The following is a 57671-nucleotide window of genomic DNA, read 5'->3' on the forward strand; positions in this document are numbered from 1 at the left end:
GATTCGATGCAGCGTGGCGGCCCTTCGTGCCGGCGAGCTTCGATTTATCGGCTTCTCGCTGCACACCCCGATCAACATCTTCCTCCTGCTCCCGATGAAAGCCTATGCGCTCTGTACCTTGAGCAACAGCGACTGGCTCTCGCGCAGACCAGCCGATTTGCCCGACGGAAATGGAACGCATGGCAAGTTTTTGTGCCCGGGCCCGACAACCGACAAGCCCAAGGAGATTGTTTGCACGTCGCGCATTCAGCACCTTGAGCACCGCATTGCTCTACAATTGGAGGTCGTTGCTCAACTGATCTGCCAGGACAAATTCGCGCTCCGAGCGGTCAAGCTGCTCGACGAACTCACAAGCGAACTGGTCGCGGCGAAGCTGGAACTCGGCGCAATAGGCGAGGCGAGCGCCAGCAGACCCAGCAGGCGAACAGTCCCGGCGAAACAATACGGTGACCTCTTCTATCCAGAAGACCTCCGCATCCTAGCTAACATTTTCGACCAGGCAGTCGCAGCTTTACCGCCAGATCGCCGTACTATCGCCAATCGTACGCAAATCGCCAAACTTGTTCTAGCTCGGGGAACGACACGTGAAGCCAAGTCCGACCCGACTCATGGCGCCTGCGTTCTTGGCGATTTGCTCGATCGGACGTTCAACTCTTACTCGTCTAATCAAATCGAGGTTGCGCCTAGCACCTGGCGGAATTCTGCATAAGGCGTAGGTTAGATCACTCGATCGGGTAATGAGAAGACATCGTCCTGGTTTTGAGAGCCGGCGGTCCTTTCGCCCAGCGATGGGTATACAGGCAGCCTGCTTTTCCCTAACAGTTTCGTCTCGTCAGCAGGCATGCCGCGGGACAGGTGGCAGGACCACTTCTCCGGCATCGTCAAGGCAAGAACCGTGTATTCAAGCCCTCGGTCTCAGAGGATGAGTACGGTACCCCTTGCACTGCAATGCGACCGCCTGCCGGCCGCCGCGGTGCGCAAATAGTCCAGGTCCTAACGGCACTCCGAGTGCGCCGCGAGACGGCTAGTCTCGTCCACGTTTCAGCTGCGACCGAAAGTCGTCTCCGTTGCCCCCAGCGGGTGGGGCAATGCCGCCGAGAGAACCGCAGCACTCTGACCAAACCACAGGTATCAACCATCACGAATGTCGTTTTCCTGCAATGATCACGGCGTGGGCCGCTCCGCGGATCTGCATACTATGCCTGGCTCCACGCACACTGCTGCTGCAGGCCACCTCAAGTTAGAATACATTTTGGCTGGGAGTAGCTTGCGGCGCGGCAATCAGGATAGAAGTGCGTCCCATCCAGATTGATGGTGTGGAACGGCCCCGTTACCGACAGCATCAAAGTGCTAAAACGTGGGTCGTTGCTTGCAACGCCACAAGGTAGGGAGCCGTTCCGTGAATCAGATTAGCACCATCGGCCTGGATTTGGCCAAGAACGTTTTTCAAATACACGGCGCCGACGCCGAGGGCGCGCCGATCTTCAATCGAAAACTGCGTCGGGCCGACGTGCTGCGCTTTTTCGAAAAGCTTCCGCCGTGTCTGGTCGGCTTGGAGGCGTGCGGCAGTGCCCATTATTGGGCGCGCGAGATTGCGGCGCTCGGTGACGACGTGCGCTTGATCCCGCCGGTTTACGTAAAGCCGTTCGTGAAACGGGGCAAGACGGACGCTGCCGACGCCGAGGCGATCAGCGAAGCTGTGACCCGCGAGACGATGCGTTTCGTTCCGATCAAATCGGCCGATCAGCAGGCGGCGGCCATGGTGAAGACGCGCGCTCTTTTACTCCGCCAGCAAACTCAGGCGATCAACGCGCTTCGCGGGCATTTGTCGGAGCTGGGCATTATAGCCGCCACCGGCACGGCGAAAGTAGCAGAGTTGATCGAGATCGTGCGGGACGAAGAGGACGTTTGCCTGCCAAAAGCCGCCCGTTTGGCTTTGGCTGAAATCGCCGATCAGATCCAGGCGTTGACGCGCCAGATCGATAAGCTCGAACGAGGTATTGTCGGCGAGGTGAAGCGTGACGAGGACATGCGGCGGCTGATCACAATTCCGGGCGTTGGAGCGATCACGGCGGCTTCCGTCAAAGCGCTGGTCCCGGATCCCGAAGGATTCAAATCCGGCCGTCACTTCGCCGCCTGGCTGGGACTGACGCCAAAGCCCCATTCTAGCGGTGGCAAGGAACGGCTCGGCGACATATCGAAAATGGGGAATCCGACGCTCCGCTCGCTGCTTGTTTGTGGCGCGACGTCGGTCTTGTGACGCGTGAAGGCCAACGAGAAAGCGCCGCGGTGGCTAATCGCGCTTTTGGCGCGGCGGCCTTTCAAGGTAGTCGCGGTCGCGCTTGCCAACAAGATCGCGAGGATCATCTGGGCGCTCCTCACCAAGGGCGGAAGCTATCGAAATACTGGCGTGGCAAGCGGCGCAGCACGTGCCTGAGCCGAACGACGACCAGAACAGACTGCCCGGCACGTAGCCGGACAGAGGCGAGGTGCATGATTAGACGATGAGCCCACGGGACGAAATCCCGAGGCGAGAGAGGCCGGCGCGACAATGCGCTTAAAGCGCGTCAGATTGATCAGCCCTTCGCATCGCGAATTTCATCGAGGCCAGCGGTCCACGACCGCGCTGAAAGGCCGGACATATGACCGCACCGTTCCCGGAGGACAAATGTCTAAAAAAGCACTTGCCCGCGGGGCCGTTCCACATATGTCGCGTTATAGTAACCGAAGGGACTTGAATCGTACGTAGCGTCACGTTGTAGGAACCAGGCATCCGCCACCTCGCGCCGACCAACTAGTCAACGACCGAGGGCGGGAGTGTGACGTAACACATCAAAGCAATCCTCCGGTTTGGACATCGAGATGACGACACCGCTGCTTTTTCTCACTATGATCTTCTTCGGCGGCTTTGGATTAGGATATGCTATGCGCAGCTGGCGTTCCCGCAAGCGACGTGAGCACGCCCGGCTCTATGGCGCTTACTTTCATTCCGGCACTTCTGCTCCGCTGCCGCTCCGAGTTCCCGCACGCCGTGGTTCCTAAGGCTGCATTCGGCCTTGCTCAAGCTCGAAATTGCCGATGCCACACGAGGGCGAACGCCCACCGTCATCAATTCGTCGAGCACAGAATCGCAAGGCAGCGTGGAGGCCACGCGCGTGCTCGCGTGGAGTCAGTCCCAACGGCGCGGTGTAACGTGTGACTGATTGCCGATTTGACCCGAGACACTGACGGTGACGACTGCGAGTCGGCCGTTCACGGATGATCGAGTCGGCGGCGGTGTATTCGCAACCGGCCATGGACCTTGCAACGTAGATTTGTGACCTTAGCATGCGCGGAAGCCATTGCCGGACCGAATTCCAATCAGCGCTGGTGCACACCGCGGAGAAGATATGTCTGGCACGCGAGCTAGCGCTTGAACGAATGCGAGGGCGAGCACGATTGCGACAGCATCGACAAAGGAGCACCTTTCACTCTCCTGCGGCATCTACACCGCTTCTATGCCCGTGGCGATCTGCACGGGGCGAGAAGAGAGATCCAGAGCCATCGCACGACTTCGAATTTCATCTCGCGCAGGATCAGCGCCGCATTGACCGTGACCAATGCTTCCTGGCCGAGTCCGATTCGCTGAACTCGCCTACCTAAACTGAGAGGTTTCGAAGGTGAGGCTTCCCTCCTAGAACTCGATCCGCGATAGTCAGTACAGCGGATGCATCATGAAACCTGACGAGCGCCTCGCCGAGGTCCTTGAGAATAGCGCGTGTTTTGATGATGAGGCATGGGAGGTGTGGGCACAGTGCCTCTCACCCACTGAGCGGCTGGCGTATATTCGCAAGCATCGCTCTCACTTCCGGTTCGCAGATTACGATGAAGTGATAGCTGTTGTACGGGGTCGGCGCTTCACCGGTTGCTCATCGCAGCTCCTTCGATGGCGTGACAGGATAAGAGCAAGGACGTTGCAAAGCGCTTTGCTCTTTTCGGTTGCGGTGTGGCTGGGCATCATGTGGCTTGCGGTGCGCTTAATCCGCTGAGATCAGCAGCCCGCTTTTCGCCCACGCCTACGCAATCTACGTTCGCACGCGAAGGAGCATTGCGAGGCAGTTGAAGATGATCCGCGCAACGCCGCAACCTGACGCAGGGTTCGGTTCAAGCATTCCTTTCGGCGCAAATGTTGCGATGCAGTTACAGCTATTCGCGCGGATGTTGTTAAGACGCGCGAGGCTCGGGGCACTCAAGACATGAGATTAGAAATGAAGAACTTGTTGCTTGCGACTGTAAGCATTGTGGCGCTTGGCGCGGTGGCGCCCGCATTCGGCGCGGATCTGGCTGCGCAGCCCGTCCAGCCTCTCTATACCAAAGCTCCACAGCCTGTTGCGGCTGCGATCTACGACTGGAGCGGCTACTACGTTGGTATGAACGGCGGCTTGGGCTCAAGCTCGAATTGCTGGGACTTCAATGGCGGCACGCCTGAGGGCTGCCATGATGCGACCGGCGGTACTGTGGGTGGCCAGATCGGCTATCGAAGGCAGATGGGCCAGATCGTCCTTGGTGTTGAAGGCCAGGGGAACTGGGCTGATTTGACTGGCTCGAATGACAGCGTCGCGTTTGCGGATATTAACCAGACCAAGATTGATGCGTTCGGCGTGGTAACGGGGCAGATCGGTTATGCCGTGGACAACGTATTATTTTACGCCAAAGGTGGTGCCGCAGTGACGAGCAATACCTATCAGATTAGCTCGACCCTCACGGGCGCGCAGCTTGGGAAGAGCGACCACATTCTTTGGGGTGGTGCATTGGGAGCTGGGATTGAGTACGGTTTCGCGCCGAGCTGGTCGGTCAGCCTCGAGTACGACCACCTATTCATGCAGCCCGGAGCGGTGCACTTCGCCGCGCCCGCAGGCGGAACCGATCGCATCCGCCAGGATTTCGATCTTGTGACTGCACGGCTCAACTATAAGTTCGGCGGCCCGTTTCTTCTGAAATATTGATCAGCAGTACGAACGGCGGATCGAAAGCCCCGGCCCATGGCCGGGGCTTGTTTTTGCGAGGGCGGGCTTGCTGCATCAAGCAATCCAAGCCCAAAAACCGCTCCCATATTGGACGAGTGGCGGCATCCACAACCAACCACGCTTGCGAAGATCACTGTCATCGCACGCGCCATCGATGCGGCGAATGGTCTCCCGTCATGGCCAGTCCACGTCGAATTTAGGCAATCGTGCGAATCTCTCCCGCATCGAAAACACGACCACCCCTCGGCGGGATGCGCATCTATGCTCCCGAAGACGATCGAGATGACAGGCTTGTCAGCTATTCGCGGCAACAGCATCTTCTGCACCTTGGGCTGAACGTGTCCTCGCTGCTATTGTCATATTGTCACGCTGGTCAGATCGCTCGCTCGTGAGTTCGGCATAGGTCAATACGCGGCAGCGGCGCCGAAACGTCAGATAAGACCGAGGCGAATCGCCTTGGCAACGCAATGGGTACGGCTGTTCGTCTCTAGCTTTCGCATCGCGTTCTTCAGGTGAAAGTTCACCGTATTCTCGCTGACTCTCAGGATGACTCCGATTTCCCAGGATGATTTCCCCTCTTCCACCCAGCGGAGGCAATCCTTTTCTCGTTCGGATAGGGCCACTTGCATATGGCATCTTCCCTCCGATGACGGCGCGATCTCTGCAAATGCATGATGAAACTGCCAGGCCAATGCGTTGAGACGACTGAGGCGATACTCAGGGTCGACATCGTCGAACCTGGATGCAAAGGATGCGACAGATAGCTGTCCAAATGGTCCGAACAGTGGTACGGTTACGCCATGCTTCAGACCGGCCTCTTTGGCCTCGTTCAACACACGCATTTCGCCGGGCTGCAATTGATATTTGTGAGCGAGTTGATCCCATAGAAACGGCGCCGACTGCATCGTCGTACGCCGAACCACGGGATCGATGGCATTGTATCGGCGTTCAGCATAGCGCTCGCACCACGCGGAAGGAAAGTTCACTGTCACCGCGGCTGGCAGATACTCTGGCCGGCGGGTCGGCTCCGCGTCCGTCAGCGCCCCGTAAGCGACTTGACTGAAGCCCTGTTCGCTCGAACAGCTCACAAGCAGATCGAACAACACCTCGGGAGATCGACTCTGTTTTGCGCATTCGATGAAGCAAAATAGGTCCATTTGGTGCCTCCCGCCACCGACTTAGGCAAACCGGTGCTGCGTCTTTTGAGTGGATCGATTTGGGCAGGGGCCTGCGCCACTTCAGCCTCCTCTTGCTTGCGAAGTGCTCGACCGAACGCGACAATCATACGTCTCGTCATGAGCTGCAATCGAGTTGCCTCAGATCAGATAGTTGCTCGATAGAGAACATTGTGCATGCGCTTCTTCGGGAGGAGGCGGACCTGAAGCGTCCAGCAAATGTCGTACCAGCTGAGGCGCAAGGAGCAGTGCCGCAAAAGCACGAGTGCTGGAGAACTGGGGACGCAACGTTCACTGCTAGAATTCGGACATTTGTCGCAAGAGAGACAACCTTGTTGGCGCTAGCTGAAGAATATTTGTTGCATCGGCAAGTACGCGAATGATCTTACGCGTTGGTCAGCCTCCCGCCTTTGCTCCGGGGGCCAGCCGAGCTAGCGTAGACCCAGCGCCCGCGTCATAGGGCGCAGAGGCAATTAGACGCAGAAATGGCATGCATCCGCTGCGATACCCGTTTACCCTGGCGGTCGCGCCGTACCGAACGGAGCGCCGGAGATCCCCGGTTGCGCGATCGCGTATTGCCAAGCGCTCGTGTTCAAAAGCACCCGGACATGTTTGGGCGAACGAATCATCCGAATACGGCAATGGCACCTGTGGCTTAAATGACATCCAACTGACCGCACATCATGGGCGTTGTGCTCACGCACATTGACAGACAGAAGCCGTGCGCATGGTCTTCCTGCACGGGGCTGGTGCTCCACCTCGGAGATGCACGGCCATAAATCCGCTTTACAAATGGTAGATCATCGGCCGTGTCGGCCAACATGCCCAGAACTCGCGACTGTCTGCGCTACTGATCTCTGCTCGAGAGCGCCCCCAAGCGTCGCTTTTATCGGCCTCCTCCGCGCCATCAATACTGCCCTTGAAATCACCCGTCTCTGCTCTCATCCTGGTAAGCAGCGTCGCTCGCGGAGTGTTCGCAGGCGGCTTGCAGCGCCTGATGCATGTCCGCAATGAGATCACTCGGCCCCTCGATGCCGGCGTGAATACGAATCAACGGTCCATCAAATGAAACCATTGCTTCCGTTCGTGGAGGATCATCGACAGGCAGCACAAGGCTTTCGTACCCACCCCACGACAATCCGATTCCAAAAAGGCTCAGTTTCTGGAAGAAAAGCGAAAGCTGGGCCTTGGACATAGGCTTCAGAACGACGCCGAACAGGCCACTTGCACCCAAGAAATCCCGCTTCCAAATATTGTAGCCGGGATCGTTTGGGAGCGCAGGGTGTAGAACCCGGCCCACTGCCGGGTGGTCTTCCAGGCTTTGAGCCAGCTTGATGCCATTTTCGTAATGCTGCCTCATGCGAACGGCTAGTGTGCGCAGTCCACGAAGAGCTAAATAGATGTCATCTGGCCCAGCAATCTCCCCGAAATGATGAGCGCTTGGCTGCAGGAGCGGCCACGCTTCCTTGTTAGCGGTAGCAATGCCCAGAAGGGCGTCGGAATGACCAACGATATACTTGGTCGCGGCATGGATCGAGATGTCGACGCCATGGAGAAAGGGTTTGAAATAGAGCGGCGTCGCCCAAGTATTGTCCATGAGCACGAGCGCACCCGATTGATGTGCGATCGCGCACAGCGCGGGCAGATCCTGTACCTCAAACGTCATGGACCCAGGGGACTCCAGGTACACAGCTCGCGTTTTTGTCCCAATCTTCGCGAGTAGATCCGAAGGTTGTGTGGGATGGAAGTACTCCACCTTGACCTTAAATCTAGTTAGAACCTGGTTCGCGAACATCCTCACCGGTTCATAGACGTTATCGCAGATCAAAACATGATCCCCGGCCTTCAGGATCCCGAGAAGCGCGTGGGAGCACGCAGAGAGCCCCGAAGGGAACAAGATCGAACGATACCCGCCTTCCAGTTCACAAATGGCAACCTCGAGAGCGCGAGACAGCGGTGAGCCGAATCGTCCGTAGTTCGTCACTGGATTCTGCTTGCGCCTATCCCACTCTTCGAGGGTTTCGGAAACGATCGTGGAACCTCGATAGACAGGAACATTGACCATCCCGGCGTGTTCAGCCGGCGCGCGACCGAGATGAGACAATTGCGTGTTGGGCTCTGGCAAGCCTTTACCCCAAGCGATCCGATCCATACCTCTCCTATCTGGGATCGCGCCGCTTAAATGCGCGGCGAATACCCACTACTATCAATCTGCAACTCATCTCCGGCGCGACGACTCGAGAACTCTGCATCAACGGCCTCTTCGTCATCATATCCCAACGTTAGAACAGCTCTCCTCCCAGATCGAAAGCGCGGTCGACCGCACAGTGAGACCGCGCCGGACCGCGCCCCTAAAAGTCGGTGGTCAGCTTCATGCAGATCTACAGTGGGTCCATCACTACAGCAAAGGTTGGGCCAGACGCGCGGGCTGCGCGCTGCAGGCGGATTAACCCGGACTGGTCGGATGCCTCGGCACCAGGCGAATTTCTTGTCGGACAAAAGACGCTGCATGTGGGCTCCTCGCCAAATCGGTTAAATCGGGACGATCTTGATGTGGGTTGACAATTGCACTTCTTATGAACTCGCGCGCTGGCGTTGTTTTTGCAGCTTCCCAATGAAGGCCTAGTTGCTGCACGCTTATGCTTATATCGAAGCGGGGAGCATGATTTGCGCCATTTAAGCACCGGTTGCGGTCGTTACCGCCGCCGTCATGCAAGTTCGTGGTGCAAGAGAATTGCGCAGGCCCACTACGCTGAATGATCACAACTTACACGAACTGAACCGCCCCGGGTTTGCCGGAGGCCCTTTGGTTTAAGTTTTGCCGCCATGGCGGGTTGTTCCAGCATGGCGTAGTAGCGTTGCTCGGCTTCGGCCAGCGGTATGTTGCCGATGGGCTCCAGGAGCCGCCGGTTGTTGAACCAGTCGACCCATTCCAGCGTCGCGAACTCGACGGCCTCGAAGCTGCGCCATGGCCCGCGCCGATGGATCACCTCGGCCTTGTAGAGGCCGTTGATGGTTTCGGCGAGAGCGTTGTCATAGGAATCTCCGACGCTGCCGACAGAAGGCTCCACGCCGGCTTCCGCCAGGCGCTCGGTGTATTTGATCGAGACGTATTGGGCTACCCCTGTCGCTGTGATGCACGAGCCCGCCACGATGGACCGGCCGGCGATCGTGCAGGGCCTGCTCCAGCGCATCGAGCACGAAGCCTGCATGCGCCGTGCGCGAGGCCCGCCAGCCCACGATCCTGCGGGCATACGCGTCGATCACGAAGGCGACGTAGACGAAGCCCGTCCAGGTCGCGACATAGGTGAAGTCGGAGAGCCAAAGGACGTTCGGCCGTGGCGCCTTGAACTGGCGGTTGACGTGATCCTGTGGCGCCGCCTTGTCGCTGATCGTGGTCTCGACGGATTTGCCGCGGATGCCCCCTTGCAAACCCATGTCCCGCATTATCGCGACACCGTGCAACGGGCAACATCGAAGCCTTCGCGTTTGAGCTGGCGCCAGATCTTGCGCACACCGTAGACGGAGAAGTTCTGGTCGAAGACGCGACGAACCTCGACCTTCAGCGCGGCATCCTGCCTGGCGCGCGCCGACCGCTTGGCCGGATCGCGCCGCTTGGCCACATGGGCGTGGTAGGTCGAGGGGGCGATCGGCAATACCTTGCAGATCGGCTCGCCCCCATGCGCCCCACGATGATCATCAATGAAGGCGATCATGGCTTGGACCGGCGGTCGAGCTCCGCCATCGCAAAATAAGCGCTCGCCTTGCGCAGGATCTCGTTGGCCTGCCGAAGCTCACGGTTCTCCCGTTCCAGGGCCTTCAGCTTCTCGGCCATCTCAGTCGGAACGCCGGTCCGCTGCCCGCTGTCGATCTCGGCCTTCTTGACCCAGTCATGCAGCGTTTGCGGTGTGCAGCCGATCTTGGCCGCAATCGATGTCACCGCCGCCCAGCGCGAAGGGTGCTCGCCGGCGTGATCCAGAACCATCCGAACCGCGCGGTCCCGGACCTCAGGCGAAAACTTGTTCGTCGTCTTGCTTGCATGGCTCCCTCTCAGGAGTTGGAGCCTCCGGCAAACCTGGGGCGGTTCAAACCGACACCTGACTGAATCGAGAGCTGGCCCTTAACAGACTTGAATCGTACCTAGCGTCAAGTTGTACTAACTAGCGGTTCGATTCTCCGAACCGAGACACATTCCGGCCTCAAGGTGCAGGCCCGGCACATTGAGGATCTGCGAGGCGCGCTTGAGATGATGGTGACAGCTCTTATTGTCCTTTCGATTGTCGCCGCCGGTGGGGCTGGCTACGGCGTCCGTACTCGGCGTTTTCGCAGCCGACGAAAGCGCGCGCGGCTGCATATGGCTACGGCCCACTCCGCAGAGAGCTGCAGCAGTCATGCGCCGTCGCGCAACTCGCTCGAGCAACCCGCCTGCTGGCAACCCGAACCAGATCTTGCGGACCAGAAGCGCTCGACAATAGCCCGCGAGGGCTAAACAATTCACGCGGGCTCACCTCTCACCTGCAGAATTCGCTGCCGGCCCCCTCGGCAAGGTGCAGCTGATGCGCGAGTTCTTACGTTGTGCTGCGGCGTGTCGCGGCTCCAGAACTACGACAGATGCTTTTTTTTGGTGGGGACGTCCGAACGGAGCGGCGTGCCGCAAGCGGCACGCGTTTCGACGCGCTAAGTTCAAATAATTTGAAACGCAAGTGAGTCAGATGATACCGCGAAGAAGAACCCCAATCCAAGATCGTATGATGGCTGGAGCCATGCGTGTCTATTCGATTGCCTGCATGCTAACGGAGCTTATGCGCGGTGCGAGGCTTGTTCGCCGATCCTTGCGCTGTACGATCGTCGATCCGCTTTCGGAAGCCTTAACATTCGGGCTCATCAGCCTCATACTGTGAATGATCGCGGCAAACCCCGTTTTTCAGAAAACAGGTGATCAGGATTGGAGCGAGGGCGCCGATCCCACACTCTGTCTGCCGGAATGCCGCACGGGTCTGACCAGCGCTTGCGCGACGTACAGCTCGATTTCAGTGAAGGAGCTTCCGGACGTCCTAGTCAAGGCGACGTTGGCAACCGGGGATCGCCGCTTCTATAGCCATTTCGGCATTGACCTTACCGCGATCGCGCTCTCATTGCATGCCGGCCCGGGCACAAAGGCCGTGCGCTCGTCCATTACCCAGCAGGTTGCGAGAATTCTATTCCCCTCAGATGAACCAACTTTGGAGGTCAGGATTCAGGAGGCGCTTGTCGCAATTTGGCTCGAATGGCGGCTCAGCAAGGATGAAATCCTGAAGATCTACCTAAACCGTGTGCAGATCGGAGGCGGCATCTTCGGCGTCAGTAAAGCTGCGCAGAGTTATTTCCACAAGCAGGTTCAGGATATCGAACTTGGCGAAGCAGCCCTGCTTGCCGGGCTGATAAATGCGCCACTAGATCTACCTTCGCATGTTGCTCTTCCGAATGCACGTGAGCGTGCAAACCTGGTTCTGGACACCCTCGTCGAGACCGGGCTCATCACTAATGATCAGCTGTTCGCGGCAAAGCAACATCCGGCACGCCTGATCTTCGTGCATCAGGACGCATCGCCGAATTGAAGAGATCGAGATGAGCGTGATCTCGCGGAAGATGATTGCCACTGCTGCCAAGGAGTGGAGGGTAGCACAGCTGATTGACTGCAAATTGGTATCGCACCCCGTAATGTAACTGGCGGATCGCGATTCATCGGAAAGAGCCGGCCGGTTGCCTGGCGATAGCAGGGAGGCTGACCGTCGGATCGTCGCTCAACGGGGCGACGGTTTCCAGGTATGTTGCGTGCCCGCCGGACGGCCCATCCATCGCTCAGCATGAGCACACCGATGAGGCGAATGATGAAGCCCTCATTGGCGAAGATGCTGACAAAATCGAGACGTACTCGTTGAAGTCGTATCATCCGATCGAAACATTAATATCGTTTTGGGCGGCAGCATCCTCATACAGTTGACGGGAGCGCGAGACGTGCGAGGGATTGAGCAAAGTCTTCATTGCTGCACGCGTCCTATCGTTATGAATGGTGTCTGGCGAGATGGTGAAAGCATGCGGCAACAACCTGAAGCGAGCACCTACCTACTCTGATGAGAAAGCCTTTCATTTCTCAATGAGGAAGCATTCGGGTGGTTAGGCAAGAGGGCAGAGCGTTGATCAATAGCGGCCGGAGAAGGCAAGCCTGTTTGCAACGTATACCGTGAAGCTGCTGACCTTAGATCTCGCATTGAGCTCGTCAGGCGGCCGGGTCGAGCTGTTGGACGGGTTGGATTGGCGGCGGCGCTGGTGGCAAGATGATAAGGCGCGGATCATCGAGAAGACGTTGGCGCCAGCGGCGAAGGTGATAGAGGCTAAGGCGATGGACAACATGCTCAAGTGCTGGAGCGAGTTCACCCGCGTGATCCGCGACGGCCGCGTCTGCCTTTGAATAGCGCCGCCTGGGATCACTATGTGTTATTCGGGGATGAACAACGATTAGAGACGCCACACCTCCCAGATATGGGAGTGGCCAGAAGGAGTTCAATGCCTCGTCCGGCGTGAAGAAGGTCTCGCTGGCGGACCTGATCGTTCTCGGCGGCACCGCAGCGGTCGAGAAGACCGCCAAGGACGCCGGCGTCAACGTGAAGGTCGGCGAAAATGTCCGTGGCTGTACTGCACGCCAACGACGGTGTTACCGCTCAAGATCCTTCGAGAAGCAAATTGTCCATCAGTAGCTTGAAACGCAGGCCCGAGCGTCCGCGCATGACTTGATTCGCATAAGCTTCAGCTTTGCTGGCGACTTTGCTGTTGCGGTGGACGGAACCGCTCACTGCAGCTGTGGGGCTTCGCCGGAAGTAGCCCACGACGGGCTTTACGCACGAGCCAAGCCTCGAGCGCCTCGGCGGCCCTGCACCCGGCCCAGCGGACACATCGAGGCGCCGGCGGCCGCGCTTTCCGAGACGGCCCCATTCCCGCAGCAATGCAGTGTCGCCAAACAGGGCTGGCTCGATCATGAGCACATAGAAGCGGGACATGTTCCGGGCCGGATCGCGGCGTTCGAGCACGAGGTATTGCAGTGAGTTCGGACACACGTCAGAATCGTAGCTGCCGAAAGGGCCGTCCAATTAAATTACTGAATCGTCAGGTTGCGAGCGTCGCTGTCGAATCGACTAGAGCGATTCGACGTGTGGCCTTAGCAGGTCAACCGTTTCGATCAGTCCCGCAGCCTCCATCACGAGCAATAGCTCCGCTGGCGTCATTTCCGGTTTTTTGAACCGTTCGCGCATACGCCGAATGGCTGCAACGGCGCGAGCTTCGTCGAGTGCAATGGTATCCGCAATGAAAGCGTCGGCGGATTTCGCCTCCATGTTCAGGTCGGAAAGAACTGCCGCCGGAAAGTCCTTAAGGTTTTCCGTTATGATCATTGCGGCTTGCGTCTTGGCCGCTGCAGCGACAACGTGGTGATCGCCGGGATCGGGCAGACCCGCCGCAACCGGCAAGAAGTTGTCAAAATCTGTAACCATGGCGTCTTCGAAGGCAGCTTCCATGCTGGCGCGCGCCCGCTCCGCGCGCGCCGTTGCATCGTCAAAGCCTTTGCCGCTCAAGATTTCCTTAATAGCTGCTTCGGTCTCGTCCAGGACGCGGCTCGACCAGCGGAGACGAAAAAATTCTGCCTCGGCCAGGGAAAGCAACAGGTTCCTTTTGAGCGCGCTCGCAAGCGAGCACGCATCGACGAATGCGGTGAAACGGTTTGCAAACAAGGCTACAGATGCTCCGCGTCCAGCTCGGCGAGATTCGCAAGCGCGTTGCCTCGCTTCTCATCACGCGTGCGCTTATAGGCGAATAGGTCCTCTGCCCTAATCCTGCGATGACGCCCCACTGTCACATGCTGAATTTCGTTCTTCTCAAGCAGCGAGACTAGAAACGGACGTGAGACATTCAGGATGTCGGCAGCTTGCTGCGTGGTCAACATCTCATGCACAGGCACGAGCGTCACCGCATCGCCGCGACCGATATGCCGAAGCAATTCCATCAAGAGGCTCGACAGGGCCGGCGACAAGGTTATCTCAGCAGCCTGTTGCGCATCGTCGAGCACGCGCAGTTTGGCGTCTCCCGTCGCATGCGACGCGAGAATCTGACGAAGCTGGTTGGCTGCCGCCTTCTCGCTCGCGGAAGGCAGGCGAGTCCCCCCCAGCTCTTCGGCGTAGGCTGGCATGGTCATCGTATCTTCTCCCCTGTACGGCTTTGTATGTACGCCATATTCGAAATAAACGCAACAAACGAAATAAACGAAACGTCCTAAAGTTCCTAGTCGGCCCCGGCCCTACTTCAAGCAGGTCGACTTCATACAGCTTTTAGAGCCTCCGAGCTCATGAACCGGATGGGAGGAGGTCTGGACCAGGAAAAAATTGGCGCAAAACGCCTCTCAAAGGGCTCCTGCCAATTCTGCAGCACGTGCACGTTCAGCGCGATTCTTCGCAAGGACCGTTTTGATTCCCTTTCTAGGAATACATTCCACCAAGATCTATGTTATGCGAACAATATCAACACCTTAGTATTATGCAGCATTCATCGTACCATTGCAACCGGCTGGGCAAATCGGCCTAGACCTGATCGAGCAGCTCAGCCACCAATATCGCGCTAATGTTTTGCGAAGCTTCATCTGGTTGCTGGTCGCTCTTCCAGTCTGGCGATGTCACGGTGGACGGGATGGTTCATTGAAGCTGTGGAATTTCGCCGGACGTAGCCACGACGGGCTTTGCGCACGAGCCAGGCCTCGAGTGCCTCGACGGCCTGCACCCGCCCTGCGAACAGATCGAGGCGCCGCCGGCCGCGCTGGCCGAGACGCCCCCATCCGCGCACCAATGCAGTATCGCCAAAGAGGGTCGACTCGATCGTGAGCACATAGAACCGGGCCATGTTACGGGCCGGATCGCAGCGTTCGAGCACGACGTATTGCACCGTGAGTTCGGACATGCGCCAGAATCGCATGCTACCGAAACGGCCGTCCAAATAAACTATTGAATCGATCAGGACGAACGATTCAAAAATTTCATGCCAGCGAGCAAACGATTGCGGCGCGCTCACCGAATTTCAGGAGATTTCCGTGCTATTTTCCAGCCGCTCACCGAGCGAGAATTGGCGTCACCCCTGTGGGACCCAGCTTACGGCTGCGCTGAAGCCCCGCAAGCGGGTCTTCCCCTTAACGGGCTGCCATCTCTGGATTGATCGTCGTCGCACCCATTGCGGCTCGGATTCTGCTTATGGAGCGGCGGACCGCTTCAAGGGAGGCCGCGCTCGCGTTTTAGCGCCGCGCGAAGCACTATGCATTAAGACGATCCTTCGTTCCCTCGAAGGAGCCCGGGCCAGTAGTGTCCGTCTTTCGTCGGTCGTGGCCCAAAAATCGCTTGGCCAACTCTAATGACGTCAGCCCCCTCTTCGATTGCTATCTCGAAGTCGCTTGTCATGCCCATAGAGAGCACCTTAAGTCGCGGCGATGTCCTATCGCGTAACGCGTCTCGCAACTGCCGCAGCAACTTGAAACACCCGCGAACCTTGTCGGCGTCACCACTGAAGATTGCGAGAGTCATAAAGCCGCGAGGAATCAGGGCCGGATAGTCGGGAAGCCGACGTACAAAGTCACCCACTTCGTTCGGCGCGAGACCGTATTTGCTCACCTCACCGGAGGTGTTGACCTGGACGAATACGTCGAGACGTTTACCTTCGGCGCTGAGCCGGGCCTGGAGCGCATCGGCCAATCGTATGCTGTCCAGCGCGTGAAACTCGCTGGCGAACTTGATCATCGAATTCACTTTGTTTGTCTGGAGGTGGCCGATGATACTCCAGTTCAGCGACAGATCGGCGAGATCTCGAGCCTTGCCCTCGGCTTCCTGAACCTTGTTTTCCCCGAAGTTAGAGAGGCCGAGTTCGGACGCGATACGGATGACGGCGGCTGGCACCGTCTTGCTAACGGGCAACAGTCGAACTTCCGAGCGGCGACGGCCTGCCCGCACGCAAGCCGTCTTTATCCGTTGTTCAAGCTCATCGAGATTGGAGCGAAAAAGCGAGCGCGGATCATTCGTGAACCTCTCGTTGTCTATTTCTGACATCGTCCGCTCCCTGCTGGTCCCTCACTCTACTCTTCAGTGAGCGAGAGATCACGACATGCTGAATTTCGGTCGTTCCGTCCAGATATTGGGCCGTCTTTGCCGCGGTCACATGACGCGCTATCGGCGCCTGGGTCAAAAGCGTTCTCGCGCCAATCGATTGCATACGCGTATGATGCCGTTCATTGCGGCTCTCGTGGCGAACTTTTTCGCGTGGGCGGTGTCAACGCTAGCGCGCTCACCGCGATCGAGCTTGGATGCCGCAGCAGAGAACAACAGCCGCGCGGCGTGAAGGTCCGTCGCGACGTCCGCCAGCAGCCATTGCAGCCCTGAAAATCGATGGTTTTCGAACCAAAGGCGGTCCGGTCGTTCGTGGCCGCCAGCGCGCAATCGAGCAAGGCCTCCATCATTCCACAGCACAGGGCTGCGACGAGCGTTCGGGCGACGTCGACACCGGCCATGGCACGTTTGAAGCCGTCGCCCGGAGGAAAGAGCACTGCAGCCTCGTCTACGGGCAATCCGACAGTTCGATCCCAGCGAGCCCCACGGCGTGACACCCGACTAGATCGTACGGCGGCGTCACCGACAAGCCCGCAGATCGTCGCTCCGCCAGAAAGCCCGCAATGCCGAACGCGCACGCATGGCCGGTATCCGCCCAGGTAGGCGAGGCTACCCTGCACCGTGCGTTTGCTGGCGTGCCGATTCTGCGCCATCTCGCGGGTGGCGCGTTCGTCGATATACTTCTTGCCTTGGAGCTCTTGTTGCCTGGACCGTCTCTCGTCTTTACTGGGCCGCGAAGCGACCGGCCCTTGAACGACTAAAAGCTCACTCCGCGGGTCGGGCGGTCGCGACGCCGTTCCCCTCCGCGACGTCGAGCGCCGCAAGGGCCTTCGGCTTGCGCAAGCGCACGTAGACCTGTGCCGCCAAAAGCGTCACGCAAAGAAACAGAAAGAACGCGCTGATCGGCCGCTCGACGAAAATCATGGCGTCACCGCGCGAGACCAGCAGCGAACGGCGGAAGTTCTCTTCCAGGCGTGGCCCCAGGACGAAGCCGAGCAGGATCGAGGCCGGGTGGAAATCGAGCAGCAGGAGCAGATAGCCGATCAACCCGACGACGACGGTCTCGCCGACCTGGAACATGTCGTTGTTGGTCGAGTAGACGCCGATCGCGACGAAGAACAACGCGCTTGGATAGAGATATTTGTAAGGAATCATCAGGAGCTTCACCCACAACCCGATCAGCGGGACGTTGAGCAAGACCAGCATGACGTTGCCGATCCAGAAGCTCGCGATCAGGCCCCAGAAGATGTCCGGATGCTCCTTGATCAGCTGGGGACCGGGCACGATACCCTGGATCATCAGCGCACCCAGGATCAGGGCCATCACTGCGTCGCCGGGAATACCGAGGCTCATGGTCGGGATGAAGTCGCCCTGTACCGACGAATGCGTCGATGCCTCCGGACAGGCGACGCCTTCGATCATGCCGGTGCCGAACTTCTCTGGCGTTTTCGAAACCCTTTTCTCGGCCGCGTAGGAGATAAAGGATGCGATCGTTGGTCCAGTTCCCGGAATGAGGGAGCAAAGGCTCCCGATGATGGTGCCGCGCAACATCGCGGGGATGGAGCGGCGGAGTTCGTCGCGCGACGGACGCAGATCGCGCAGGCCCACCTTCGAATAGCGCGTGTTTACCTCGGAGTATTGGTTCACGCTCTTCATGAACTCGGCGATACCAAATAGACCGAGAGCGAGTCCGACGAGTTCGATGCCGTCAAGGAGATTCGGGATGCCGAAGGTAAAGCGCTCCGAGCCGGTCTCGACATCCGTTCCCACGATTCCTAGAAACAGGCCGAGCAACGTCATGGCGATGCCCTTGAGAGGCGAGCCTTTCGCCAGCGTCGAACCGGCGAGCAAGCCCAGAAGCATCAGCGAGCAAATTTCGGTCGGACCGAACTCCAGCGCGACCTTCACCAGCACCGGAGCCAGAAAGATCATCTCCAGTATGCCCCAAGAGGCGCCGACGAACGAGGATAGGACCGTGATGCCGAGCGCCGCTCCGCCACGGCCCTGCTTCGTCAGCGGAAATCCGTCGAGGCACGTCACCGCGTGCGGCGGATGGCACGGTAAGTTGAGCAGGATCGAACAAATCGCGCCGCCGTATTGTGCCCCATAGAACACCCCTGACAGCATCAGGATGGCACCGACCGGCTTGATGCCGAACGTCAGCGGCAGCAGCACCGAGATCGTGGCGAGTGGCCCCATTCCCGGCAGGACGCCCACCATGTTACCCACAAGGACGCCGACGAAACACCACATGAAATTCTGCGGCTCGAAAGCGACGCCAAAGCCGTACCAGAGATCGGAAAGCGCGCTCGCGAACATCTAAAACCCCCAACGGTACAGCGGGAAAGGAACCTTCAGCACGTAGGAAAAGAGGAGGCAGCCGACCACCGCGACGACCACAGCCAGGACGGCCGAACGTCTCACGGTGGCGGTTCTGTCGCCGAGCGCGGAGACGAAGATGCACATGAAGGTGGCCGCGGCCATGCCGAAATAGAGGCCGAAGAGGATGAACATCAGCGGTCCCGCGAGGATGCAGGCCCAGCCGCGCCACTCCATCGCCGCGGGCAATATGCGCTCTCCCTCTTCGAGAGGCGTCGCCAAACCGGTGACGAAGATCAAGCCTCCGACGATAGCCATCATGACGCCGAGCATGAACGGAAACATGCCTGGTCCTATGTGCGCGAAGGTCCCGAGCGAATAGGTAGCCGAGTTGAGACCGATCCCGGCGCCTAGCAGCACCATGAGCAGCCCGGCGTAAAAGTCCTTCTTTCGCAGCATGATCGGCATTCTTGGCACCTCTATGCGGTCTTGGTCGCTATCACGACGAGCGCCGATGCCGGTTCGGAAGACACCTGGATCAGCTTGTGCGGGATCGTGGAATCGAACTGGATGCAATCGCCGGGATTCAGGGTCTCCTTGCGCTTTCCGATGACGAGTTCGATCCGACCCGTGAGGATGAACAGGATTTCCTCACCTTCGTGGTGACTCATGATGCGACCGCGTTTCGCCGTCTTGGTCGGTCGCACGATGAAGGCGCGCATCGTGCGTTCGGGAGCCAGTCCGGCGACTAGCGACAGGTGCGTGTCGACGTCGCCCGCCCTCCCGTTCTTCGCGCGGACGATCGTGATCGGGTCGTGGTCGTCGGGTTGACCGTAGAAGTGGTCTAAGGTCGTTCCGAGCGCCTCGGCGATCTTGAGCGCGGAGCCTATCGACGGAGAGGAAAGCCCACGTTCGAGCTTGGAAAGATAGCTGCGGGTCAGACCGGAATCGGCGGCAAGCTGCTCCAGCGTCATGCCGCTCTGCACGCGGAGGAATTTGAGGTTGAGTGTCATTGCGCTCGGCTCTTTCCGAAGTTTTTGCCTGCATCGATCTCGCACCAAACCACCGACAGTTCAAACCGTGGAACGGGACCCCGACTGATCACAGATCCAGCACCAGCCTTTGTCCGGCGCAATCGCCCACGCAGACGATGAGCTCATTCTGCCGCTCGGCAATTGAAAGCACGCGATCGCGATGGATGGGCGGCCCCTCGGTCCAGCGCGTGCGGCAGGCGCCGCAGATGCCGCCGCCGCAGGACACGGGGACCTCGACGCCGAGCGCGTCGAGCGTTCCGAGAAGACCAACATCTGGTGTGACAGTCGCGAGCTTCTGGCTCGCCGACAGATAAAGTTCGTAGGGAGGCACGTCGCTTCTGGCGGAGACCTTCGGCGGCGTGAACATCTCGATGTGCTTCCGCTCTTCCGGCCAGGCCGAAACGGCATCTTCGAAGGCTTTCAGCATCGGGGCGGGTCCGCAGCAGGCCGCCAGGCCAGATCCGGTGAATTCCCCGACGATCGCGGCGATGACGGGCTTGGTCTGCGCGGTCGTGTCGTAGAGGCGGACACGGCCTGCTTCGATTGCCGACGCGATCATGTCGGTCAGGACCGGTCGTCCGCGGCTGGTCCAGTGCAGCACGAAGTTCGAGCGCCCTCGGCGCTCGAGATGCCGAATTGCGGAGATGAACGGGGTTACACCGATGCCTCCCGCGAGGAATACGTTCGTTCCCTCCTGGTCCAGTGCGATCCCGCCGCGTGGCAGCGAGACCGAAATCGGCTGTCCCACCTCCACCCGGTCGTGCAGGAAGTTCGAGCCGCCGCGGCCTTCGCGTTCGCGCTTCACTGCGATCACGTAACGCCGATCGTCGTCCGGGTCATTGCAGAGCGAATAGGTCCGGACGAGCCCCTGGCCCAGGTGAACGTCGATGTGCGCCCCCGGCCGAAACGGTGGCAGTTCCCAATCGTCCTGGTCGACCAGCGTGAAGCGCTTGGTGTCGTTGCCGAGATCCTCTACCTTTGAGACAACGGTGGAGACCGTCTTGATCGCCTTCGCCATCTAGATCGGCCTCACGGCGTCGCCGACGCGCAGCGTGCCCCCCGCGATGATCTTGCAGTTCAGCCCCGACCGGTTGATCAACGGATCGAAGACCGACTTGCCGAGTATCTCCTCGATGTGCCGGCACGGCGTCGAAAGACGGGTCGCCTCGACAATCGCTTCTCCGAGCCGGAAGCGACGGCCGACGAGATGATTCAGCGGGACACCTTCGATGGTCACGTTGCGGCGATGTTCCTCGGGCAGCAACTCGATCTTGTGGTCGCGTTGCAGGGCCTCGAGCGTCTCCATCTCGAACAGGGTGACCTGCCGTCCCTCCTCCGGCTTGTGGGAGTAGAATCCTGTTTCGTGGCCGACGAAATATCGATCGCCCTCGATACCGCGTCCAGCGACGAGCTCGAGCGAGGGAAACGAGCGCATCGGCAAAAAGGCGCGCGGGGTCTTGTGCAAGAAGCGCACGACGCCCTGCCAAGAGATCGTGACCTCGGGCTCATCGATTGCGATCGCGTCCATCGTGTTTTCTCCCTGGGCCTTAATCCGAGCTGGTTTCATCGTGAAGCGGCGAGCGATTTGTCGAGCGTCTGACGCACGTCCGAGCGCACCTCGATGACGACCGGCCCTCTGGTCGTCATCGCCTCCGCGACCGTCGCTGGGGCACGTTCCGCGTCCTCGATGACGAAGCCCGTCGCGCCGAAGGCGCGTGCCAAAGCGGCAAAGTCGGGATTCGAAATATCGGTGCCGTACGGACGATCGGGATAGGCCCGCTCCTGGTGCGACCGAATGGTCCCGTAGGACCGGTTATTGGATACGACGATCTTGAGGTTCGCGCCTCTGGCGACGGCCGTCGCAAGCTCATTGCCCGTCATCAGGAAGCCGCCGTCTCCGCAGAAGGCGACCACTTGCCGCCCGGGAAAACGAAGGCTTGCGGCGAGCCCGGACGGGATTCCGCTGCCCATCGCCCCGCAAGCCGAGCCGAGCAGCCGCGCGGTCGGCTCGAGGCTGAAGATGCGATGGACCCATCCGGCGAAATTGCCGGAGTCCGTCGTGACGATGCCATGGGGCCTGAAGTGTGCTGCGATGGCCGCCACCGCGTGACCGAACACGTCCGCCGGCGGTACGCCGAAAGGAGGCCAACCGTGCGTGGCCGTCCGCACCGCGGCGGCCGCCCGAAGCCACTCGGTCCGGTCCGGAGCTATCGCTGAAGTGGCGAGCATGGCCGACACGAACGCGTGCGCTCCTGAGACGACCGCGACGTCGGCTCGGACGCGCTTTCCGATGGCATTGGGATCCGGATACACGTGAATCAGCGGCTGGCGGGGCTCGGCCTGTCTCGGAACCGCAAAGCCGAGCGAGGACAGATCACCCAGACGCGTCCCGACGGCGACGATGAGGTCGGAGCGTTCGAGCAGTTTCACGTGGGGCTGGGACGGGAAGAATCCGAACTGACCGGCCCACAGCGGGTGAGCGTTCGGAAACTGGTCCTGCATCTTGTTCATGGTGACGACAGGGACGCTCCACTTCTCGGAGAACGTGACCAGGTCTTCGCGGAACGAGACCGTTCGACATTCGCCGCCAACCAGCAGGATCGGCCGCTCTGCTGCCGTCAACGCCGCCGCCGCAATTTCGATAGCCGAACCGCTTGGCTCCGGACGCGCGAGCCCGTTGGTTCTGATGGAGAGCCCCTCGGCCGCTTCCTCAAGGAGATCCTCAGGCAGCTCGACCGCGACCGGGCCTGGTGTTCCTGCATGGGCCACCGCGAACGCGCGGGCCATCATCTCCGGAACGAGATCTGCCGAGTTCAGACGCACCGACCATTTCAGCACGCCGTCGAACGAACGGCCACAGTCGATCTCCTGCACGGCGTCGCGCGCGAGATTCGGACGGTCGACCTGACCGACCAGCATCACCAGCGGGATCGCCTCCTGCGCGGCCACGTGTAGTCCGAGCGCGGCGTTGAAGGCGCCCGGACCACGGCTCGCCATCACGACGCCCGCACGACCCGTGAGCTTGGCGTCCGCGACGGCCGCGAGGCTCGCGCTTCCTTCGTGTCGGCAGGTCACCAGATCGAAGTCGTTGCGATCGCGCAACGCATCCAGCAGCGCCAGGAAGCTCTCCCCCGGCACACCGAAAGCCCTGTCGACTCCATGAGCGACGAGGCTATCCGCGACGAGTTCGGCGACGCGATAGGTCATGCAACGCTCCCGTCCTGCCTGATCGTCTGGAACTCACCGGCGAGGTGCAGCGGCGCCTCCGTCCGATCGCGCAGCGCCTCGACCGTAAGGCCGTCGAGCAGCGCTCGGACCGCCAGTCCTCCCTCGGCCACGTCGATGATGGCGAGGTTGGTGAAGATGCGGGTTACCACTCTGCGCGCCGTGAGCGGATATCCACATCGCTCCACGATGCGGGAGCGGCCATCCTTCGTGGTGTGGTCCATCATCACCCAGATCGACTTGGCGCCGACCGCCAGATCGATGGCTCCGCCGATCCCGGGGGGAGACCCGTTGTCGCCGGTCGTCCAGTTGGCGAGGTCGCCGTCCTTGGAGACCTGAAACGCGCCGAGCACGGCGACATCGAGATGGCCGCCCCGCATCATCGCGAACGAAAGGCTTGAGTCGAAGTAAGAACCGCCCGTCCGCAAGGAAATCGGCATCTTTCCGGCGTTGATAAGGTCCCAGTCCTCCTCGCCCGCTGCGGGCTTCGGGCCAACGTTAAGGATACCGTTCTCACTGTGAAGGACCACGCCCGAACCGGCCGGCAGGTAATCGGCCACATGCGTCGGAGCGCCGATGCCGAGGTTCACAAATCCTTCCTCGGGAAGATGCAACGCGACCATGCGCGCCAGCGCGTCACGTGAAAGCGGGATCATCGGGAGCTCCTTGCGAAAACGCGATCGACGAAGATGCATGGAGTGACTATGGCTTCCGGATCCAAATCGCCGACGTTGACCACGCGGTCGACTTCCACGGCGACCGTCCGGCCGGCGGTCGCCATCACCGCGCAGTGGTTGCGCGCCGTCTTGTTGTAGGTGACGTTGCCGAGCGTGTCGGCGAGATGACCTTTGACGAAAGCGAAATCTGCATGAAGCGGTAGCTCAAGAATGAATTCGCGTCCGTCGACGACGATCTTCTCCTTGCCGTCAGCGAATACCGTTCCGACGCCGACGGGAGAAAGGAAACCGCCGAGACCGGCGCCGCCCGCCCGGATGCGCTCCACCAACGTGCCCTGCGGAACGAGTTCGAGCTCGACCGTGCCGGCACGATATTGTTCGGCGAACTGCTTGGCGCTGCGCGGATAGGAGCAGACGATCTTGCGAACGATCCTGGCTTCGAACCACAGCGACAGATCGTCCTCCGTGGAGCCGGCGTTGTTCGATATCAGCGTCAGGTCGCGGACGCCCCGGTCGAGCACCGCCTTGACCACTCCGAGCGGAAGCCCCGCTCCGCCGAACCCGCCCATCATGACGGCGTCGCCGTCCTTGATGCCTTCCACGGCCGCCGCCGCGTCTTCAACCACTACGTTGCGCATCGTTAAATCCGCCGTCTCTGCTACGGGATTGATTTGAGGTACGTCGTGGACAGGCCACGGCCGACCCGGTCGAGCAGCATCTCGTTGGTGCCGTCGGCGTAGGCCGCCATCCGGACCTCGGCGAAATGCATGTTCAGGCGGTGGGCTGCGCCGGCGCCCGTCGCGCCCACGATCCGGACGCACTGATCGATGCCCCAAAGCGCGGTGTCGACAGCGAACTTCTTGGCTTGCGCAGCGAGCGCGACCGGATTTCCCCCGGTCTGTATCTGCTCGGCGGCGCGGAAGACGAGCGCGTTGGCGGCCTCGAGCCGGACCGACACCTCCGCCAGCTCCCAGCGCAGGCCCTGATGTCCGGTCAGCGACTTTCCGAAGGCCTGCCGACCTTCGCAGTAGTCGACCGCCTCGCACAGTGCCGCATGCAGGGTCGCGACGCACATGGCGGCCACGTGGACGCGGGCCGCGTTGACCGATGCCATAGATGTCTTGAGCGCGGTGCCGGGCTCAGCGATCAGACACCACTCGGGAATGAAGTGGGAGTTGAAGGCCACTTCGGCCAGGCGGAAGGAACGCGCTCCGGGAACGACGATCTCGCTCCGCTTCACCGTATCGGCCTCGCCGAACGGGACATAGAAGCTGGCGATGTCCCCTGCCCCCGCGGCGTCGCCTACACGGGCGAGGACGATCAAACCACCGACCAGCAGGCCGTCCGTCATCCACGCTTTTGTGCCGCTCAGAGCCCAGCCGCCGTCGACCGGAGCGGCCGTCGTGGTAAGAGCGGAGACATCGCTGCCACCCGCCGGCTCGGTCATGGCCGTCGTCAGGAGAAGCTCGCCGCGCAGCGCGGGCTGCAGCAGGCGCTCGATCTGGATCGATGTACCGGTCTGCGATAGGCGCGTCGCTCCGCCCTGATGATGGTTCATGCAGAACGCCGCCGCGAAGCCGTGACGCGCCATCTCCTGCGCCACGCGAATCTTGCACAGGTAGGACGCTTCCAGTCCACCGTGAGCACGCTTTGCCTGGAGGCCCAGCATGCCTAGCGCCGCCCACTCGGCGATCCACTTTTCCGGAAACGCATCACCCGCCATGTGCGCGGCGAAGACGCTCTCGGAGAAGGCACCGGCACAGAACGCCCGCGCCTTCACCACATGATCACGCTCATCGGCGGAGAGATGAGCGTCGTACTGGTGATAGAAGCCCATAGGAGATCCTTCGGCGAGCGAGCTACTTCTGAAGAGGCGCCCCGATGTCCTTGGCCCACTTATTCCAGTAGGCCTCTTCCTGTCCGACCTCGGCCGTGAAGCTCTCCACCGTTGGACCAGTGATCAGCGTGGCGCCGATCGTTTCCAGTTGCTTCAGGAATTCCGGGTCGCTCGAAGCCTTGTCGAGTGCTGCGCCAACCTTGGCGACGACGTCCACGGGAAGGTTCGGCGGACCCGCGACCCCGAACCACGGCGAGATATCGAGAGGCTTGCCACCGGCCTGCTCGATCGTCGGCAGATCCGGGAAGGCCGGCGACCGGTCGGCCGACGTCACCGCGAGCGCCTTCAGGGATCCGGCCTTGACCTGCTGGCCGATCGTGGCTTCGGTGAAGAAGCCCACCTGCAGGATGCCCGACATGCAATCGACGATCGGTTGGTTGCCGCCCGAATAGTTGATGAACGACATCTTCGTATCATAGGCCATGTCGAACAGCGTGCCGCCGACATGGGATGTCGCTCCGAACGTGCCGCCGAAGTTTACTTCTCCAGGGTGCGCTTTCAGATAGGCGACGAGTTCCGGAACGCTGGATACTGCAAGCTTCGGGTTCACCACGAGCAGGTTCCGCTGTTTCGCAACCTTTCGGATGTAGGTGAAGCCCTTCTGCTGATCGTAGCGCACCGACGAATAGAGTGCCTTTGCGCGAGTATTCGAGGATTCCACCGCGACGAGAAGCGTGTAGCCGTCAGGCTTTGCGCGGGAGACGTTGGACGCGGCGATCATTCCCCCGGCGCCGCCGTTGTTCTCGACGATGACGCTCTGGTTCAAGTCCTTCGCGAGCAGACGACCGATCACCCGGCCGATGATGTCCGTTGGCCCTCCGGGTGGAAATCCGACGACCAGCTTGATCGTGGTCGAGGGATAAGCATCGGCGGCCTCGACCGGCTCAGCAAGGAAGCCGAGACAAAGGATGGCGGCGCCGGCGGCAATCGACGCGGCCTTTCGGAATGATCGAAACATGCAGCACCTCTCTCCAAGGACGATCCACAATCGATCCAAGGACACTTTGTGTCAAGTGTGAAACTAACGTGACGCGATCCGGAGCCGCTCAAGGAGTCGGCAAACGCTGGAGAAAAAGCGTACATTATGCAATATATAGCAGCATTTTTGTCGATATTTGCCATCCGCCAGCCGAGTTCCGGGCTTGCCAAACCCGATGGTTGTGTTCTAGACGATCGGTCTAATGAGGACACAATGGCGAAATCTGCAGACTATCACCGCCAGCTGAACGTGAAGGGCCGAAACGAAGTCGGCTATGCGCCGACCCGTGTCGTTCTGATCCGTTGCGGAATGGAGGTGATGACCCAGCAAGGTTTCGCAGCTACGGGGCTGGACGCGCTGCTGCGCCGTGCCACCGTGCCAAAGGGTTCGTTCTACCACTACTTCGAAAGCAAGGCCGACTACGGCCGCGAAATCATGAAGGCCTACGACTCCTTCTTCCGACACAAGCTGGACCGCGCCCTGAACGACGGAAGGCTTGCGCCGTTGGCGCGCATGCGAGCTTTTGTCGATGATGCCAAAGCGGGCATGGCGAAATACAGCTATACGCGCGGCTGCCTCGTCGGAAACCTCAGCCAAGAGGTCGAAGCGCTGCCCGACGATTACAGGTCCGCGTTGGACGAGATCGTCAAAGGATGGCAGCGGAAGGTGGCGCATTGCCTGGAACTCGCATGCGAGGCCGGCGAGATCGGCAGCGCGGACTGCGATGCCTTGGCTGAGTTTTTCTGGATCGGCTGGGAGGGAGCGGTGATGCGGGCGCGCCTCGTCAAGAATGGCCTCCCGCTCGATACCTTCATCGCCGGCTTCGTCGCCGGCCTACCGCGTCCGGACGAGCCGAAGACCATGTCCAGAAGAAAATCGTGAAGAGGAGTTCGAGTTGTTCAAAGCCGTGTTGATCGAGAAGGACGAGCGGGGATATCGCGCCGACGTCACCGAATTGCCGGACAGCCGCCTCCCCGACGGTGAGGTGACCGTCGACGTCGAGTTCAGCACGCTGAACTACAAGGACGGCCTCGCGATTACCGGCAAGGGCCCGATCGTGAGATCCTTCCCGCTGGTACCCGGGATCGACTTCGCTGGCTTGGTCTCGTCGAGCTCCGACCCGACTTTCGCGCCGGGGGACCGGGTAGTTCTCAACGGCTGGGGTGTCGGCGAACAACATTGGGGCGGCCTGGCGCAGCGAGCAAAGGTCAAAGCCGACTGGTTGATCAAGCTGCCGCCCTCGATGCCTTCCCGCCGCGCGATGATCATCGGTACCGCGGGCTATACGGCGATGCTGTCGGTCGTAGCCCTCGAGAAGTATGGCATCCGTCCCGGCGCGGGTGACGTGCTGGTGACCGGCGCCGGCGGAGGCGTCGGCAGCATCGCGATCATGCTTCTCCACAAGCTCGGTTTCCGCGTCGTGGCTTCGACCGGCCGACCGGACGAGGAGCCCTATCTCAAGAGCCTGGGCGCTGCCGAGATCATCGACCGGTCACAATTGTCGCAGCCCGGCAAGCCGCTGCAGAGGGAACGGTGGATCGCCGCGATCGACTCGGTAGGCAGTCATACCCTCGCCAATGTTTGCGCCGGGATCAAAGCGGACGGAGCGGTCGCCGCGTGCGGCATGGCGCAAGGATTGGATTTTCCCGCAAGCGTCGCCCCCTTCATCCTGCGAGGAGTGGCGCTGTTCGGCATCAACAGCGTGACCCGCCCGAAGGCAGAACGCGTCGAAGCCTGGGATCGTCTCGCTTCCTTGCTTACCGAAGCCGATTTGGAGAAGACGGCGGTCGAGATCGGTCTGAACGACGTCGTCGCCGCGGCTGGCGGCCTAATGAGTGGCCAAGTGCGCGGGCGCACGGTCGTCAACGTCAATAGATGACATCGATCGAAATGTAGGTGATGCGACTGTGGCGGTCGCGCCTCGAAACAAACCTGAAGGCAATGACCGCTCGTCCAAAGATGGGAGATCCCCAAACATGGTTGCTTCGGAACGAATTGCAAGGGATGAACCTGGGTTCGGGTTCTCGACGCGAGCGATCCACCATGGGTATGACCCTGCCCATCACTCTCGCGCGATATCCCATCCCATTCATATGACGTCGACGTTCGCCTTCGACAGCGTCGCCGAATTGGATGCGGTGGCCGCATTGGGGGGCAAACTGTATGGGCGGGAGTTCAATCCCACGACCGCTTTGCTGGAATCCCGCTTGGCAAACTTGGAGGGTGCCGTAGACGCCGTCGTACTGGCCTCGGGAATGGCCGCGTTCGGTGCCTTGGTTCTTTCGCTCCTATCCCAAGATGACGAACTCATCGTCCATCGGACCTTGTATTCGAATACGACGACCATGACGGAACAGGGCTTGCCTCGCTTCGGCATCAAGACCTCCCCTGTCGATCTCAGTGACCCCGCCAACCTGGATGCTGTGCTCACATCTCGCAGTAGAGCCGTCTACTTCGAGACGCCGGTCAATCCCACAGGGGACGTCCTCGACATCGAAGCCATTGCGAACCGTGCTCGGCGGGCCGGCCTCATGGTCATCGTCGACGGCACATTCGGATCTCCCGCGCTGCAGAGACCTCTCCGATGGGCGGACATCGTGCTACACTCCCTTACCAAGTATATCAGCGGGCATGGAGACGTTCGCGGAGGGGCCCTCCTGGGACGGACTGAACTGATCGAAAAAATACGTGATTGCGGCTTGCGCTACATCACCGGTGCCGTCATGTCGCCGATGGCTTCTTCCCTGATTCTGCGCGGGATCAAGACGCTTCCTCTCCGGATGGACCGCCACGGATCCAACGCACTAGCGATTGCACACATGCTCGACGCCCACTCCGCGGTAGAGTGGGTGAATTATCCATTTCTTCCGTCTCATCCGCGGCATGCAATCGCCAAGAGACAAATGTCAGCGGGATCTGGAATGCTGTCCTTTGGGCTTCGTGGCGGCTTTGATGCTGCCCGCTGTTTTCTCGACCATCTCAAGCTCATTACGCTTGCCGTCAGTCTCGGAGACGCTGAAACGCTCATCATGCATCCCGCGAGCCTGGTTCATGCCCGGCGCGCCGTTCGTCCCGAAGCGCGCCTTCAAAGGGGAGTCGGAGATGACCTGATTCGCCTGTCGGTTGGTCTGGAAGACGGGGCAGATTTACTCGGCGACCTCGAGCAGTCGCTAGACAGTATTTAGCTCGCCCGCAAGGAGCGTTCGTCAAAGAGAGGCCAAACATGATTGCTCCGCCGCCAGGACTCGAACCCGCCATGGACTTTGGTCGGATTGTTCTAACCCCGCAGAAAGAAGTCGTCCGAAAATTCTACAAGGACATGTGGGACAATGCGGACGTTGCTCTAATCCCTGAAATATTTCAGCCCGGATTCGCCTTCCGGGGCTCCCTCGGTCCTGTCCTCGTCGGCTTCGATCAGTTCGCGGACTACGTCAGATGGGTGACAGACTCCCTTGAAAACTACACGTCTGACATCTTGGATCTCCTCGAGGACGGCAATGCAGTCTCGGGCAAGCTGCGCTTCCACGGCATCCATCGGAAGCCGATGTTCGGCCATGCGCCCACCGGACGCCACGTGTGGTGGTACGGTGCGCCGATCTTCACGTTTCGAGGCGACAAGGTGAGCGATCTGTGGGTCTTGGGCGACATCCATGGACTGATCGGTCGTCTCGCGCCGGATGCGACTAGCAAGCCGGAATTCACAACGGACAAGTAGCCCTGGTCCATGATCGCTCGCGCCGAGCGGGGACCACCTTTGATCCGAAACGGAGACAAGCCATGTACACGCCTCCCGCCTTCAAGGACGAAGACTTCGAGAGCATCCGCGCGACGATCCGCGACGCCCGCCTGGCCAATCTGGTGACGGCGACTGCCGAGGGCCCGCTTGCGACACCGCTTCCGCTGTTTCTCGACGAAAGCGAGAGCTAGCACGGCGTGATCTACGGGCATTTGGCGAAGGCTAATCCGCAGTGGCAGGTTCCTCCGATCGGAAACGCGCTCGCGATCTTCATGGGTCCGGAGGCCTATGTAACGCCTTCCTGGTACGCGACCAAGCAGGAGACCGGCAAGGTCGTGCCCACATGGAATTACGTCGCTGTGCACGCGTTCGGACCGGCCGAGTTCTTCCAGGATCCAGAGCGTCTGCTCGACGTGGTGACTCGCCTGACGCGGAAGCACGAAGCAGCGCGTGCGAAGCCATGGGCCGTCTCGGACGCTCCCGCGGATTTCATTGCCGCCCAGTTGCGCGGCATCGTCGGGATCCGCATCCCCGTGGTGCGCTTCGAAGGCAAGCGCAAGATGAGCCAGAACCGTCCAGAGGCCGATCGCGTCGGCGTCGCGGCGGGCCTGGCGGCCAGCGAGAATCCTGCGGATCGTGCCGCGGCCCCTCTAATTCCCGTACCTGTCTAGCTTTCGGAGGTACGATGTTCGAGCTTCAGACGTTCGCGCTGTTCTTGGCCGCCGCTAGTGTCGTGGCGGTCACGCCGGGGCCGGGCATTTTCTACATCGTCGCCCGCACGCTGGCCGGCGGCCGGACCGAGGGACTGGCATCCAGCGTCGGCTTGGGTGTCGGTGGTTTCGTACACGTGCTCGCCGGCGCGATCGGCATCTCGGCCCTGGTGATGACGAGCGCGGAAGCGTTCACTGCGCTGAAGATCGCCGGCGCCTTCTATCTCATCTGGCTCGGCATCAAGACTTGGAGGGAAGCGCGAGTCCCCGCGCCGGCCGAAGTCCAGACGACCGGCGCTGGCCGTGCACTGCGCGAAGGCATCGTCGTGGAGGCGCTGAATCCAAAGACGGCCGCGTTCTTCCTTGCCTTTATTCCGCAGTTCGTCGACACGAGCGTGAACGTGGCTCTGCAGTTCGTTGTGCTCGGCACGATTTCCGTCGCCTTGAACACTGCCGTAGACCTGATCGTGACCCGTTGGGCGGCCAAAGCGAGGGATGGACTCGCCGGGCGACCCACGTTCATCGCGCGGACGAGACAGACCTCTGGAGCCGTAATGTGCGGACTCGGGGCCGCGCTCCTTATCGCGCGTCGCGCAAGCTAAGCTAACGCTTTGTCGCTGTGTCGATCTGACGGTCGACATGCCATCAGCACAAGCAAAACATCAAACGCCCGACCCAATCGACCATGGGCCAATTTGCGTAAAGTACAGCCAAATGCGCAGGTAGGCTCATCCTACTGTCACATGTTGTCAGGCCCGAGCCTGTCCGCCGGCGCGGTCGTCGATGTAGCGGCGAAGCGCCGCGGCGGCGTTCAACATGTGCGCGCGCATTCTGCGAGAGGCCGTATCGCCGTCGCCCTCCGCAATCGCCTGCATGATGGCGTCATGCTCGTCGCGGGACTTGCGGATGCGATCGCCCTGCCGCAATTGCGTGCGGCGGAAGGCGCTGAGACGCGCACGGACCTCCTGCGCCTGCTCGGCCATGAACGCGTTGTGCGTTGCGCTGTAGATGCCTTCGTGGAACAGCCGGTTGAACGCGTCGTAGGCATCGACGTCGTTGGCGTCGACCATTGCCAGCGAGCTGTCGTGGAGCTCGATCAGATCGCTGCGCTCCAGCGGCGTCATGCGATAGGTCGCGAGCCTGACGCACATGGCCTCCACCTCTGCGCTGGTCTCAAACATGTCCATGATGCGTTCGGGTGTCATCCGTGCCACGACGAGCCCGCGACGGCCCCGCACCTCGACGAGCCCGCTGACGACGAGCTGCCGGAGCGCTTCCCGCACCGGCGTGCGGGAGGCCCCAAAGCGATCGGCAAGCTGCTGCTCTTCCAGCGCCGAACCGGCAACCAGCGCACCGGAGGCAATCTCGTCCGTGAGCGCATTGCGGATGCGATCGGAGAGAAGGCCGCCATCTTCTTCTGCCTCAGCCGCAACTTTGAACAGACCTGCCATTCAGCTTCCTATGATTGCGCGCACCGTGAAGTAGAGAATGGACGCAAGCCCTCCTGACACGCCGCTGACCGTTCCCATCAAGCCGCCAAACACCATGGCGCTACGCGGATTGTTGAGGCCGATCATCTTCGCGACGAACGGCGTGCCGATCATCACGATCACTGCCTTGAATACACCCGTCGCGATCGAGAGCGCAATAACCGGCGAAGAAGCGCCAATCGCCGCTCCCGTGACCGGTCCGACGATGTAGGTGACCGCGCCGGCGCCGATCGTCGTCAGCGATTCGGCGTCAGTGTAGCCAAAGGCTGCGGCGACGAGAACGCCCAGAATGAACGGAACGACCGTCCCCAATCCGAGCGCGACCGCACCGATCAGTCCGGCCTTGCGAGCATGGACGACGTCGACCTCGAAGGCGGTGGCGACGATGGCAAAATCCCGCAGCATCGCGTCTCCCATCAGCCCGATCCCGGTCAGCGCGGGCAGGTCGGCGAGGCCCTTTTCACCACCGGTGGCGACACCTCCGAAAAACGCGAGCAAGAGCCCCAGCATGATCGCGATCGCCGAGGCGTGGATGCGCCCGAAGGTGAGATATTTCGAGATCGCTCCGGAGATCCACATCAGGACGCCCACCGCGGCGAACGCAGTGATCAGCGAGTTGGCGGCAAGAAGGTGAAATATCATGGTCATCCGATCCTCCCGGACTTGAAGTGGGGCACATTCGCCTCGATCGCCTCCAGCGCCTCGATCTCGTCCATCGTCTCGACATGGCCGCTGAGTCGACTGATCAAAGCGACCGGGCGAAACACACCGCGACCGCGCCGATCCCCGCAATGACGACGATCGGACCGCCTTTTGCCGCAGCGACGACGTTCTGCTGCGCGGCCATCGCGACCACGATGGGAATGTAGAAGCTGCCCCAGAACTCGACGCCGGTCATGAGCCCGTGGCTGAGGAGACCGTGCCGCAGCAGCCAGAGCCGCGCTGCAATCAAGAACATCATCGCAATGGCGTCCCTCGAGAACACCCATAATCGTGCGGGAAGAACCGTTATGCCCGCCAATTGGCAACGGCAGATAGGGGATGAATGTCGCGCGCGGGGCATTGCCATTCATCTGGATGGCGCGCGCTTGTGGAACGCCGCGGCCTACGCCCAGTGCGAGCCGAAGTTGCTCGTTCAGGGAGCCAACAGCGTCGCGGTTAGTCTGAACAAGGCTCTAGGCGCTCCTCTGGGCGCAATGCTCTGCGGTGACAACGCATTGATCAAGTACGCAAACTATATCCGGCGTACATTAGGCGGAAATTGGCGTTCTGCCGCGGTCGTTGCTGCCCCGGCGGTAGTCGCGCTGAAGTCCATGCAAGAACGAATAGCTGAATGCCAACGCACGGCGGCTCGGCACAGCGCTCGCCGCCGAGCATCCGTGGCTCTCGATCGACTTTGGAACTCTCCAGACCAACATCGTCTTGGTCAAACTTAGAACAAGAAATCAGCGCGTCCGAGCTAGCCAAGCGCTTATCGGACATGGGCATTCTTGTGCTGTCCTATGGAGATAGGCATGTACGTTTAGTCATCTACGCCGGAATAGGCCCAGCGCAGATAGAGAGTGTTCTTACGGCGTTCTCGGAAATCGGCCGAGTTCTGAAAGCCGACTATCTTGCGGAATGCTGAGTACTTGGGTGCCGGCGTCGTAACCTGACCACCCTCTCACTTAGAAGATGAGGCAACTAGTCAGGATTGAAGAGGCGGCGAGCAAAACAACGAAGGGCACCCCGGCGACGACGAGCGGAAAGAGCCGACACACAAAAGCATCAGAGGATTCCGTCGGCCGGAACAATCGCGCGCATGATGACAGTCGGCCGGGACTTGCTCGCGAAAGCAGAGACCGTCACGGTCGCGGTAATTGAAGCTGGCGTGCCAGCCTTGGTCGAGGCACGCGAAATCATCGCCTAATTCTACCTGATGATCCGGCGCAAGACCGAAGCAGGCCTCATCCCGTGGATCGAGCGCGCTCGCGCCAGTCAGGTCGCCTCGTCGCCAGTGGCGTCGCCAGGGACGAAGCGGCGGTCCGAGGAGCAATCACTTTGCCCTGGTCTAACGGCGAGACCGAAGGCCAGATCACGCGCCTCAAGCTCGTCAGGCGTCAAATTTATGACCGCGGGAAGATCGATCTGCTTCAAGCCCGATTAATCGGCGCAGAATGAAAGGAGCTCCACCAAAATTGCGTCAGAGCCAATATTGCAGGCCGACTGACACGGATGTTCGAGCAAGCGATCCGAAGCTGCCGGTAACACCGACCTCATTCCCTATTGGATCTATGAAGGCTCTGTGCGTGTTTAACGGTGTGTGCCGATGCTGCCCTTCAGCCGCGAGGTCAAGCGCCTCGCCTGGCTGAACTGGCCTTCGGCCAGCACCGGCAGGACGATCTGCTGGACTACCTCCATACGCTTATGGGAGCCGACTCGTGCTGACGATCTCGCCGATCTACAAATTCGTCGTTTCCGCGAAGAGATTCAAACACTCAAGCGCCGCCCTTTTTCCCGTCGGCGTAATACAACCGGTATCATATCCGCCCCTGCCCCCCAGACATCGTTCAGCGTCAGCTTGTCCATATTTTATCGAATCTGTTTGACCGACCGCATGACGCTTTCGGCTGTTTTAAACTGAGTCCAATGTCGAGGCACAATTTGAAAAACTCCTCCGGAGCATCCGTCTTGTCCACACGGTATTGGCGGGTAAGATCCCGGGCAAACTTGCCGATCGGAACGATGTCACTTGAGGTTACCCACTGCGGATTTCCGACCTTCTCCTCAAACGCGAGGATTATCTCGTCAGGAAGCTCGGCGCCGAAGAGAAAATAGCGAAGATGGCGATTAAAATGCGGATGTGTATAGATGTCAGGGCCTCTGCAGCCATTTCTCTCGAATAGGCCTTTGCGCGAAGCTTTGATCCTCCCCTGGTGGTATCGGGGGTCATTCCAGTAATTCATCCTCTCTTGTGGAATCGCGGACCTGTCGCTCAGAGATTGGAGCAAGGCGAGGATCGGCTGCGCGTTGGCTTTATAAGCTGCGTGGCCCTCATCATGATTGCGATGAGATTCCCTAAGATCTATCTTCGCGAGTATCGTGGCCTCGCTCTCAGTCAGCTTGATATGATACTTCTCCATTTATCTCCTCTTCCGACCTGAACACTCCGAGGCCGCTGCTCCTGATATTATTGCGCGCTACTCGTCGCCGGCCATGCCGTTCCCATGTCATCAGAAACTCTAACCTCCGATCGCCCAGCGCCGCGCTTTTCTACGCGAACCTGCACGGCAATCCGCTCAATCATGGCGGCGACGTGCGTGATGACGCCAACCTTCTGACCTCTGCCTTGCAAGGTCTCCAGCGCATCTACTGCCAAGTCGAGTGTTTCCGCATCGAGCGATCCAAAGCCTTCATCGATAAACAGTGTGTCGACAAAGGACGATCGGCCTTCAAGACCTGACAAAGCCAGCGCCAGCGCAAGGGAGACCAGGAACCGTTCACCGCCTGACAGGCTTCGGGTCCCGCGGACCTCGTCGCCCATGTCGCGATCAATGATATGCAGTGTGAGATCGGACGCAGCCCCCCGCGCGAGCCTATAGCGCGGGGTCAATGCATGGAGGTGATCATTCGCCAATTGCACCATGTGGTCGAGCGTGATGCCCTGCACAAAGCGACGGAAACGATCACCGCTGGCCGAGCCGATGGCATCGTCGACTGCCTGCCAGATTGCGAGTTCCGCTTTCGAGGTGTCGACTTCCGCAGATAGATTTGCAGCGGCGCGGCGCGCCTCGTCGTCTCGCGCGAGCGCAGCGGCAAGTACACCTGTCCGTTGTTGCAAGTCTCCGATTTCAGTTGCCAACGCCGCGATGACTGCGGTCAACGCCTCGGCATCAGTGGTCTCATCGAACCCGTCCAACGCCCGGAGTAAGTCATTCTGGCGCGTCAGCGCTGCGGTGCCGGCATCGTTCACGCCTCGGTCGATCTCCTGAATTCGGCCCCGTAACGCTTTGCTTAATGCTGGGTCGGTTGCGATCAGCGCGGCAACCTGATCCGACGAGCGAGCAATATCCAGGCAGGCCACGCTGAATGCCTCTTCGGCTAAAGCGTTGCGGCCGTTGGCCGTCTCCAATCCAGCGGCGGCCTCGTCGCAACGAGCGCCGGCCGCCTGGAACGCTGCATCTGTCGCAGATTTCGTCTCGCGCGCACGAGCGAGCACCTCTCGAGTGGTCCGGCAAGCCTCATTGATCCGAGTCCGGTGGCTCGCTGTCGCCTCGCCATCGAGGAGTTCAGCTCTGGCACGCGCCTTCTCTCCCTCGGCCATGCGACGTTGATCGAGAAGACGTGCCGTCACCGTCACCTGCGCCTGCGCGTGCTCAAGCGAGGCGCCCGCCGCTGCACGCTCGGGCGCCAGACGCTGGAGCGTCATTTCAAGTTGGCCAACCTGCTCGCGCAGGCCGGCATACTCCGTCGCAACTGTCGACAGCGTAACGCTAACGCCGGTCGGATCGACATCGAGGTCATCGACGGCCAGACCTGCAGCCGCAAGAAACGGCGTGATTTCACGGCGAATGGAAATGAGGCGCTCAGCAAGGCCTGCCGCTTGGACCGTGTACTCAGTTGCCTTCAATTGCGCAGCGTGGAAATCAGGACGTCTTTGATCGATAGACCGCGTAATCGTCTCGATCGCCTCACCGAGCGCGTCATGCTCCCGCTGCAAACTGTCGATCTCTGTCCGAAGACGCCGAGCGTCTGCGAGCGGCGACGCAATGGCTAGCCGTTCTGCGATCGCGACTGAGATGAGGGCCGCCAGTTTCGACGCAGTCTGGTCATCGAGAATGGGAGGTACACTCTCCGCGATCTGAGCCTTCGTGCAGAGATCGTTCAACAACGGCCACTGTTCGCTATAAGTGGCCTTGGCAGCCAAAACTTGTCCACGCGCCACATCGATTCCGCGGATGGTCTCAGCCTGGCGCGCCTCTCCAGCGGAGAACGTGCGCGTAGCAACGTCTAGACGCTGGCTCGTTGCAGTCAGCGCCGCATCAAGCTCTTCGCGCCGGCGGCGAAGCCTGGCGGCCATTTCGTTTAACGCGCTGGGATGTGCAAGATGGGGGTGTTCGGTGCTGCCGCACACCGGGCAGGCCAAATTTGGAGCCAGCAGGCTGCGCAGATGAACGGCCTCAGATGAGACCGCCTCGTCAGCGAGCTCTGCGATTGGAACAATTTCCGCACGCGCGGTCCGATCGCGGAATTGGTCCGCTTCGGCCTCAACGATTTGGCTTTTGGCTGCGCTCACCTCCTGCGTCGCTAGCGTGTGTTCCGATTCCCGGCGTGTTAGATCTTGCGACGCCCGGACGTGCTGTTCACAGACAGTGTTTGCCTCGCGCAGAGTCTCAAGCGCGCGTTGCAGATCGATATCCCGTTCGTGGAGCGCCGCCTCGTCAATGCCGGCGAGACCGCCTCGGCGATCACCGATATCGCTACTGAGGCCATCTTTTCGTCCACGATCCTCAGTGAGCTTTTCCAACAGCGCGGCTATTTCACCTTGCAACCGCGTAGCGGTCTCTTCCGCTCCAACGGCCACTGACGTGCCTGTAGCATGGTCCTGTTTGAGCGCACCCCGCTTCGCTAACAAGTCCATCGCATCGCCGAGACGATCGACAAGAAGAATGCGATCCGATTGACTGTTTAGTTGCGCAACCGTTGTACGGTGTGACTCTGATGTCTGATCGAGAGTCTGATCAATCGTGGCCAACGCATCGGTCTTATCGCGCAGTGTTGCTTCCGCTTGCTGCGATTTTTCCATCGCATCATTAAACTCGGTCCGAGCTGCCGCCAGCTCCGTATCGAGTCTTTCGGCTTCGCTCCAAAGGGGACCGAAATTCTTGAGGACGTCTTCTGCCGCTACATTGGCGGTCGCCGAGTCCGCCAGTTGTGTTGCAGACGCGGCGTCTAGCGTCCGTGCTTCCTCGCGTGCAACAAGCAAACCGTCGAGACGGGACTTGGCCTCCGCTGCCGTCCGCCGTGCATTTTGCAAATCACCCGCTAGCGGACGAAGCGGTTCGACGAGATCGAATTCGGCAAGAGACCGATACTCATCGGCGGCTGCCTCGCATGTCGTGCGCGCTGCGACCATCTGAGCCTCAGCCCGAGCGAGATCGCTGCGAGCGGCGGCGACGCGCTTAAAATGATCCAACCGTCCGTTGTGTTGATCACGCTCCGCGCCTTTCTGAGCAACCGTCGAAGCAAGCTGACTTTGCTCGTCCAGCAGCGCCTGCCTGGCTTCGTCATCAAGAAGTCCGATGTCGTTTCGGCGCTGCTCCAATTGCTCGACAATTCTTCGTCGTGCCTCCGTTCCATCATGGACGCGGACCGAGATCGCCGCGTAGATTTCGGTGCCTGTGATCTTCTCGAGCAATTCCGCACGCTCGCTCTCGGCGGCGAGCAGGAAGGCGTCAAACTCGCCCTGTGCGAGCAGCACCGTTCGCCGGAACTGATCGAATGTGAGGTCGGTTCTCGCCTCTACGGCCTCGCGGACCTGAGTCTTGCCAGTTGCCACCGCACTGCCGTCGCCAAGTCGATACAACGCGCGCAGCTCATTCTGAAGCCGCCCATTTGCTCGCCCCCGCGCCCGATTGGCCTCCCAGCGGACGCGGTAGCGTTCACCATCCTGCCCGACAAAATCTACCTCGGCATATCCGCCGCCGGCGCCTCGGCGCAGGATCGCCCGGCCATCATGAATTGAAATCGCCTCCCCGCTGGGATCGGGCGCATTCTCCCGCCGACCGACTGAGACGCGCGGATATTCGCCATAGAGCGCAAGGCAGAGCGCGTCGAGGATGGTCGATGCGCCGGTCTCGCCAGTGATGGCAAAGAGGCCGGAACCGGCAAGAGGCTCTGCGCCAAGATCGATCTCGAAGGGAGCACCAAGACTTGCCAGATTCTCGCCGCGGATGGCCAAGATCCGCATGGCTATGCCTCCGCCCGTGCCCGGTGGAAGACATCTAGATGCGCGGCACCCGGGGCCACGCCGAAGGCGCGTTCGAATGCAAGCTTGAACAGATCCTCGGGATCTCTTTCCGCTAGCCGGATCATAGGATCGGCGAGGGTCACGTCATTTAACGCCCCGGGGATTGCCGCGACACGGGTATCGACGATGCGCACCGGAAAGCTCTCGGCGATGCGGTCGACCTCCTCTCTGAACCCAGGCGATAGCCCTTCGCGGGCAAGCCTAACCTGGACGAATGGCCGTTCATGAACCGGCAGGTCCGATGAGAGGTCCATTGCTGTCAGATGATCGCCAAACTCGCTCAACCGCATGTCGCCCGCTTCAGGAAGGCGGACGAAGGGGACTGGCCGGTCAATCGAGATATGTTCGGATAGAACCGTTGTGCCGTCGAGGCTCGCAAGAGTGACCCCATGTGTGTAAGGCAACTCCGTCGCCGACAAAGGGATCAGTGAACCAGAATAGCGGACGGTATCACGACCGATAGCCTGAGCCTTATGCAAGTGGCCAAGCGCCACGTAGCTTGCTTCCGCCGGGAACACGTCGTGCGGCACGGCATGCTGGCCACCGACCAGAATTCTTCGCTCCGCGCCTTCCGACTCGATGCCGCCCGCGACGTGGAGGTGTCCCGTTAGAACGAACGGTAGACCATCTATCGGTCCCCGTAACGTATCGACCAATTCGGCATAGAGGCTCCGCACGCCGGCGATGACGGGCGAGCCTGCTTCATCATCCAGCCGCGTCAAGTTCGGAAGGCAGGCTGCGGTTGGGTAGGAGACTGCAAGCACATGAGCAGCCACCGAACCGCTTGTGTCAGCGATAGGAACGAGATGACGTGCGGCCTCGACCCGCCCTTCACGCCGCCGCACATTGCCCACGACGCGGATGTTGAATGCCTCCAACAGAGGCCGCGGCGCTTCCAACCGACCAGCTGCATCATGGTTGCCGGCAGCGATCACCATAGCCATGCGCGGATACGCGCGGCTCAGGCGCACGAGCGTATTATAGAAGAGCTGCTGCGCTTCCCCGGAGGGATTTTGGCTGTCAAACACGTCGCCGGCGATGACGAGAGCATCGACATCCCGCTCTACGACGATCTCTTCGAGCCGCTCAAACACTTTGCGGTGCTCATGCTCTCGAGAGAACCCGCGTAAAGTTTGACCGATATGCCAATCAGCCGTGTGCAGAATACGGATCATTCTTCCTCCAGCAGTCGCGCCGGAGCAGCACCCGACCATGCTTTCGAAACTGCATCCCAATCGACGCTCCGCTCTTGGGCCAGCGTCCAAACGTTCCAGAAATCTGGATCTGCCGACTGTGGCCACTGCGCATCAGGCAATTCGTCCACCTCCACGCGATAAAAGTGCTTCTTATCCATACGTCCCCCAACCGCGATCACGGCTCTTCTTCGTCAATCGCGCCATGCGGAACGGAGGAATTCTATCGTCCCGCTACGCCTCATCGATTGCTGCTCCCGGCGACCACGGCCCGCTCGGCGGCCAAATTCGTTCTTCCTCCAAGCCGACGACCAGCGGCATCAAGAAGAGGCGAAGATCGGCGACGGCAATGGCGAAAACGTCTGGTGCTGCTGCCATACGGTCGCGGCCTAGGAAGGCGCGCCACTGAGCGGCCGATGCTTCTGCAAATTCATCGGTCAGACCCACCGGCACAACGGATGGGAGGACCGTTCCGCGTCTTTCGAAGGTCCGCTGAATTGCCTCGACAAGGGCAGCCCGGCGAAGCTCGAATGTTCGGGAGATCACCCAAAGATCATAGAAATCCTTGAGCCGGCTATTGGCCACGCCGAGCGTTACAAGCGCTTCGAATTTCTCGGCCACCACCGTTTCGACCGGATATGCGCGAAGGTGCGGCGTTGGGGCGTCCAGCAGGGTGGGATAGTCGATCTCGACCGCCGCGGGTGTAATGGCATCGCCGAAACCAATGTCGACCTGGATCGGAATACGCGCGCCGGCGATGGTTGCCGTTGTGCGGACCCGCACGCCACCATATTCCACCTCCTCACGGATCGGGGCCGCCATCAGCGCGGCGACATCGAACGCCACCCCGTCGTCGGCGACGGGTTGCGCACAAATGGCCCGGAAGGTTTCGGCAATGGCCTCGGCGTCGCTGTCGCCATTGCCAAGCAGGTCCAGATCGCGCGTAGGCCGAAACGGATCGGCGACCCAGGTCACGAAGAGCATCGCACCTTTGAGGATGAAGCGGTCGCGGTGTGGTGACACGCTCAGCCGATAGAGCAGACGCTCAAGCGCATAGCGCGTCAGCAGAATCTGGAAATCCGACCGTTCGGCACGTGCCCGATCGAGGAGTCGCGCTCGCACTGATGCGCCGATGTTGCGCGGCTCACGCGCCATCGGACACCATTGCTTCGACGTAAGGGCGCATGACCGACCAGACCCGCGCCTTGCGCGCGTAACGCCAGAGCTGATCCGGCTTGCATCGGCGACGGCGGAGACCCTCGCGCAGCCCCTCCATCGCGACGTCGAGGCCAATCTTGGTCCGGTAGCGAAAACAATCGACAATTGTCTTCGCCGGATTCGTGATGGGAACGTCAACATTCTCGATGCGGTGACGCTCAACTCCTTCGGTCAGAGCCGATCCAGTGAAGCGCACAAATCGAATAGCGGGATAATCGATCTTGGGCCGCCAGGCGACACGGTCGATCGCCATCCATACAGCCGATGGCATCTGCAACGTCAGTTCGTGGTATTGGAGGGCTGAGGTCAGGCAGACTACACCCTTTGGAACCAGAACCGCCGCCTCAGCCAGTGTATGAGCAGCCTCGACGTGGGCGTCCGGGAGTTGGTAGAGGCCACGTGCCGGGCGGACGACTACCTCCTCCCTGACAAGACGGGCCAGTGTCTCCGGGCCAATGCCTTCGGCGACGAAGTCCTTCAGCCGGAGCATTCCCCGGGTCTTCAGGAGATCGAGCGCACGAAGCCGCTGGCCGCTGGTGGATGGCATGGACGGTGACGTTTCCTCTGACCAAGAAATATATAGCAGAGGTTTTATCACAAATCGTTGGCTTGGAAATCCCCAAGTTTCGCCCATTACCGTCCTTCTCGAAGCTTGGCCGAGAAGTGCTGGGCGACACCGTCGTCGCCCGACCTCGTATTTTCTCAGTGCACCGATGAGACAAGAAACCGCGGCGAAACTCTCGTGGCCGGTAGTGGCTATCCTGTCAGCGTGATCCGACCGTCCTTCAGCCGATGCCGACTGGCTTGGGCCAAATTGACCGTATTCCGCACAAAATCGAGCCGCGCGATCCCAGCGTGGTAGGCTCGGAACGCCTCGCTCAAGGCGTCATCCGTCACCTCAGGCGAGACTTGATCATCCTTGCCTGTCGTGAGCGGCACATCATCGAGCGACAGGCCGCGCCCGCAGAGAAACGTCGTCACGATGACCTCGAAGGTCATTGGCGGACGGTGATCCATATGCGCCTCGTCCCGCGCGATGCGTTCGCCCGTAACGGCACAGGAAACCAGACCGTCAGAACCGCTACGGATAGCGAAGAAATTATCGCGGACCTTGTAGAGATCGAAGCGCACCGTACGTCGAAAGGCTTGGGCGACCTCCTGCTTACGGCTTGGTGGTCGCTGGGAGATGCAGTGTGGATAGGAGAAATCCGTGCCGCTGCCATCCCCGCAGATGATCCGGAAGCATTGCGTCCCATGCTCGGTCATCATGACTTGGAAATGGCTGACGCCACAGCCCACCTTGGCGACATATTCAGTGTGGCGTTCGAGAAGGGCCGAACGTCGAGGCTCCTCGTCACTCACCCGCTCACCGGGCCGGTAGCGGTTAAGCATGGCCTTGAAGAAAGCCGTGGCGTCGCCTTGCTTTTCGAAGCTGCGCGTCGCCAGCTCCACGGGTTTTGAACGCCCTCCCATTCAAGCCACCCCTGCCTGTGCTACCGCAAACTCGAACTGCGCCTCGCAACCATCATGCGCGCATACTGGCTTTTTGAGAGTAAAAGGCCTTTGGAACTTTCTCCGGCTGCACTTCTTGCAGGCGAACTGGCTGCGGAAAGCCTTGAACTCCTCCCAGCGCGCCTTCTCGTCGCCTATCGAGCCGTCGCCATAAAGCCCGTCCTGGAAGTGACTGCCAAAATTCTCGATCTCGCCCTTCACCAAGCTGTCGAGGAAGCGGTTGTTGACCCCCGGCACCAGCGCAGGCGCGAGCTTGGCATCCTTGAGCAGGCCGGCAAGCGCAGAGGCCAACTCGCTGCGTTCGTAAGAATAGGCCCTCTCCAGCGGCCGGATCCGCACGCTGACCCCGAAATCCCGACAGACGCCGAGAAGCCATTCTTCCTCGGCTTGGCGCATCTCGTTGGCCGCCGACTGGCCCGCAGCCCAACGCGCCTCGATCATCTCGTCGCTGACCTTGTGGTCGGCGAAACGCGGCCCGTAGGCCGGATCGAGGCCAATGATCCGGGTGAAGTGCCACACCTTTGCCTCGAGCTGGTCCTTCAAATAGTTGAAGAACCGCTCGTCGTGGGTGGCAATCAGGATTTGGCTGCCACCGAACATGGTGGCGATGAGCCCTGCAATGGTGCGCCGATGATCGGCATCGTAGGAGGTAACGATGTCATCCAGCGCGATGATGGGCGCGCCGACGTTAAACTGCTGGATCGCCGCCATCCGCAACGCCAGCGCCACCGAATGGATCTGTGAGTCGCTCAAATAGCCGCCCGGTTGCACGCCAGTGCGATTCTTGGCGAAATCGATCAGGAGGTTGAGCCGCTGCTGGTTCGTGTCGTCTTCCGCCGGCAGCTCCAACCGGATTGGCGCGGCGCCAGCGCCCTGGATCAGCTCGTAGATGTCGTTCATCGGCGTCTGAAGCTTGTCGAGCAGGGCCTGCACCTTCTTGCGGATCTCGGCCGAGATTATCGTCGCCTGCGCCGTCAAGGCGTCGGAGAGTTTCCCCCGCTGAGCTCGCGTCCGCAGGGCGAGGTCCCGCTCGCTCTGTAGCTCCAGCAACCGATCGATCTTCGTCTTGGCCCTGATATAGGTGTGGTCGCCTTGCTTCGACTCGATGTCGACGATGGCCTGATCGAGCGCAGCGAGCAGCTTGGCGATCGACGCAACGATATCGGCCGAGGCCGGCACGCCAGCCTGAGGCCAGCCGGCTATGCCGGCTTGATACGCGATGAGATCGGCTTTCAGTTCCGCTTCATCGTCGCCGACGAGGCCAATAAGCCCCGGCAACGCCGCCACCAATTGGGTATGAGCTTTGGTCGCCGCAGTCTTGGCCGCGTCGAGCACCTTCTTGGCGCCGGCATAATCGGCCAGCTCTTCCAGATGCTTGGCGATATGCCGCCGGATCGCCTCGGCGCTGCCCGCCGCCGTGTCAGCTACGGGCGTTTCACAGACCGGGCATACAGCAGGGGCCGGTGCATCTTCGGCGAAAAGCGGCTCTGCGGCTTTCCACAAAGCCTGAAACATGGTGCTCGCCGCCTTGCCGCGCTCTTCCGCTTCCTCCGCGACCGCGGCCGACAGCGCGCCCACGGCCGCATCAAAGGTCGGAATCGCGCCGCTGGCGACGGTCTCGCCGCTCTCCGCGTCCGTTACCTCCGTCCACAAGGCGGCCGCCACATTGCGGATCTGACGTAGGCCGGCAAGCCCGATCTTGTTCTCTTCGGCCTTAGCGCGCGCTTCCAGCTCGAGATAGGCCGGATCGCCAGCCGTGAGCGCCGCCAGCACTAGCGCCGCGTCGAGCGGAGCCAAGACCGACATGTTGGCGTAAGCAAGTATCGCCGCCGAATCCCAGGCTTTCACCACCTGGGCTGTCTCCCTAGCAAGCTGGGTGTCTACATGCTGCAGTGCCGTCCCGTCCTCCGAGGCCGCCTTCACCTGCGTGCGCAGCGCGCGAATATTCTTCTGCACCTCGACCAGCGGGCCGAGCTGCAGCCAATTGGCGACATCCGTGTAGCGCTGTTCGGGCGTATGAATTTCGACGAAGGTGCGCAGCGTGTGCCCGCGGATGATTGGTGGCACCGCGAAGCAGGCGTTCACAGTCGTGGCCACTGCCGGCATCGGCCGCTTCGCCCCTATCGCCGATCGGCTGCCGTTGGTGGCATCCTTGCCCGAGACGACGCCAATCGTGACCGCCGGTGCGATCTTCGCCTCCTCCGCCAGATTGTGCGCCAGTGCGACGGGGCCGGCCTGGTTGTTGATAGTGCGCTGCCCGAGCCTTTCGAGTGTGCCATCCTTGGAGAACATGAATTCCAGCGCATCGATAACACTGGACTTGCCGCTTCCGTTCGGCGCGAAGATCGCCAAACAGCGCTTCTTGCTGAAATCGAACGTCTTCGATTGGAGATACGCGCGGAACCCGGAAAGTCCCAAGGACTGAAGGAAGTAAGGGTCAGCCATTGGCCACCTCCGGCTTCGGAGGATTGGCACGTTCGCCTGCGAGTTTCAGGACGGCGTCCTTGGCCTGAGCGACGGCGTTCTGCGCGGGCACCGCTTTCAGGATGTGCGTCTTCAGGATATCCGCCAAGCCGGCATCGACACCCTCCCTCTGCGTCAAGCCTTCTCCCAATGTCGCAAGAAATGCCTCGGGCGACTCTATAGGCTCTACTTCACTTTCCACGCGCTTATCCCCTATTGTCTGCTCCTGAGGCACGAGACTGCCGCAGAAAAATGGCACTTCCTTTAAATCTACTAGCTTAGGGAATTCTTTTGCGGGCGGAGACTATCCTGTACCAGGAGCCCAAAACCGCGACACGCTTCCGCTGCTGCGCTGCGCGATTCGGCTGATTCGTCTTTCTCGGAAGACCGACCAATGGTCACCCCAATCCAGACTATGGCGACCATCGCAAGCAGGAGAGCGATGAGTCTGCAACCCGTGCGATCGATCGCAGAATCTTCATGACGTAGCTCCCGGCTGCCCGACATTGGCCGATGAAGAGAGAATCAGCGACTTTGTCGGAGAATAGGCCGTGTGCTGATTCGGTGCACGTCGCGCACTCGCGTAATGATGCACGATAACTGCGCCACAGCGGGTGTGCGGGTCGAAATCATGCGTCGGGTGAGCTCGCGGTCATCAAGGCGCTTGAGACCGCCTGGCTGTCGCCGCTTGCCGACAACATGCGAACGGTGTTCGCCTATCTGCGCGACAACATCTCCTCGGCGAAGTTTGTCGACCCCTCCAACACCAACAACATAATTTCGGACGATCTCACCGTTGCCGAGAAGCAGGCGATCAAGAAGGCGGCCACGCCGGTGCTCGCGGCGCCCTATTGGCGGGATATCGTCGTATGAGCGTCTGGTCGCTCGAAAAGCTCCTGGCCGGCCTTCACGGGGAGATTTCGCTGCGGCTTGAGCGCAGCCGTTCCGCGCTTGGCCATCCCGGTCGCTAAGGGCGATGCCACCGAGGGTATCTGGATTGAGTTGCTGAAAAACTATCTGCCGGAACGCTATCGCGTCGACAGGGCTTTCGTCATCGACAGCACCGATACTGCAAGCCAGCAAATCGATATCGTCATATACGATCACTAGTATACCCCGCTCATTTTCAAGCAAGACGGCACGCTGGTGATCCCGGCCGAAAGCGTCTACGCCGTCTTCGAAGCCAAGCAGTCAATCGATGCGCCTCAGGTCGAATACGCCGCGCACAAAATCGCGAGCGTCCGGGCCCTACACCGGACGAGCCTGCCGATACCCTCGGCCAGCGGCTTGCAACCGGCCAAGACACCCGGAGTCATTCTTGGCGGCCTGCTCACACTCGACAGCGAGTGGAATCCCCCACTGGGCGATCCGCTGCTAAAGGCGCTGACGGCAGCTGATGCGCTCGCGTCCCTGGATTTGGGATGCGTGGCCGCGCACGGGATCTTTATGAAGCCAAATCGCGGCCACATGATCGAAGCTGACAAACGCGCGGCAACGGCGTTCTTGTTGGAGCTGATCGCGATGTTGCAGACCATCGCGACAGTGCCGATGATCGATGTGCGGGCCTCCGGCGGCCTTGGACAGATAGAGTTCAACCGACTGGAGCAGGTCGATGACGTCGGCGGGTCCCATAAAATCGAAGAGGACAGCCCCGCCAAGGCCGGGCGTGATTTCGTAGGTGACGCCAGCAGGGCTGTTCGCTGTCGCATCGCGATTGTGCGCCGGATACTGCACCAAACGATGCTGACCATCTCTCGTAATGTTAAAGCGGTTACCGTGAGCAACACCGTTGCGGAGGTGGTACACCAGTTCCAAAATCGGTGCTCGGTCGAAATACTTGTGCGCCGACAACTCGTCGCCCAGGGTGAGCAGCGCGCCCATGGCCCACGACCTCAATATCTCGCTTTGTATGCCGTGATCTTCGCGGAAGAGATCAAGATAGAAGCGTAAATCCAAAGTGTGAGATGTGCCATCCTTATGCTTTATCTCCCCGACGGGGTCCCGTCCAAATTCCTCCGCCGGCGGGAGCGAGTTTATCGACTGCGGGTTTGCGGCGACATACTGAGCGACGAGGAATGCGTAGTATCCTAGAGCCAGCTGGCCAGCCGTTCGACTGACTGCAAGCATGTCAGAGGTTTTGGACGGCATATCACCCCTGCGAAGTCATACTAGAGCCGGGATCTCGGAAGAGTCCCCGACCAGCTAGCGGCAAGCTGCTGCGACTGTCAGGCCGCTGCGTCGTTCGTCCCGCGCGACCAACCAGCTCGATCAGTCTGTCGAAGTGCTCCAAAGGCGTGTGGGCTAGGCTCGGGGCTGCTCGGCGCCCCAATGTCTGATGCGAGCTGCTGCGATCGATCGAGAGATGCAGGATGACGTGGTGGTTCGGGCAGAGCCATTCGTGCTCATGATCGGGCGCAACGAAACCAGGTCAAATTGCTCGTTCAGAGGTATGACGTGGTGTGCCTGCGTGATTGGTCCAAAACCACCGCAGACATAGCAGGCCTTGCGAGGCCCTGGCTGAAACGTCAATCGCGCGGAAGCGATCCAAGCGCTCTTCCGTGCGGAGTATTGTGCAATCAACCTCTGCTTCAAGACACTCATCCTTGCCGCCAGCATGGCGCGCCGAGATGGATTCGGAATCTCCCGGGCTCGCGCGACCCAGTCCTCGAACGTCTCGTCGGCTTGGAACGGGAAGCTGCCGGAGACCCCCTCCTTGAGCGCCACAACGAAGGCAGCGCGGGTAATCCGCTGCATGGTTGGTATCCTCCACCGGCGTGGAAGATACAGAAGTCCCGCTGATTCGATTAGGCGGGGGGCAGAAACTGAATGACGCCAGGCGACACTCTGGTTTGTCCGTTGGCGTCGGTCACCAGGATTGGTACGCCCGGGTGGTACGCCCCGCTTGGTCCGTGGACTTGCATTACCTTCGGGGCAAGCCTTTCGAGGCCTGGTCGAGCACAGCTCCCGGGCCTCTTTTCATTCTAACCCTTTGATCTTCCGTGAAACCTCCAGCGACCTCAAGGATTATATGTCCACAGCTACGCGGCGCAGTTCCCAAACTTCGCGTCTTTGTGTAGGCTTCCCCCGGGGAATCGGGAACCAGCTGAGGGGGCAGTCGTCTGACTGGCATTACTAACCGTGAGCTTGTTTAGCAAATGGACACGACCGGTCCGGCTGCCGGCGTTCCCTGAGCCCGGCTCGTGTTCGGAAAGAACACGGTCAGCCAGAAGGCCTTCCCTGGCGAGGTGGTGCAGGCCCAGTTTTTCCCATCCCAGCATCCCGGACACGACCAAATCACGACCCGCCTGGCGCCTCCGCTCGACGCATTTCTGATCCGCTTTCCGAAGGTCCACCGCGTCGAGAGCCCCTTGCCCGTCCTGACCTGCGTCGATCCCGACGATTACAAGGAATCGACGTCCCCCTTTGAACTGACTTGGGACCGGCTTGGCGCCCTGGAGACCTGGGCCGATAGCCCTGAAAAGGTGCTGGAGTCCTGGCGAAACCGCTTCATTTTCGCCGTCGAGGATCTCGACCACGGCCATCCCGGTTTGCGTCTGCCGCAGATCGGCGCCCTGCACGCCATTGCGGCGCACTTCTCAGTGGGCAAGGAGTTTGAGCCTGCGACCATTGTCCTCCCCACCGGTACGGGGAAAACCGAGACCATGCTTGCCGACCTCGTGTACCGACGCGAGCGCAAAATGCTCGTCCTGGTGCCAAGTTCGATCCTGCGAAACCAGATCGGCGCCAAGTTCTCGACCCTGGGCGTGTTGCCGGCCGCTGGCGCCATACCCGTTGAACTCGCTCGGCCGTTCGTGGCTAAGATTACGAAGGGCATCAGCACGGTGGGCCACGCCGAGGCCATCGTGAATGCATCAAACGTCATCATCGCCACTCCCGACATCCTGAAGGCATCGGCCCCCGACGCGCTGCGCCGGCTGCTGGAAGGCTGTTCGATCCTGGTCGTCGATGAAGCCCATCACATCACCGCGGCGACCTGGAGCGAGGTGCGGGAGCGCTTCACAGCGAAAAAGATCATCCAGTTCACCGCAACACCATTCCGTCGCGATGAAAGGAAGGTCGACGGCAAGATCATTTTCAATTTCAAGCTCGGCGATGCGCAGGAGACAGGCTACTACCGGCCCATCAACCTCAGGAGCGTCGAAGAGTATGGCGACCAGTCGACTCGCGATCAGAGATCGTCGCTGAAGCCGTCGCCGTCCTGAGACGCGACCGGAACGAGCTGGGCCTGGACCACCTGCTGATGGCGCGGACCCGGACCAAGGAACGCGCTGAGGAGGTGTGGAAGCATTACCGCAAGCTCGCACCGGAAATGAAGCCCGTGCTGGTCTATTCGGGCCCTGGCCGCAAGACGGGGAACGCAAAGTCGATGGCGCAGCTCTACGACCGGGGCGTAAACGGGACCAGGATCGTCGTCTGCGTCGACATGCTGGGCGAAGGCGTTGACCTTCCAAACCTGAAGATTGCGGCCTTGCACGATACGCACAAGTCCTTGGCCGTCACGCTGCAGTTCATTGGCCGCATCACCCGCAAAGGCGACGACAAGACGATCGGTGAGGCCACCGTTGTCACGCCGATCAACGGCGCAAATGCGCGCGGAACGGTGGTGTATGCACTCACTACGGCGGCCGTATATGATCCTATGACGAAGAAGGCCGCGCCTGCGAAGTTGGCGATGCCGGCGAATGCGAGCTGCAAGTTGAGCGCGATGCAGGCAGTCGAGAAGATTGCGACGGTTGCTAGCATCAGAAGCGCGTAGTGATCGGCGTGAAACAGGCCGATCAGGATCAACGCACACAGCAATGCCATGCCATTGGCAACGCCTCGATAGTCACCGCAGGTGGCGGCGATCTCGCGGCCGATCTGCGTTCGATCCGCCACTCCAAACGCCAGAATGAAGGCCGCGAGCAAGGCGAGAACTACGGGCTGGGATTCGGCGTGCATCATCAGGCCGCCGCCGGAAAACAGAAGCGCCACCACGGCTGCGACGAGGGCGCGCGGATGACGACGAATCCGCGGAACGGAGAGCGAGGGAGCCGGGCTTGAAAGGCTGCTCATGTCACACCCGGTCGCTGCGCTGTTCTGCAATCATTCCTGTCGGGAACAACGCAATCAGGATGATGATGACGGCAAAGGCCACGACATCGCGATAAGCGCTCGAGATCGGCATCGCCACCACGACCAGCGTCTGCACGCCGGCGAATAGAAATCCCCCGATAATCGGCCCCCATCAGGCTTCCAAGACCGCCCACCACGGCCGAGGCGAATCCGATGATGCCGAGCAGAACGCCAATGTTGAAGCTGATCTCGCGGTAATACAGCCCGAGCATGCAGCCGGCAAAAGCGGCGATCCCCGATCCCAATGTGAAGGTCCCCAGCACCACGCGCTGCTGGTCGATGCCTGCAAGGCGTGCAACCTCGTCATCCTGGGCCACGGCGCGGATCGAGAGCCCGAACCGGGTGCGGGTCACCAACAGATGCGTTCCCACCACCAGCAGCAGTCCGGCGCACACGATGATCACACTGTCGATACCCACACTGAAGGAGCCGGCCTTGATCATGCCGCTCGGCAACAAAGCCGGAAACGGCTTCGGGTTGCCGCCGTTGGGCACGCCAAGCCGGATGGCCTCGCGCAGCACGGTGCCGGCCATCAGGGTCGCGAGCAGCACATTGATGCTGGGGGCGCCGCGCAAGGGGATCACAAGAACCCTCCCGATCACGATGCCCGCGAGCGCCCCGGCGCCGACTGCAGCCGACAAACCGGCGAGCAAGGCCAGCGCAGGAGGCAGCGCAAAGAGAGCTCCCGAAAGGCCGGCGGCTCCCAAGGCTGAGAAACTTCCCAGCGTCACGACGTCACCGTGCGAGAACTTGATGACGTTGAGCACCCCAAAGAACAGCGAAAATCCAACGGCGATCATTGAGTAGATCACGCCCAGCATGAGGCCGTTGAATACCTGCTGCGCTACGATTCCGAGGTCCATCAATGTCTCCGCGCGCTAGGGCGACGCATGACGTCTTGGTCAGTTAAGGCGGAGTTTTCGTTTGCCGGCGGAATATTCGCTATCCGGCCAGTAGACCCATTTACCATCCTGGGCGACATAGACGTTGGCCCTCAGAATGTTCTGCCTGTGGTCGTCGAAATTGATCTCGCCGACCAGCGACTTGTATGCCTTGGTCGTATTGAGCAGGTCCTTGACCTTGGCCCGGTCGGGGCCAACCTTCTCGATCGCATCCATGATCAGATTGGCGGCGGAGTAGGCGAAGGGGCCATAGGCGTCCGGGTCCTCGCGAAAGCCCGCCTTGGCGTATGCGTCGAGAAACGCTTGGCCCTGCTCATATTTGCTGATGGGAGCGCCGTTGTGGAAGGAAATCGTTCCTTCCGCCGCGGCACCTGCGCCTTCCAGGAAGCCCGCGTTCATGATGCCGGAGACGCCCGCAAGCTGGACGGTGACACCGACCCGATCCATTTGAGCCCGCAATCGGACGCCGAGCGGCGTCAGGCCGCCCACCATGATCAGGTCCGGCTTGAGCTCCTTGATCTTGGTGAGCTCAGCCGTGAAGTCCTGCTGATCCGGGCTGACCGGAAAAGTCGCGACGATCTCGCCGCCGGCCAACTTGAGATAGTCGCTAAAATATTTGTTCTGTCCCTTGCCGTAGTCGGTGGTGTCGTGAACGACAACGTATTTCAGGAACCCCTGCTTGGTGAGGAACTCCGCTGCGAGCTTGCCTTCATTGATCATCGTCCCGTTGACGCGATGAATTTCGTGGTAGTCGTTGCCATAGGTGATCTCGGGCAGGATGGCGCCCCACACCACGACCGGCAATCCGAACCGGGCATAGGTATCAACCGTCGCGATGCCTACGGCCGAGCAATAGTGGGTCACACCGGCGATGATGCTACGATCCGATGCAGCCTTGGTTGCGACCTGGATGCCGATATTCGGCTTGCATTCGTCGTCGAAGGTGACGAGCTCGAAAGTGTACTTTGCCGAGGGATCGGCGTTTCTCAATTGCACGGCCAATTGCGTGGAGTTGCGGCCCCCGATCCCGGGAGCTGAATTCCCGCCCGACAATGGTCCAATAAACGCAAGCTTTACGGTCTCCTTGGCCAAGAGCGGAACTGTTCCGGTCGCCACCGCGACCAGCGCGCCGCATGTCAGCAGCAACAATTTGGTTATCAGCTTCATTGGCAATGCCCTCCCTCGCTCACAAAACTGTATCCATCCCGGACAGGCGAGACAGTGCGAATCTTCGCAAACGGGCGTGCGCAACGGAGCACGAGCAGGTGCATCGGCGTTGATCGCCTACGAGCGAGACAGATTGCTGCTGCTTTGAGCATCGGGCTGCCTTCGACGAAGCAGATGCGGACCGCAAAAAAACACCCCGTTGCAATCGGCAACAAGGTGACTGGGTCGCAGGACATCTGCGACAAGTCGAGGGAGGTAATCTTCGCAGTCAGGACAGCCAGGGGCTCGTCGCAGACTTCGAATTACTCCTTCATACCATCTTCACGGCAGATTCCCGCCGGGTGTTCGTGCAAAGGGTATTGCACGAACACCTAGATGGCGGTTGGCGGCTTCGCGGCTCATGCGATCTGGCGGCTGGCTGCCGGTGTCCTGCCGAATTCATTGGAAAGGTCGACCGCGACAGACTTCGGCAGGCAGAGGACATTAACCGCCGCGGTCATGAGTGCGATCGCGATCGGATAGATCAGGCCGGCGTAGATGTTGCCGGTGTAGCTGACGAGCGAGAGGCTGATCAGCGGAACGAAGCCGCCGAATATCCCGGTGCCGATGTGATAGGGAAGCGACAGCGAAGTATATCGCAGCCGCGCCGGAAAGAGCTCGACGAGAAATGCGGCATTCGGCCCGTAGACCAGCGCTACGAAGATGAGTTGCGCCAGGATAAGCGCCGTGACGACCACGTAATTGTGCGCAGCCGTGGCGCTTGCAATCCCCATGTAGATGGGGACGTAGAGCGCGGCGGCGAGCAGCAGTCCGGTGACGATCAGCGGGCGGCGTCCGATGCGGTCTGACAAGGCCCCGCTCACGACAATTAGGGGCGTGCCAATGGCTAGAGCAACGGCGACGCAGACATTCGCCGTCAGGAAGTCCACCTTGAGAACGCTCTGCAGGAAATACAGCGCGTAGAATTGCCCGGTGTACCACACGCATCCCAGACCCGCCGTCGCGCCGAAGAGAGCATAGAGCGCATAACCCAATCCTTGTCTCGTGCCGAAACTTTCGCGAACCGGCGCGCGCGAGACCTTGCCGGCCTGACGTATCTGCTCGAAAACCGGCGACTCGCTCAGCTTGAGCCGAAGATAGATCGAAATCACGACGAGAATTGCAGATAGCAAGAACGGGATACGCCAGCCCCGAGCACGGAAAGCGTCCTCCCCGAGCGATAGCCGACACGTCAGCACGACCAGAATCGCAACAAAGAAGCCCAAGGTGGCGGTGGTCTGGATGAAGCTAGTGAAGAAGCCTCGACGGTTAGCCGGTGCATGCTCAGCCACATAGATGGCAGCGCCACCGTACTCGCCGCCGATGGCCAAGCCCTGTACCAAACGGAGCACGACCAGCGCGACAGGTGCAGCGAAGCCGATATTTTCATATGTCGGCAAAAGACCGACCGCGGTTGTCGAAATTCCCATTAAGATAAGTGTCAGCAGAAACGTGTGCTTGCGTCCCAATCGGTCGCCAAGACTGCCGAACAGGATGGCACCGAACGGCCGGATGACAAATCCGGTCGCAAAGGTTGCAACACTGATCAGGACGGCGGCGGTGGGATCATTGGCGGGATAGAAAAGGGTCGAAAAGAACACGGCAAGGCTTCCATAGAGATAGAAGTCATACCACTCGATAATCGTGCCCGCACTCGAGGCAAGCACCACCGTCCAGATTCCCTGGTTCGGGACGTCCGCTTTAGGTTCGCTCATCATATCTCTCCTTCGGCCTTGTTAGGCACGTGTTTTCCCGGGCGCGTGCGCCGCAGCGCACGCGCCTTTTCCACCCGGCAATACGTTGAAAGTTGCGGACCCGTTAGGCCGCAATAGAATTTCGCGTCGGCGCGTAGCGCGCAAGACATGCGCTTGCTTCTGCTGAAATGCGCTTCACCAGCTCACCGGCGGTTGGAATGTCGTTGATGAGGCCGATTGCTTCTCCGACCGTGACATTGGCGGTATCGTAGTCGCCGGAGGCCCACGCCTTCTCGACGCGCTGCAGCTCGGCTTCTTGCAGTGTGCGCAGCTCGTCTTCCCGGCCATGCCACCTTTCGATGAAGCCGTTCTTCATCAGGCGCCCAGTGTACTCCGAGGGCCAAGCCTTCTTGCGGACAACGTCGTAGACACGCGTCCGGATCGTTTCATCGCCGGTGGCTGCCAGCACCTTTTCCTTGGCGTTGCGATGAATGACCGATTCTTGCGTGGCCCAAAACCGCGATCCGATCAAAGCACCGTCGGCACCTAGCATTAGCGCGGCGGCGAGACCGCGCCCGTCAGCAATGCCTCCGGCGGCAAGAAGGAGAACGCGCGGCGCTCGTTGCGCGATCATATCGGCGACTGCAGGAACGAACGGCATCGTCGAGCGCGCCGTGAGTCCGTGGCCGCCGGCCTCCGTACCTTGTGCGATGATAACGTCCGCGCCGACATCGATCGCCCGCTGGGCATGCTCGAGCGTATGCACCTGACAGATCAGCGGGATGCCGGCCTGCTTCACTTTCGGGGCATATGGCGCAGGATCCGAAAACGACAGCATGATCGCTTTCTTGTGCCGCTCCAGAGCGAGATCGAGCAGACCCGGATCATTCGCCAGCGCCCAGGTGATGAATCCACAGCCGACGTCCGGGCGGCTCACCTTTGCGGACTGTTCTTCGAACCAGGCGCGGTTGGCATAACCGCCGCCAAGAAGGCCCAGAGCACCTGCCGCGGAAACCGCGGAGGCCAGCTCGCCGCCGGAGGCCGGATCCATCGGCGCCAGCACAATCGGGTGCTCGAGCCCAAAAAATTCGGTCAATCTCGTCTTGATAGCCATGTCTCTTCCTCTCCTAGGCTCATTCCCGTCTTGGATGCTGGGAAGCTAGAATAGCTATTGACAACATAAAAGTGATTATTATTGATCAGGGTCATCATTCCGGGAGATGACCATATGGACAGCACGGATCTGAATTTCTTTTCCGCGGTCGCCATGGCCGGCGGAATCGGCCGCGCCGCCCACGATCTCCACACCGTCCAATCGAACGTGACCCAGCGAGTTAGAGCGCTGGAGAACCAGCTCGGCGTCCGACTTTTTGATCGATCCAAGAAAGGCGTCACGCTCACCTCCATGGGCAACAGGCTGCTTCCTTACGCCAAGCGCATCAGCGATCTGTTGGCCGAGGCGCATTGCGCAGTGAAGGACGAGGCGTGGCCGGGCGGCGAGCTGCGCATTGGCTCGATGGAGACGACGGCGGCGTTACGCCTACCACCGTTGCTCACCCATTACGGCATCGCTTATCCCGATGTTGACGTCCAAATCGAGACGGGCCCGACCGCAGCGCTGGTCGACTGCGTATTGTCTCGGAAGCTTGATGGAGCTTTTGTCTCTGCACCGGTCACGCACGGTGAACTGACCTGCACACCGATCGTGGAGGAGGAGCTGGTGCTGATCACGCCGCCGATGGTGACGTCCCCCCAACACCTCAGCAAATTCCTGACTTCGGGAAGCGGCCGGAAGGTGATCGTGTTTCGCGCCGGTTGCTCCTATCGACAGCGTCTGTCGGAATATCTTGCGCATCGTGGTTTCGTCGACCTGCGCTGGATGGAAATGGGAACGCTCGACGGAATCATCGGTTGTGTGGCGGCTTCGGTCGGGCTGTCGTTGGTGCCGCGCGTCGTCGCTGATTCTGCCGAACGACAGGGCTTGATCCACCTGCATTCGCTGCCGAACGGGACCGGCAGGGCCACCACGGTTTTCGTTCATCGCAAGGACGCATTCGTGTCCTCCGCGCTGCGGGCGTTCATGGAATGCGCCGGATCGGGAACAATCCAAACAGCCCCGCCCGAGCAACCGGCAGTGGCGCTCAAGCAGCCTCGAAAGACGACCTCGCCGCCTTGACTGATGCCACGATGAAGCGATGCACTTCCGCAACGCGCCGCGTTTCGTGCGTATCGGGATGTGACGTTAGCCAGTAATTCCGCACGAAACGGATGTCGGGAAGCAGACGCCGCAATTCGGGATAGCGCTGGGCCACGTAATCATGAAGGATTCCGACGCCGTGTCCACCGCGAACAGCCTCCATCTGCGCAACGACGCTGCCGCATTCATAGCGTCGCGACATGAGCCGGCCGAGCACTGAGGCATAGTCCAATGCCCTGCTGTAGACGAAATCCTCGACCTGGGTGACGAACAGGCGGCCGGCAAGATCGGCCTGCGTCTTGATGGGACCCTCGCGCGCCAGATAGGCATCAGCAGCATAGACACTGAGCGTGTAGTCGGTGAGCTTGGACAGGATCAGCTTGCCCTGCTTGGGCCGGTCCAGCGTGATCGCAACGTCAGCCTCGCGCCTTGACAGTGAGAATGTACGCGGAAGCGGCACGAGTTGAATGACAAGGCCCGGGTGCTTCGCTGCCAGCGCGCCCAGCCGATCGGCCAGGAAGTAGTTGCCAAGCCCGTCCGGCGCCCCCACGCGCACCGTTCCGGTGAGGGCCTCGGCGGCGCCTCCAATGCTCGATCCCACTTTGAGGAATTCGCTCTCTGCGCGCTCGGCAGCCGCGACAAGCGCCTCGCCCGCCGCCGTCAGCGTGCAGCCTGTAGTGTGTCGTTCGAGCAGTTTGGCATTCAAGCCACTCTCCAGCGCGGT

At 60.5% G+C, this 57671-nt stretch carries 49 protein-coding genes, 7 pseudogenes and 1 other annotated feature (1 of these 57 running past the window's edge); of the genes and pseudogenes, 20 read left to right on the plus strand and 36 right to left on the minus strand.

Features of this window, described 5'->3' with window-relative positions; genetic code table 11:
- The 4 genes and pseudogenes from IVA81_RS19225 to IVA81_RS19240 form a co-directional block, all read left to right on the plus strand.
- Positions 1 to 148: pseudogene (locus IVA81_RS19225) on the plus strand (chitooligosaccharide synthase NodC); the annotation flags it as partial.
- Between the two features lie 1251 nt (positions 149 to 1399).
- Positions 1400 to 2437: pseudogene (locus IVA81_RS19230) on the plus strand (IS110 family transposase).
- Between the two features lie 1276 nt (positions 2438 to 3713).
- On the plus strand, positions 3714 to 4028 hold the full coding sequence (locus IVA81_RS19235) for a hypothetical protein (RefSeq protein WP_247320904.1): 315 nt from the start codon (positions 3714 to 3716) through the stop codon (positions 4026 to 4028).
- Between the two features lie 219 nt (positions 4029 to 4247).
- The gene (locus tag IVA81_RS19240; protein ID WP_247320905.1) at positions 4248 to 4985 is read left to right on the plus strand and encodes an outer membrane beta-barrel protein; all 738 of its coding nucleotides are present in this window, start codon (positions 4248 to 4250) and stop codon (positions 4983 to 4985) included.
- A 452-nt stretch (positions 4986 to 5437) separates the two neighbouring features.
- Here IVA81_RS19240 and IVA81_RS19245 read toward each other — a convergent pair whose 3' ends face one another.
- The 3 genes and pseudogenes from IVA81_RS19245 to IVA81_RS19255 form a co-directional block, all read right to left on the minus strand.
- On the minus strand, positions 5438 to 6163 hold the full coding sequence (locus tag IVA81_RS19245; protein WP_247320906.1) for a LuxR family transcriptional regulator: 726 nt from the start codon (positions 6161 to 6163) through the stop codon (positions 5438 to 5440).
- Positions 6164 to 7106: 943 nt separating this feature from the next.
- Complete coding sequence (gene metC / locus IVA81_RS19250) at positions 7107 to 8333, minus strand: cystathionine beta-lyase (protein ID WP_247320908.1); 1227 nt, start codon at positions 8331 to 8333, stop codon at positions 7107 to 7109.
- A 595-nt stretch (positions 8334 to 8928) separates the two neighbouring features.
- Positions 8929 to 10166 (minus strand): annotated as a pseudogene (locus IVA81_RS19255) (IS3 family transposase).
- Positions 9823 to 9939, minus strand: a sequence feature (AL1L pseudoknot). (Overlaps the previous pseudogene by 117 nt.)
- A 916-nt stretch (positions 10167 to 11082) precedes the next feature.
- Here IVA81_RS19255 and IVA81_RS19260 point away from each other — a divergent pair.
- From IVA81_RS19260 to IVA81_RS40675, 3 genes are all read left to right on the plus strand, one after another.
- Complete coding sequence (locus tag IVA81_RS19260) at positions 11083 to 11778, plus strand: transglycosylase domain-containing protein (protein WP_247320911.1); 696 nt, start codon at positions 11083 to 11085, stop codon at positions 11776 to 11778.
- Positions 11779 to 12404: 626 nt separating this feature from the next.
- Positions 12405 to 12632: a hypothetical protein gene (locus IVA81_RS19265; RefSeq protein WP_247320913.1), complete on the plus strand. Its 228-nt coding sequence runs from the start codon at positions 12405 to 12407 to the stop codon at positions 12630 to 12632.
- Between the two features lie 109 nt (positions 12633 to 12741).
- Positions 12742 to 12918 (plus strand): hypothetical protein, encoded by a 177-nt coding sequence (locus IVA81_RS40675; RefSeq protein ID WP_247803855.1) that lies wholly within the window; start codon positions 12742 to 12744, stop codon positions 12916 to 12918.
- Here the strand turns inward: IVA81_RS40675 and IVA81_RS19275 are convergent.
- From IVA81_RS19275 to IVA81_RS19350, 16 genes are all read right to left on the minus strand, one after another.
- Positions 12883 to 13218, minus strand: coding sequence for a WGR domain-containing protein (locus IVA81_RS19275; RefSeq protein ID WP_346659405.1), 336 nt, complete (start codon positions 13216 to 13218; stop codon positions 12883 to 12885). The genes IVA81_RS40675 and IVA81_RS19275 overlap by 36 nt on opposite strands.
- 135 nt (positions 13219 to 13353) lie before the next feature.
- Positions 13354 to 13944, minus strand: coding sequence for a PIN domain-containing protein (locus tag IVA81_RS19280; RefSeq protein ID WP_247320914.1), 591 nt, complete (start codon positions 13942 to 13944; stop codon positions 13354 to 13356).
- Positions 13945 to 13946: 2 nt separating this feature from the next.
- A complete protein-coding gene (locus IVA81_RS19285) occupies positions 13947 to 14405 on the minus strand; it encodes a helix-turn-helix domain-containing protein (RefSeq protein ID WP_247320916.1) in 459 nt (152 codons plus the stop codon).
- A 437-nt stretch (positions 14406 to 14842) separates the two neighbouring features.
- Positions 14843 to 15271, minus strand: a complete 429-nt coding sequence (locus tag IVA81_RS40680) for a WGR domain-containing protein (RefSeq protein ID WP_346659403.1) — start codon at positions 15269 to 15271, stop codon at positions 14843 to 14845.
- A gap of 242 nt (positions 15272 to 15513) precedes the next feature.
- Entirely contained in the window at positions 15514 to 16293 is a 780-nt protein-coding gene (locus IVA81_RS19295; protein ID WP_247320918.1) for a YggS family pyridoxal phosphate-dependent enzyme, read from the minus strand.
- A gap of 179 nt (positions 16294 to 16472) precedes the next feature.
- The gene (locus IVA81_RS40685) at positions 16473 to 16787 is read right to left on the minus strand and encodes an acyl-CoA dehydrogenase family protein (protein ID WP_247320920.1); all 315 of its coding nucleotides are present in this window, start codon (positions 16785 to 16787) and stop codon (positions 16473 to 16475) included.
- A gap of 328 nt (positions 16788 to 17115) precedes the next feature.
- Complete coding sequence (locus tag IVA81_RS19305) at positions 17116 to 18669, minus strand: tripartite tricarboxylate transporter permease (RefSeq protein WP_247320922.1); 1554 nt, start codon at positions 18667 to 18669, stop codon at positions 17116 to 17118.
- Positions 18670 to 19137, minus strand: coding sequence for a tripartite tricarboxylate transporter TctB family protein (locus IVA81_RS19310; protein WP_247320924.1), 468 nt, complete (start codon positions 19135 to 19137; stop codon positions 18670 to 18672).
- Positions 19138 to 19148: 11 nt separating this feature from the next.
- On the minus strand, positions 19149 to 19682 hold the full coding sequence (locus IVA81_RS19315; protein ID WP_256469354.1) for an XRE family transcriptional regulator: 534 nt from the start codon (positions 19680 to 19682) through the stop codon (positions 19149 to 19151).
- 88 nt (positions 19683 to 19770) lie between these two features.
- On the minus strand, positions 19771 to 20721 hold the full coding sequence (locus IVA81_RS19320; protein WP_247320928.1) for a PDR/VanB family oxidoreductase: 951 nt from the start codon (positions 20719 to 20721) through the stop codon (positions 19771 to 19773).
- Positions 20722 to 21231, minus strand: a complete 510-nt coding sequence (locus IVA81_RS19325; RefSeq protein ID WP_247320930.1) for an MOSC domain-containing protein — start codon at positions 21229 to 21231, stop codon at positions 20722 to 20724.
- A gap of 35 nt (positions 21232 to 21266) precedes the next feature.
- Positions 21267 to 22910 carry a thiamine pyrophosphate-dependent enzyme gene (locus IVA81_RS19330; protein WP_247320931.1) on the minus strand — a complete coding sequence of 548 codons (1644 nt, stop codon included), beginning with the start codon at positions 22908 to 22910 and terminating at the stop codon, positions 21267 to 21269.
- Positions 22907 to 23584, minus strand: a complete 678-nt coding sequence (locus IVA81_RS19335) for a 3-oxoacid CoA-transferase subunit B (RefSeq protein ID WP_247320933.1) — start codon at positions 23582 to 23584, stop codon at positions 22907 to 22909. Before IVA81_RS19335 ends, IVA81_RS19330 begins: the two co-directional genes overlap by 4 nt.
- A complete protein-coding gene (locus tag IVA81_RS19340; protein ID WP_018456527.1) occupies positions 23581 to 24243 on the minus strand; it encodes a 3-oxoacid CoA-transferase subunit A in 663 nt (220 codons plus the stop codon). The genes IVA81_RS19335 and IVA81_RS19340 overlap by 4 nt, the downstream gene beginning before the upstream one ends.
- Positions 24244 to 24263: 20 nt before the next feature.
- Positions 24264 to 25442 (minus strand): acyl-CoA dehydrogenase family protein, encoded by a 1179-nt coding sequence (locus IVA81_RS19345; RefSeq protein ID WP_247320935.1) that lies wholly within the window; start codon positions 25440 to 25442, stop codon positions 24264 to 24266.
- A gap of 22 nt (positions 25443 to 25464) precedes the next feature.
- Positions 25465 to 26460 (minus strand): tripartite tricarboxylate transporter substrate binding protein, encoded by a 996-nt coding sequence (locus tag IVA81_RS19350; RefSeq protein ID WP_247320937.1) that lies wholly within the window; start codon positions 26458 to 26460, stop codon positions 25465 to 25467.
- A gap of 234 nt (positions 26461 to 26694) precedes the next feature.
- On the opposite strand from IVA81_RS19350, the gene IVA81_RS19355 reads away from it, so the two are divergent.
- From IVA81_RS19355 to IVA81_RS19380, 6 genes and pseudogenes are all read left to right on the plus strand, one after another.
- The gene (locus IVA81_RS19355; RefSeq protein WP_247320939.1) at positions 26695 to 27363 is read left to right on the plus strand and encodes a TetR/AcrR family transcriptional regulator; all 669 of its coding nucleotides are present in this window, start codon (positions 26695 to 26697) and stop codon (positions 27361 to 27363) included.
- A 13-nt stretch (positions 27364 to 27376) separates the two neighbouring features.
- Positions 27377 to 28360, plus strand: coding sequence for an MDR family oxidoreductase (locus IVA81_RS19360; RefSeq protein ID WP_247320941.1), 984 nt, complete (start codon positions 27377 to 27379; stop codon positions 28358 to 28360).
- A 97-nt stretch (positions 28361 to 28457) separates the two neighbouring features.
- Complete coding sequence (locus IVA81_RS19365; protein WP_247320943.1) at positions 28458 to 29666, plus strand: aminotransferase class I/II-fold pyridoxal phosphate-dependent enzyme; 1209 nt, start codon at positions 28458 to 28460, stop codon at positions 29664 to 29666.
- Between the two features lie 38 nt (positions 29667 to 29704).
- On the plus strand, positions 29705 to 30196 hold the full coding sequence (locus IVA81_RS19370; RefSeq protein WP_247320945.1) for an ester cyclase: 492 nt from the start codon (positions 29705 to 29707) through the stop codon (positions 30194 to 30196).
- Positions 30197 to 30258: 62 nt separating this feature from the next.
- Positions 30259 to 30888 (plus strand): annotated as a pseudogene (locus tag IVA81_RS19375) (FMN-binding negative transcriptional regulator).
- 14 nt (positions 30889 to 30902) lie between these two features.
- Positions 30903 to 31529 carry a LysE family translocator gene (locus IVA81_RS19380; protein WP_247320947.1) on the plus strand — a complete coding sequence of 209 codons (627 nt, stop codon included), beginning with the start codon at positions 30903 to 30905 and terminating at the stop codon, positions 31527 to 31529.
- Between the two features lie 147 nt (positions 31530 to 31676).
- Here IVA81_RS19380 and IVA81_RS19385 read toward each other — a convergent pair whose 3' ends face one another.
- The 3 genes and pseudogenes from IVA81_RS19385 to IVA81_RS19395 all read right to left on the minus strand — a co-directional run.
- On the minus strand, positions 31677 to 32378 hold the full coding sequence (locus IVA81_RS19385; RefSeq protein ID WP_247320949.1) for a GntR family transcriptional regulator: 702 nt from the start codon (positions 32376 to 32378) through the stop codon (positions 31677 to 31679).
- Positions 32379 to 33065 (minus strand): malonate transporter subunit MadM, encoded by a 687-nt coding sequence (gene madM, locus IVA81_RS19390; RefSeq protein ID WP_247320951.1) that lies wholly within the window; start codon positions 33063 to 33065, stop codon positions 32379 to 32381.
- Positions 33062 to 33384, minus strand: a pseudogene (locus tag IVA81_RS19395) (malonate transporter subunit MadL); the annotation flags it as partial. The gene madM and the pseudogene IVA81_RS19395, both read right to left, overlap by 4 nt.
- A 756-nt stretch (positions 33385 to 34140) precedes the next feature.
- On the opposite strand from IVA81_RS19395, the pseudogene IVA81_RS19400 reads away from it, so the two are divergent.
- A pseudogene (locus tag IVA81_RS19400) lies at positions 34141 to 34577 on the plus strand (ISL3 family transposase); the annotation flags it as partial.
- 395 nt (positions 34578 to 34972) lie between these two features.
- On the opposite strand, the gene IVA81_RS19405 reads toward IVA81_RS19400, so the two are convergent.
- The 9 genes from IVA81_RS19405 to IVA81_RS19445 form a co-directional block, all read right to left on the minus strand.
- Positions 34973 to 35539, minus strand: coding sequence for a hypothetical protein (locus IVA81_RS19405; RefSeq protein ID WP_247320953.1), 567 nt, complete (start codon positions 35537 to 35539; stop codon positions 34973 to 34975).
- A 47-nt stretch (positions 35540 to 35586) separates the two neighbouring features.
- Complete coding sequence (locus IVA81_RS19410; protein WP_247320955.1) at positions 35587 to 39366, minus strand: AAA family ATPase; 3780 nt, start codon at positions 39364 to 39366, stop codon at positions 35587 to 35589.
- 2 nt (positions 39367 to 39368) lie between these two features.
- Positions 39369 to 40601, minus strand: coding sequence for an exonuclease SbcCD subunit D (locus IVA81_RS19415; protein ID WP_247320956.1), 1233 nt, complete (start codon positions 40599 to 40601; stop codon positions 39369 to 39371).
- Positions 40598 to 40780 (minus strand): hypothetical protein, encoded by a 183-nt coding sequence (locus tag IVA81_RS19420; RefSeq protein WP_247320958.1) that lies wholly within the window; start codon positions 40778 to 40780, stop codon positions 40598 to 40600. Before IVA81_RS19420 ends, IVA81_RS19415 begins: the two co-directional genes overlap by 4 nt.
- Positions 40781 to 40853: 73 nt before the next feature.
- Positions 40854 to 41774, minus strand: coding sequence for a nucleotidyl transferase AbiEii/AbiGii toxin family protein (locus IVA81_RS19425; protein ID WP_247320960.1), 921 nt, complete (start codon positions 41772 to 41774; stop codon positions 40854 to 40856).
- Positions 41764 to 42384 (minus strand): type IV toxin-antitoxin system AbiEi family antitoxin domain-containing protein, encoded by a 621-nt coding sequence (locus tag IVA81_RS19430; RefSeq protein WP_247320962.1) that lies wholly within the window; start codon positions 42382 to 42384, stop codon positions 41764 to 41766. Before IVA81_RS19430 ends, IVA81_RS19425 begins: the two co-directional genes overlap by 11 nt.
- Before the next feature lie 209 nt (positions 42385 to 42593).
- On the minus strand, positions 42594 to 43289 hold the full coding sequence (locus tag IVA81_RS19435; RefSeq protein WP_247320964.1) for a DCL family protein: 696 nt from the start codon (positions 43287 to 43289) through the stop codon (positions 42594 to 42596).
- Between the two features lie 21 nt (positions 43290 to 43310).
- Positions 43311 to 45794: an AAA family ATPase gene (locus tag IVA81_RS19440; protein WP_247320966.1), complete on the minus strand. Its 2484-nt coding sequence runs from the start codon at positions 45792 to 45794 to the stop codon at positions 43311 to 43313.
- Positions 45787 to 45951, minus strand: coding sequence for a hypothetical protein (locus IVA81_RS19445; RefSeq protein WP_247320968.1), 165 nt, complete (start codon positions 45949 to 45951; stop codon positions 45787 to 45789). The genes IVA81_RS19440 and IVA81_RS19445 overlap by 8 nt, the downstream gene beginning before the upstream one ends.
- 560 nt (positions 45952 to 46511) lie before the next feature.
- Here IVA81_RS19445 and IVA81_RS19450 point away from each other — a divergent pair.
- The 5 genes and pseudogenes from IVA81_RS19450 to IVA81_RS19470 all read left to right on the plus strand — a co-directional run bounded on the left by IVA81_RS19450 (position 46512) and on the right by IVA81_RS19470 (position 50876).
- Positions 46512 to 46685 carry a hypothetical protein gene (locus tag IVA81_RS19450; RefSeq protein WP_247320970.1) on the plus strand — a complete coding sequence of 58 codons (174 nt, stop codon included), beginning with the start codon at positions 46512 to 46514 and terminating at the stop codon, positions 46683 to 46685.
- Positions 46682 to 47384 (plus strand): annotated as a pseudogene (locus IVA81_RS19455) (DUF6602 domain-containing protein); the annotation flags it as partial. The gene IVA81_RS19450 and the pseudogene IVA81_RS19455, both read left to right, overlap by 4 nt.
- A gap of 1628 nt (positions 47385 to 49012) precedes the next feature.
- Complete coding sequence (locus IVA81_RS19460; RefSeq protein WP_247320972.1) at positions 49013 to 50035, plus strand: DEAD/DEAH box helicase family protein; 1023 nt, start codon at positions 49013 to 49015, stop codon at positions 50033 to 50035.
- A gap of 107 nt (positions 50036 to 50142) precedes the next feature.
- A complete protein-coding gene (locus IVA81_RS19465; protein WP_346659404.1) occupies positions 50143 to 50589 on the plus strand; it encodes a helicase-related protein in 447 nt (148 codons plus the stop codon).
- Positions 50589 to 50876 carry a hypothetical protein gene (locus IVA81_RS19470; protein WP_247320976.1) on the plus strand — a complete coding sequence of 96 codons (288 nt, stop codon included), beginning with the start codon at positions 50589 to 50591 and terminating at the stop codon, positions 50874 to 50876. The genes IVA81_RS19465 and IVA81_RS19470 overlap by 1 nt, the downstream gene beginning before the upstream one ends.
- Positions 50877 to 50884: 8 nt before the next feature.
- Here IVA81_RS19470 and IVA81_RS19475 read toward each other — a convergent pair whose 3' ends face one another.
- From IVA81_RS19475 to IVA81_RS19490, 4 genes are all read right to left on the minus strand, one after another.
- Positions 50885 to 51811, minus strand: a complete 927-nt coding sequence (locus IVA81_RS19475; RefSeq protein WP_247320978.1) for a branched-chain amino acid ABC transporter permease — start codon at positions 51809 to 51811, stop codon at positions 50885 to 50887.
- Between the two features lie 39 nt (positions 51812 to 51850).
- Positions 51851 to 53017: a branched-chain amino acid ABC transporter substrate-binding protein gene (locus IVA81_RS19480; protein WP_247320980.1), complete on the minus strand. Its 1167-nt coding sequence runs from the start codon at positions 53015 to 53017 to the stop codon at positions 51851 to 51853.
- Between the two features lie 398 nt (positions 53018 to 53415).
- Positions 53416 to 54771, minus strand: a complete 1356-nt coding sequence (locus IVA81_RS19485; protein WP_247320982.1) for an MFS transporter — start codon at positions 54769 to 54771, stop codon at positions 53416 to 53418.
- 103 nt (positions 54772 to 54874) lie between these two features.
- Entirely contained in the window at positions 54875 to 55864 is a 990-nt protein-coding gene (locus IVA81_RS19490; protein WP_247320984.1) for a nitronate monooxygenase, read from the minus strand.
- Positions 55865 to 55978: 114 nt separating this feature from the next.
- Between IVA81_RS19490 and IVA81_RS19495 the strand changes: the two genes are divergently transcribed.
- The gene (locus tag IVA81_RS19495) at positions 55979 to 56926 is read left to right on the plus strand and encodes a LysR family transcriptional regulator (protein ID WP_247320987.1); all 948 of its coding nucleotides are present in this window, start codon (positions 55979 to 55981) and stop codon (positions 56924 to 56926) included.
- On the opposite strand, the gene IVA81_RS19500 is transcribed toward IVA81_RS19495, so the two are convergent.
- Positions 56892 to 57671, minus strand: partial view of a LysR family transcriptional regulator gene (locus IVA81_RS19500; RefSeq protein ID WP_247320989.1) — the 3' portion only. The gene runs 108 nt beyond the window's last position; the window shows 780 of its 888 coding nt (coding positions 109-888); its start codon lies beyond the right edge, outside the window; its stop codon occupies positions 56892 to 56894. The two genes, IVA81_RS19495 and IVA81_RS19500, sit on opposite strands and share 35 nt — an antisense overlap.

Origin of the sequence: Bradyrhizobium sp. 141 (assembly GCF_023074055.1) — a bacterium.
Taxonomy (GTDB): Bacteria; Pseudomonadota; Alphaproteobacteria; order Rhizobiales; family Xanthobacteraceae; genus Bradyrhizobium.

Coding starts and splice junctions, on each gene's coding strand:
- IVA81_RS19235 (WP_247320904.1), top strand. CDS start 3,714: ATGAAACCTGACGAGCGCCTCGCCGAGGTCCTTGAGAATAGCGCGTGT.
- IVA81_RS19240 (WP_247320905.1), top strand. CDS start 4,248: ATGAAGAACTTGTTGCTTGCGACTGTAAGCATTGTGGCGCTTGGCGCG.
- IVA81_RS19245 (WP_247320906.1), bottom strand. CDS start 6,163: ATGGACCTATTTTGCTTCATCGAATGCGCAAAACAGAGTCGATCTCCC.
- metC (WP_247320908.1), bottom strand. CDS start 8,333: ATGGATCGGATCGCTTGGGGTAAAGGCTTGCCAGAGCCCAACACGCAA.
- IVA81_RS19260 (WP_247320911.1), top strand. CDS start 11,083: ATGATCGCGGCAAACCCCGTTTTTCAGAAAACAGGTGATCAGGATTGG.
- IVA81_RS19275 (WP_346659405.1), bottom strand. CDS start 13,218: ATGTCCCGCTTCTATGTGCTCATGATCGAGCCAGCCCTGTTTGGCGAC.
- IVA81_RS19285 (WP_247320916.1), bottom strand. CDS start 14,405: ATGACCATGCCAGCCTACGCCGAAGAGCTGGGGGGGACTCGCCTGCCT.
- IVA81_RS19295 (WP_247320918.1), bottom strand. CDS start 16,293: ATGTCAGAAATAGACAACGAGAGGTTCACGAATGATCCGCGCTCGCTT.
- IVA81_RS19305 (WP_247320922.1), bottom strand. CDS start 18,669: ATGTTCGCGAGCGCGCTTTCCGATCTCTGGTACGGCTTTGGCGTCGCT.
- IVA81_RS19310 (WP_247320924.1), bottom strand. CDS start 19,137: ATGCCGATCATGCTGCGAAAGAAGGACTTTTACGCCGGGCTGCTCATG.
- IVA81_RS19315 (WP_256469354.1), bottom strand. CDS start 19,682: ATGACACTCAACCTCAAATTCCTCCGCGTGCAGAGCGGCATGACGCTG.
- IVA81_RS19320 (WP_247320928.1), bottom strand. CDS start 20,721: ATGGCGAAGGCGATCAAGACGGTCTCCACCGTTGTCTCAAAGGTAGAG.
- IVA81_RS19325 (WP_247320930.1), bottom strand. CDS start 21,231: ATGGACGCGATCGCAATCGATGAGCCCGAGGTCACGATCTCTTGGCAG.
- IVA81_RS19330 (WP_247320931.1), bottom strand. CDS start 22,910: ATGACCTATCGCGTCGCCGAACTCGTCGCGGATAGCCTCGTCGCTCAT.
- IVA81_RS19335 (WP_247320933.1), bottom strand. CDS start 23,584: ATGATCCCGCTTTCACGTGACGCGCTGGCGCGCATGGTCGCGTTGCAT.
- IVA81_RS19340 (WP_018456527.1), bottom strand. CDS start 24,243: ATGCGCAACGTAGTGGTTGAAGACGCGGCGGCGGCCGTGGAAGGCATC.
- IVA81_RS19345 (WP_247320935.1), bottom strand. CDS start 25,442: ATGGGCTTCTATCACCAGTACGACGCTCATCTCTCCGCCGATGAGCGT.
- IVA81_RS19350 (WP_247320937.1), bottom strand. CDS start 26,460: ATGTTTCGATCATTCCGAAAGGCCGCGTCGATTGCCGCCGGCGCCGCC.
- IVA81_RS19355 (WP_247320939.1), top strand. CDS start 26,695: ATGGCGAAATCTGCAGACTATCACCGCCAGCTGAACGTGAAGGGCCGA.
- IVA81_RS19365 (WP_247320943.1), top strand. CDS start 28,458: ATGGTTGCTTCGGAACGAATTGCAAGGGATGAACCTGGGTTCGGGTTC.
- IVA81_RS19370 (WP_247320945.1), top strand. CDS start 29,705: ATGATTGCTCCGCCGCCAGGACTCGAACCCGCCATGGACTTTGGTCGG.
- IVA81_RS19380 (WP_247320947.1), top strand. CDS start 30,903: ATGTTCGAGCTTCAGACGTTCGCGCTGTTCTTGGCCGCCGCTAGTGTC.
- IVA81_RS19385 (WP_247320949.1), bottom strand. CDS start 32,378: ATGGCAGGTCTGTTCAAAGTTGCGGCTGAGGCAGAAGAAGATGGCGGC.
- madM (WP_247320951.1), bottom strand. CDS start 33,065: ATGACCATGATATTTCACCTTCTTGCCGCCAACTCGCTGATCACTGCG.
- IVA81_RS19405 (WP_247320953.1), bottom strand. CDS start 35,539: ATGGAGAAGTATCATATCAAGCTGACTGAGAGCGAGGCCACGATACTC.
- IVA81_RS19410 (WP_247320955.1), bottom strand. CDS start 39,366: ATGCGGATCTTGGCCATCCGCGGCGAGAATCTGGCAAGTCTTGGTGCT.
- IVA81_RS19415 (WP_247320956.1), bottom strand. CDS start 40,601: ATGATCCGTATTCTGCACACGGCTGATTGGCATATCGGTCAAACTTTA.
- IVA81_RS19420 (WP_247320958.1), bottom strand. CDS start 40,780: ATGGATAAGAAGCACTTTTATCGCGTGGAGGTGGACGAATTGCCTGAT.
- IVA81_RS19425 (WP_247320960.1), bottom strand. CDS start 41,774: ATGGCGCGTGAGCCGCGCAACATCGGCGCATCAGTGCGAGCGCGACTC.
- IVA81_RS19430 (WP_247320962.1), bottom strand. CDS start 42,384: ATGCCATCCACCAGCGGCCAGCGGCTTCGTGCGCTCGATCTCCTGAAG.
- IVA81_RS19440 (WP_247320966.1), bottom strand. CDS start 45,794: ATGGCTGACCCTTACTTCCTTCAGTCCTTGGGACTTTCCGGGTTCCGC.
- IVA81_RS19450 (WP_247320970.1), top strand. CDS start 46,512: ATGCGAACGGTGTTCGCCTATCTGCGCGACAACATCTCCTCGGCGAAG.
- IVA81_RS19465 (WP_346659404.1), top strand. CDS start 50,143: ATGAAGCCCGTGCTGGTCTATTCGGGCCCTGGCCGCAAGACGGGGAAC.
- IVA81_RS19475 (WP_247320978.1), bottom strand. CDS start 51,811: ATGGACCTCGGAATCGTAGCGCAGCAGGTATTCAACGGCCTCATGCTG.
- IVA81_RS19480 (WP_247320980.1), bottom strand. CDS start 53,017: ATGAAGCTGATAACCAAATTGTTGCTGCTGACATGCGGCGCGCTGGTC.
- IVA81_RS19485 (WP_247320982.1), bottom strand. CDS start 54,771: ATGAGCGAACCTAAAGCGGACGTCCCGAACCAGGGAATCTGGACGGTG.
- IVA81_RS19490 (WP_247320984.1), bottom strand. CDS start 55,864: ATGGCTATCAAGACGAGATTGACCGAATTTTTTGGGCTCGAGCACCCG.
- IVA81_RS19495 (WP_247320987.1), top strand. CDS start 55,979: ATGGACAGCACGGATCTGAATTTCTTTTCCGCGGTCGCCATGGCCGGC.